59 protein-coding genes (1 of these 59 running past the window's edge) are annotated in these 55685 nt (G+C 62.2%); 44 read left to right on the plus strand and 15 right to left on the minus strand.

Going from position 1 to position 55685, the window contains the following annotated elements; genetic code table 11:
• Positions 1 to 127: 127 nt before the first annotated feature.
• The gene (locus tag NKJ17_RS17385; protein WP_352507519.1) at positions 128 to 1018 is read right to left on the minus strand and encodes an alpha/beta fold hydrolase; all 891 of its coding nucleotides are present in this window, start codon (positions 1016 to 1018) and stop codon (positions 128 to 130) included.
• Positions 1019 to 1330: 312 nt separating this feature from the next.
• The gene (locus NKJ17_RS17390; RefSeq protein ID WP_352689608.1) at positions 1331 to 3370 is read right to left on the minus strand and encodes a lytic transglycosylase domain-containing protein; all 2040 of its coding nucleotides are present in this window, start codon (positions 3368 to 3370) and stop codon (positions 1331 to 1333) included.
• Between the two features lie 228 nt (positions 3371 to 3598).
• Between NKJ17_RS17390 and dapA the strand changes: the two genes are divergently transcribed.
• The 5 genes from dapA to NKJ17_RS17415 all read left to right on the plus strand — a co-directional run bounded on the left by dapA (position 3599) and on the right by NKJ17_RS17415 (position 6840).
• Complete coding sequence (gene dapA / locus NKJ17_RS17395) at positions 3599 to 4480, plus strand: 4-hydroxy-tetrahydrodipicolinate synthase (RefSeq protein ID WP_352647295.1); 882 nt, start codon at positions 3599 to 3601, stop codon at positions 4478 to 4480.
• Positions 4481 to 4505: 25 nt separating this feature from the next.
• Positions 4506 to 4985, plus strand: a complete 480-nt coding sequence (smpB, locus tag NKJ17_RS17400; RefSeq protein ID WP_023768487.1) for an SsrA-binding protein SmpB — start codon at positions 4506 to 4508, stop codon at positions 4983 to 4985.
• A 102-nt stretch (positions 4986 to 5087) separates the two neighbouring features.
• On the plus strand, positions 5088 to 5816 hold the full coding sequence (locus tag NKJ17_RS17405; protein WP_352689564.1) for a GH25 family lysozyme: 729 nt from the start codon (positions 5088 to 5090) through the stop codon (positions 5814 to 5816).
• A 170-nt stretch (positions 5817 to 5986) separates the two neighbouring features.
• A complete protein-coding gene (locus tag NKJ17_RS17410; protein WP_352689565.1) occupies positions 5987 to 6214 on the plus strand; it encodes a hypothetical protein in 228 nt (75 codons plus the stop codon).
• Positions 6215 to 6708: 494 nt separating this feature from the next.
• The gene (locus tag NKJ17_RS17415) at positions 6709 to 6840 is read left to right on the plus strand and encodes a hypothetical protein (protein ID WP_352508496.1); all 132 of its coding nucleotides are present in this window, start codon (positions 6709 to 6711) and stop codon (positions 6838 to 6840) included.
• Between the two features lie 30 nt (positions 6841 to 6870).
• On the opposite strand, the gene NKJ17_RS17420 is transcribed toward NKJ17_RS17415, so the two are convergent.
• Positions 6871 to 7548 (minus strand): uracil-DNA glycosylase, encoded by a 678-nt coding sequence (locus NKJ17_RS17420; protein ID WP_352689566.1) that lies wholly within the window; start codon positions 7546 to 7548, stop codon positions 6871 to 6873.
• Positions 7545 to 8126 (minus strand): LabA-like NYN domain-containing protein, encoded by a 582-nt coding sequence (locus NKJ17_RS17425; RefSeq protein WP_292657898.1) that lies wholly within the window; start codon positions 8124 to 8126, stop codon positions 7545 to 7547. Before NKJ17_RS17425 ends, NKJ17_RS17420 begins: the two co-directional genes overlap by 4 nt.
• A 290-nt stretch (positions 8127 to 8416) precedes the next feature.
• On the opposite strand from NKJ17_RS17425, the gene rpoZ reads away from it, so the two are divergent.
• The 21 genes from rpoZ (at position 8417) to NKJ17_RS17530 (ending at position 28031) form a co-directional block, all read left to right on the plus strand.
• Complete coding sequence (gene rpoZ, locus NKJ17_RS17430; protein WP_023677773.1) at positions 8417 to 8818, plus strand: DNA-directed RNA polymerase subunit omega; 402 nt, start codon at positions 8417 to 8419, stop codon at positions 8816 to 8818.
• A 111-nt stretch (positions 8819 to 8929) separates the two neighbouring features.
• The gene (locus NKJ17_RS17435; protein WP_254820189.1) at positions 8930 to 11158 is read left to right on the plus strand and encodes a RelA/SpoT family protein; all 2229 of its coding nucleotides are present in this window, start codon (positions 8930 to 8932) and stop codon (positions 11156 to 11158) included.
• Positions 11159 to 11265: 107 nt separating this feature from the next.
• On the plus strand, positions 11266 to 11844 hold the full coding sequence (gene pyrE / locus NKJ17_RS17440; RefSeq protein ID WP_352508499.1) for an orotate phosphoribosyltransferase: 579 nt from the start codon (positions 11266 to 11268) through the stop codon (positions 11842 to 11844).
• Positions 11845 to 11939: 95 nt separating this feature from the next.
• Positions 11940 to 12320, plus strand: a complete 381-nt coding sequence (locus NKJ17_RS17445) for a VOC family protein (RefSeq protein WP_352480324.1) — start codon at positions 11940 to 11942, stop codon at positions 12318 to 12320.
• 231 nt (positions 12321 to 12551) lie between these two features.
• Positions 12552 to 13133: a DUF2062 domain-containing protein gene (locus NKJ17_RS17450; RefSeq protein WP_254820192.1), complete on the plus strand. Its 582-nt coding sequence runs from the start codon at positions 12552 to 12554 to the stop codon at positions 13131 to 13133.
• The gene (gene acpS / locus NKJ17_RS17455; protein WP_254820193.1) at positions 13130 to 13543 is read left to right on the plus strand and encodes a holo-ACP synthase; all 414 of its coding nucleotides are present in this window, start codon (positions 13130 to 13132) and stop codon (positions 13541 to 13543) included. The genes NKJ17_RS17450 and acpS overlap by 4 nt, the downstream gene beginning before the upstream one ends.
• Positions 13544 to 13620: 77 nt before the next feature.
• Positions 13621 to 14370: a signal peptidase I gene (gene lepB, locus NKJ17_RS17460; protein ID WP_352508500.1), complete on the plus strand. Its 750-nt coding sequence runs from the start codon at positions 13621 to 13623 to the stop codon at positions 14368 to 14370.
• Between the two features lie 4 nt (positions 14371 to 14374).
• The gene (rnc, locus tag NKJ17_RS17465; protein WP_254820195.1) at positions 14375 to 15100 is read left to right on the plus strand and encodes a ribonuclease III; all 726 of its coding nucleotides are present in this window, start codon (positions 14375 to 14377) and stop codon (positions 15098 to 15100) included.
• Positions 15097 to 16023, plus strand: coding sequence for a GTPase Era (gene era / locus NKJ17_RS17470; RefSeq protein ID WP_023677765.1), 927 nt, complete (start codon positions 15097 to 15099; stop codon positions 16021 to 16023). Before rnc ends, era begins: the two co-directional genes overlap by 4 nt.
• A 151-nt stretch (positions 16024 to 16174) precedes the next feature.
• Positions 16175 to 16909, plus strand: coding sequence for an antitoxin Xre/MbcA/ParS-like domain-containing protein (locus NKJ17_RS17475; RefSeq protein ID WP_352508501.1), 735 nt, complete (start codon positions 16175 to 16177; stop codon positions 16907 to 16909).
• Between the two features lie 345 nt (positions 16910 to 17254).
• Entirely contained in the window at positions 17255 to 18388 is a 1134-nt protein-coding gene (locus NKJ17_RS17480) for a porin (protein ID WP_352508503.1), read from the plus strand.
• Positions 18389 to 18500: 112 nt separating this feature from the next.
• Positions 18501 to 19286 (plus strand): DNA repair protein RecO, encoded by a 786-nt coding sequence (gene recO / locus NKJ17_RS17485; RefSeq protein ID WP_352508505.1) that lies wholly within the window; start codon positions 18501 to 18503, stop codon positions 19284 to 19286.
• Positions 19283 to 19453 carry a hypothetical protein gene (locus tag NKJ17_RS17490; protein ID WP_352508507.1) on the plus strand — a complete coding sequence of 57 codons (171 nt, stop codon included), beginning with the start codon at positions 19283 to 19285 and terminating at the stop codon, positions 19451 to 19453. The genes recO and NKJ17_RS17490 overlap by 4 nt, the downstream gene beginning before the upstream one ends.
• Positions 19454 to 19537: 84 nt before the next feature.
• Positions 19538 to 22237 carry a DUF2339 domain-containing protein gene (locus NKJ17_RS17495; protein WP_352508509.1) on the plus strand — a complete coding sequence of 900 codons (2700 nt, stop codon included), beginning with the start codon at positions 19538 to 19540 and terminating at the stop codon, positions 22235 to 22237.
• Positions 22238 to 22277: 40 nt separating this feature from the next.
• Positions 22278 to 23174, plus strand: a complete 897-nt coding sequence (locus NKJ17_RS17500) for an ABC transporter substrate-binding protein (protein ID WP_352508510.1) — start codon at positions 22278 to 22280, stop codon at positions 23172 to 23174.
• A gap of 143 nt (positions 23175 to 23317) precedes the next feature.
• Positions 23318 to 23458 carry a hypothetical protein gene (locus NKJ17_RS34065; RefSeq protein ID WP_502896235.1) on the plus strand — a complete coding sequence of 47 codons (141 nt, stop codon included), beginning with the start codon at positions 23318 to 23320 and terminating at the stop codon, positions 23456 to 23458.
• A 197-nt stretch (positions 23459 to 23655) separates the two neighbouring features.
• Entirely contained in the window at positions 23656 to 24174 is a 519-nt protein-coding gene (locus tag NKJ17_RS17510) for a sigma-70 family RNA polymerase sigma factor (RefSeq protein ID WP_254820200.1), read from the plus strand.
• Positions 24171 to 24962 (plus strand): anti-sigma factor family protein, encoded by a 792-nt coding sequence (locus tag NKJ17_RS17515; protein WP_352508511.1) that lies wholly within the window; start codon positions 24171 to 24173, stop codon positions 24960 to 24962. Before NKJ17_RS17510 ends, NKJ17_RS17515 begins: the two co-directional genes overlap by 4 nt.
• A gap of 208 nt (positions 24963 to 25170) precedes the next feature.
• Positions 25171 to 26277 carry a peptidase C39 family protein gene (locus NKJ17_RS17520; protein WP_254820202.1) on the plus strand — a complete coding sequence of 369 codons (1107 nt, stop codon included), beginning with the start codon at positions 25171 to 25173 and terminating at the stop codon, positions 26275 to 26277.
• The gene (locus tag NKJ17_RS17525) at positions 26274 to 27737 is read left to right on the plus strand and encodes a RimK family ATP-grasp domain-containing protein (RefSeq protein WP_352508512.1); all 1464 of its coding nucleotides are present in this window, start codon (positions 26274 to 26276) and stop codon (positions 27735 to 27737) included. The genes NKJ17_RS17520 and NKJ17_RS17525 overlap by 4 nt, the downstream gene beginning before the upstream one ends.
• Positions 27738 to 27758: 21 nt before the next feature.
• Positions 27759 to 28031: a DUF3303 domain-containing protein gene (locus tag NKJ17_RS17530; RefSeq protein WP_352508513.1), complete on the plus strand. Its 273-nt coding sequence runs from the start codon at positions 27759 to 27761 to the stop codon at positions 28029 to 28031.
• 129 nt (positions 28032 to 28160) lie between these two features.
• On the opposite strand, the gene NKJ17_RS17535 is transcribed toward NKJ17_RS17530, so the two are convergent.
• The 3 genes from NKJ17_RS17535 to ygfZ all read right to left on the minus strand — a co-directional run bounded on the left by NKJ17_RS17535 (position 28161) and on the right by ygfZ (position 31856).
• A complete protein-coding gene (locus NKJ17_RS17535) occupies positions 28161 to 30299 on the minus strand; it encodes a putative bifunctional diguanylate cyclase/phosphodiesterase (protein WP_352689567.1) in 2139 nt (712 codons plus the stop codon).
• 64 nt (positions 30300 to 30363) lie between these two features.
• Positions 30364 to 30996 carry a YfbR-like 5'-deoxynucleotidase gene (locus tag NKJ17_RS17540; protein WP_352508515.1) on the minus strand — a complete coding sequence of 211 codons (633 nt, stop codon included), beginning with the start codon at positions 30994 to 30996 and terminating at the stop codon, positions 30364 to 30366.
• The gene (ygfZ, locus tag NKJ17_RS17545) at positions 30996 to 31856 is read right to left on the minus strand and encodes a CAF17-like 4Fe-4S cluster assembly/insertion protein YgfZ (RefSeq protein ID WP_352508516.1); all 861 of its coding nucleotides are present in this window, start codon (positions 31854 to 31856) and stop codon (positions 30996 to 30998) included. Before ygfZ ends, NKJ17_RS17540 begins: the two co-directional genes overlap by 1 nt.
• An 83-nt stretch (positions 31857 to 31939) precedes the next feature.
• On the opposite strand from ygfZ, the gene NKJ17_RS17550 reads away from it, so the two are divergent.
• Positions 31940 to 33271 (plus strand): dihydroorotase, encoded by a 1332-nt coding sequence (locus NKJ17_RS17550; RefSeq protein ID WP_352689568.1) that lies wholly within the window; start codon positions 31940 to 31942, stop codon positions 33269 to 33271.
• A 33-nt stretch (positions 33272 to 33304) separates the two neighbouring features.
• On the opposite strand, the gene NKJ17_RS17555 is transcribed toward NKJ17_RS17550, so the two are convergent.
• The 4 genes from NKJ17_RS17555 to NKJ17_RS17570 all read right to left on the minus strand — a co-directional run bounded on the left by NKJ17_RS17555 (position 33305) and on the right by NKJ17_RS17570 (position 35671).
• Positions 33305 to 34108: a hypothetical protein gene (locus NKJ17_RS17555; RefSeq protein ID WP_352689569.1), complete on the minus strand. Its 804-nt coding sequence runs from the start codon at positions 34106 to 34108 to the stop codon at positions 33305 to 33307.
• Positions 34109 to 34188: 80 nt separating this feature from the next.
• Positions 34189 to 34446 carry a hypothetical protein gene (locus NKJ17_RS17560; protein WP_008874920.1) on the minus strand — a complete coding sequence of 86 codons (258 nt, stop codon included), beginning with the start codon at positions 34444 to 34446 and terminating at the stop codon, positions 34189 to 34191.
• A gap of 373 nt (positions 34447 to 34819) precedes the next feature.
• Positions 34820 to 35197 (minus strand): TIGR02301 family protein, encoded by a 378-nt coding sequence (locus NKJ17_RS17565; protein ID WP_023677748.1) that lies wholly within the window; start codon positions 35195 to 35197, stop codon positions 34820 to 34822.
• Positions 35198 to 35245: 48 nt separating this feature from the next.
• Positions 35246 to 35671: an NUDIX hydrolase gene (locus tag NKJ17_RS17570; RefSeq protein WP_352689570.1), complete on the minus strand. Its 426-nt coding sequence runs from the start codon at positions 35669 to 35671 to the stop codon at positions 35246 to 35248.
• Positions 35672 to 35792: 121 nt separating this feature from the next.
• On the opposite strand from NKJ17_RS17570, the gene NKJ17_RS17575 reads away from it, so the two are divergent.
• Positions 35793 to 36554: an SOS response-associated peptidase gene (locus tag NKJ17_RS17575; RefSeq protein ID WP_352689609.1), complete on the plus strand. Its 762-nt coding sequence runs from the start codon at positions 35793 to 35795 to the stop codon at positions 36552 to 36554.
• A 56-nt stretch (positions 36555 to 36610) separates the two neighbouring features.
• Here the strand turns inward: NKJ17_RS17575 and NKJ17_RS17580 are convergent, their stop codons facing one another.
• The gene (locus NKJ17_RS17580) at positions 36611 to 36760 is read right to left on the minus strand and encodes a hypothetical protein (protein ID WP_254820210.1); all 150 of its coding nucleotides are present in this window, start codon (positions 36758 to 36760) and stop codon (positions 36611 to 36613) included.
• A gap of 418 nt (positions 36761 to 37178) precedes the next feature.
• Here NKJ17_RS17580 and cysS point away from each other — a divergent pair, with 418 nt between their 5' ends.
• From cysS to rarD, 8 genes are all read left to right on the plus strand, one after another.
• Positions 37179 to 38648 carry a cysteine--tRNA ligase gene (cysS, locus tag NKJ17_RS17585; RefSeq protein ID WP_352689571.1) on the plus strand — a complete coding sequence of 490 codons (1470 nt, stop codon included), beginning with the start codon at positions 37179 to 37181 and terminating at the stop codon, positions 38646 to 38648.
• The gene (locus NKJ17_RS17590; protein WP_352689572.1) at positions 38645 to 39031 is read left to right on the plus strand and encodes a VOC family protein; all 387 of its coding nucleotides are present in this window, start codon (positions 38645 to 38647) and stop codon (positions 39029 to 39031) included. The genes cysS and NKJ17_RS17590 overlap by 4 nt, the downstream gene beginning before the upstream one ends.
• 6 nt (positions 39032 to 39037) lie before the next feature.
• On the plus strand, positions 39038 to 39529 hold the full coding sequence (locus tag NKJ17_RS17595) for a GFA family protein (RefSeq protein WP_352689573.1): 492 nt from the start codon (positions 39038 to 39040) through the stop codon (positions 39527 to 39529).
• Positions 39526 to 40002, plus strand: coding sequence for a GFA family protein (locus tag NKJ17_RS17600; protein WP_352689574.1), 477 nt, complete (start codon positions 39526 to 39528; stop codon positions 40000 to 40002). The genes NKJ17_RS17595 and NKJ17_RS17600 overlap by 4 nt, the downstream gene beginning before the upstream one ends.
• Positions 39999 to 40955 carry a prolyl aminopeptidase gene (gene pip, locus NKJ17_RS17605; protein ID WP_352689575.1) on the plus strand — a complete coding sequence of 319 codons (957 nt, stop codon included), beginning with the start codon at positions 39999 to 40001 and terminating at the stop codon, positions 40953 to 40955. The genes NKJ17_RS17600 and pip overlap by 4 nt, the downstream gene beginning before the upstream one ends.
• Entirely contained in the window at positions 40952 to 42574 is a 1623-nt protein-coding gene (gene cimA, locus NKJ17_RS17610) for a citramalate synthase (RefSeq protein ID WP_352689576.1), read from the plus strand. Before pip ends, cimA begins: the two co-directional genes overlap by 4 nt.
• Positions 42575 to 42578: 4 nt before the next feature.
• Positions 42579 to 43118, plus strand: a complete 540-nt coding sequence (locus NKJ17_RS17615) for a hypothetical protein (RefSeq protein WP_352689577.1) — start codon at positions 42579 to 42581, stop codon at positions 43116 to 43118.
• Positions 43119 to 43272: 154 nt separating this feature from the next.
• Entirely contained in the window at positions 43273 to 44205 is a 933-nt protein-coding gene (gene rarD, locus NKJ17_RS17620) for an EamA family transporter RarD (protein WP_352689578.1), read from the plus strand.
• A 146-nt stretch (positions 44206 to 44351) separates the two neighbouring features.
• Here rarD and NKJ17_RS17625 read toward each other — a convergent pair whose 3' ends face one another.
• Positions 44352 to 44963: an LOG family protein gene (locus tag NKJ17_RS17625; protein WP_254820219.1), complete on the minus strand. Its 612-nt coding sequence runs from the start codon at positions 44961 to 44963 to the stop codon at positions 44352 to 44354.
• A 113-nt stretch (positions 44964 to 45076) separates the two neighbouring features.
• On the opposite strand from NKJ17_RS17625, the gene NKJ17_RS17630 reads away from it, so the two are divergent.
• The 4 genes from NKJ17_RS17630 (at position 45077) to NKJ17_RS17645 (ending at position 49286) form a co-directional block, all read left to right on the plus strand.
• Positions 45077 to 46507, plus strand: coding sequence for a LysM peptidoglycan-binding domain-containing protein (locus NKJ17_RS17630; protein ID WP_352689579.1), 1431 nt, complete (start codon positions 45077 to 45079; stop codon positions 46505 to 46507).
• An 81-nt stretch (positions 46508 to 46588) separates the two neighbouring features.
• Positions 46589 to 46942 carry an ArsR/SmtB family transcription factor gene (locus NKJ17_RS17635; protein ID WP_352689610.1) on the plus strand — a complete coding sequence of 118 codons (354 nt, stop codon included), beginning with the start codon at positions 46589 to 46591 and terminating at the stop codon, positions 46940 to 46942.
• A 20-nt stretch (positions 46943 to 46962) separates the two neighbouring features.
• A complete protein-coding gene (locus tag NKJ17_RS17640; RefSeq protein WP_352689580.1) occupies positions 46963 to 48849 on the plus strand; it encodes an ABCB family ABC transporter ATP-binding protein/permease in 1887 nt (628 codons plus the stop codon).
• An 89-nt stretch (positions 48850 to 48938) separates the two neighbouring features.
• Complete coding sequence (locus NKJ17_RS17645) at positions 48939 to 49286, plus strand: antibiotic biosynthesis monooxygenase (RefSeq protein ID WP_352689611.1); 348 nt, start codon at positions 48939 to 48941, stop codon at positions 49284 to 49286.
• A gap of 5 nt (positions 49287 to 49291) precedes the next feature.
• Here the strand turns inward: NKJ17_RS17645 and NKJ17_RS17650 are convergent, their stop codons facing one another.
• Complete coding sequence (locus tag NKJ17_RS17650) at positions 49292 to 50158, minus strand: SMP-30/gluconolactonase/LRE family protein (RefSeq protein WP_352508531.1); 867 nt, start codon at positions 50156 to 50158, stop codon at positions 49292 to 49294.
• A 400-nt stretch (positions 50159 to 50558) separates the two neighbouring features.
• Here NKJ17_RS17650 and NKJ17_RS17655 point away from each other — a divergent pair, with 400 nt between their 5' ends.
• The 4 genes from NKJ17_RS17655 (at position 50559) to NKJ17_RS17670 (ending at position 53821) form a co-directional block, all read left to right on the plus strand.
• Positions 50559 to 51716 carry a DMP19 family protein gene (locus NKJ17_RS17655; RefSeq protein WP_352689581.1) on the plus strand — a complete coding sequence of 386 codons (1158 nt, stop codon included), beginning with the start codon at positions 50559 to 50561 and terminating at the stop codon, positions 51714 to 51716.
• A 133-nt stretch (positions 51717 to 51849) separates the two neighbouring features.
• The gene (locus NKJ17_RS17660; RefSeq protein WP_352508533.1) at positions 51850 to 52548 is read left to right on the plus strand and encodes a phosphatidylserine decarboxylase; all 699 of its coding nucleotides are present in this window, start codon (positions 51850 to 51852) and stop codon (positions 52546 to 52548) included.
• Positions 52549 to 52551: 3 nt separating this feature from the next.
• Entirely contained in the window at positions 52552 to 53367 is an 816-nt protein-coding gene (locus tag NKJ17_RS17665) for a CDP-alcohol phosphatidyltransferase family protein (protein ID WP_023677728.1), read from the plus strand.
• Positions 53368 to 53557: 190 nt separating this feature from the next.
• A complete protein-coding gene (locus tag NKJ17_RS17670; RefSeq protein WP_352508534.1) occupies positions 53558 to 53821 on the plus strand; it encodes a hypothetical protein in 264 nt (87 codons plus the stop codon).
• Between the two features lie 118 nt (positions 53822 to 53939).
• Here NKJ17_RS17670 and NKJ17_RS17675 read toward each other — a convergent pair whose 3' ends face one another.
• On the minus strand, positions 53940 to 55685 hold the 3' portion of the coding sequence (locus NKJ17_RS17675) for an AMP-binding protein (protein WP_352689612.1). 477 nt of this gene lie beyond the right edge of the window; the window shows 1746 of its 2223 coding nt (coding positions 478-2223); its start codon lies beyond the right edge, outside the window; the stop codon is at positions 53940 to 53942.

Below are 55685 nucleotides of genomic sequence, written 5' to 3' on the forward strand. Positions count from 1 at the left end.
CGGCATCAACACCTCCCGGCAAAAACCGAAAAGTGTTACCTATGTGTCCGGTACAAATCGTCACCTATGTCTCGGGCCGCTCAAAGTCGGTGCAGCACTGCCCATTAAATTCCTCAGTTCTCGAGCTTTACTTCCCATCACCCCGCCGCTCCGCCCGCTCGAAAAAACCAGCGATCCTGCCCGTAAGGATCCCGGACTCCAAGAACGGTGCATGCCCCTGGCCGTCGACCGTGATCGTTTCGATGTCGGCATGGCCCGTGCGCATCTGCTCGAGTGTTTCCGCGGACAGCAGCTTCGAGTTGGCGCCGCGTATGACGAGCATCGGAACCGCCGCCAGCGCGTCGAACTGCGGCCACAGATCAGGCAGCGGCTGAGTGAGGTCTAGGCCCGCCAGCGTGTCGACCAGTTTCGGGTCGAAGTCGGGCAGAAATCCCTCCTTGGCCTCGCGGTAGAAGGCTGACGCCATCCGCTCCCAATCCGCATCGGTCAGCGCCGGAAAATCCGGGCCATGGATGCTGCGCAGGTCGCGGACCACCTCGGCGTACGTCTTCGGCCTTGGCATGGGGTCGAGGTAGGAGCGGATATGGGCGAGACCTTGCGACTCGATCACCGGGCCGATGTCGTTGAGGACGATGGCCTTCAGCACGGCCGGCCGCATCGCCCCGAGCACATGGATGATCAATCCACCGCGCGACGTGCCGATGAAGGCAGCCTCCTCGATGCTCAGCGCCGCCAGCCCGGCGAGAATATCGCCGGCTTCGATGCCGATATTGTAATGGCCGATATCGGCATCGTAGGCGGACTGCCCGCGCCCGCGATAGTCGAAAGCGACGACCTTGCGCTTCCCCTGCACTGATAGATAAAGCGCCAGCTCGTGAAAATCACGGCAATTGCGGGTCAGGCCGGGCAGGCAAACGACTGGCCAATGGCCGGAATTCGCTTCGTCGTAGATGCGGGCGTGCAGGGACAGCCCGTCCGGCGCGGCGTAGAAGAAGTCGGAGAAGCCTTGGCTTGCCATGGTATTCCCTTGCCTCGTCCGGGTCGTTTCCGACAGCTACAGGCGAGGGCAGAGGCGGTCAAATCGAAGCGTCGGCGCTGAGAATCTTCGAGATGTCGGCGGACAGCGCCCCTCTGGCCTGCCGGCCATCTCCCCCACAAGGGTACCCTCAAAGGGGGGAGATCGGCCATCATCTCCGTTTTCGATAACATCCCAAGTTGCAGAAAAGTACCCCTCAGCGAAGCTGCCAATCTCCCACTAGAGGGGGAGATGTCCGGCAGGACAGAGGGGGGCGCGAAGGATCGCAGCCTGACTTGGCTTGAAGCCCGGTCGTCACCCTCGGCCGTTCACCAGATCCCCGACAATGTCGTATTTGCCGGAAATGCGCATCTTGTAGACCTCGTAATTCTCCATCACGCGCTGGACGTAACTTCTTGTTTCCGTATAGGGAATTCGCTCGATCCAGTCGACGATGGCGTCGACGTCCTTGCCGCGCGGGTCGCCGTATTTCGCCACCCACTGGGCGGCGCGGGTGGGGCCGGCATTGTAGCCTGCGAAGGTCAGCACGTAGGAGCCATCGAAACGGCCGAGCTGCTCGCCGAGAAAGGCAGCGCCCAGCGTTGCATTGTAGCCGGCATCGGTGGTCAGCCGGGCCTGAGAAAATGTGATGCCGGCCTTCTTCGCCAATTGCTTGGCCGTGCCCGGCATCAGCTGCAGCAGTCCGCGCGCGCCGGCGCTGGAGACAGCGCCGATGTTGAACTCGCTTTCCTGCCGGGCAATCGCATAGGCCAGCGCCTTGCCCGAGCCGGTGATGTTGGCGGTGTCGGGAATGACGCCGAGCGGATGCGACAGCGCGCCGACGTCGATGCCGCGGGCGCCGGCGATCTTGCCGACCTTCAGCGCCATGAAATGGTTGCCTTGTCTTTCCGCCAGCGCCGCCAGCAGCGCAAGTTCGCCGGGGCTGTTCAGCTGCCCGGCAAGATCGCGGTATAGCGTTTCGGCGTAGTGGTCATAGCCGGCCTCCTGCAGCCGCTTGATGGCGCTGACCGCCTCGCGGGTGGCAAAATTCCGGCGGTCGGCGGCACTTGGCTGGGGGTAGACGATGTTGAGGGTCTGCCGGCCGACGCGCTCGCCGGCGAGCTGGCCGTAAAAGGTCGTGCCGTAGCTGGCGGCGCGGCTGAAATAATCCTTGTCATTGCCGGGCCCGCCGACTTCGGCGGCGCGGCCGAGCCAGTAATAGGCGCGCGACAGCGACATCGGCCCCTGGGCGAGCTCGGCGATTCGCGCAAAATGCTTGGCGGCGGTGGCGGGATCGTTGAGGCCACGCAGTGCGTACCAGCCGGCGTGGAATTCCGCCTCGGCGGCCTTGGCGGCACTTTCGAAGGCGTGCGCGGCGACTATTCTGTAGGCGGTCTTCATGTCGCCCTGGTCGACCAGCTCGCGCGACAGCACCCGGCGCTCGACCCACCAGGCGTCCGGATCGACCAGCGCGTCACGGTCGCCCGGCGCTTTCATCACCAGCGCGGCGGCGTCGGAAAATTTCTGCTGCTTGCGCAGATATTCGGCTTCAGCAAAGAGATAGCCAGCCGCCCGCTGCGCCGTCGGCACCGCCTTCAGCAGCTTGGCCGCGTTCTTGTCGCCTTTGGTGACTGCCGCCCAGGCGTCGGCCAATTGCTGGGCGCCGGCGAGACCGGCGACGCGCAGCGCCGAAGCGACCCGGTCGGCATAGAACATGCGCTCCATGCGGAAGCGATGGTCGGCGGCCGGGATCAGCGCGCCGAACTCGCGGATGACCGCCGCCTCGTCCCTGGCTTCGAGCTTTTCGGTGCGCCAGAATGGCGACAGCACCGAGCGCGCCGCCTTCGTATCGCCCAGCGCTACATAGGAGCGGGCCAGGATCACCACGCCCTCGAAGGTCAGCGGCTGGCTGCCGTCGAACGCCCGCACCACGACATGTGGCAAGGGGTTCTCGCGATAGAGCGCGCGCTCGCTGTTCTTGCGCAAGGCGATCGTGCCCGGCCAGTTCGGCAGCATCTTCGCGGCATCGGCGATGTCGCCGCTCGGCACCTGGTCGCCGCCATAAAGCGCTATCGCCCAGGCAAGGATGTGCCGGTCTAGCGATTTGGTCGGCAGCGCCTCGCGCACCTGGCGCGCGCGCTGAATGTCGTTTGCCGCCAGCGCGTCGAGACCGCTCTTCAGCACCGCAACGCTGGCGGACGGCGACGGGGACTGCGGCAGCGCATCGTTGTCCGGCGCCGTCATCGGGATCGCCGACGTGACCCGCATATCGACGCTGCCGCCGATCGCCGCGCCGGGTATCAGCGCGACGATCGCGCCGAAAAGCGCGAAAAGATGAGGCCGCCTGGCCGGCATGGATCTGGTCATTTCCTGTTCTTCGACATTACAGCAGGCACAGTTGAACCGAAGCCTATTCGTCGGTGGTGAAGGGCCCGTAAAGAAAATCTTATTGAGGTCGTTCGAATTGCGATTGCCGGCGCAATGCTTGCCGCGCAACAATGTCGAGACTATGGTGCGCGGCTTCGCTTTCGGCTAGAAGGCAGCGCACGACAAAACCCGAAAGGCCCCAAGGAGTTGGACGACATGCTGAGAGGCTCGCTGACCGCGCTCGTCACACCGTTCGAAAAGAGCGGCCGTTTCGACGAGAAAGCCTTTCGCGCGTTCATAGCCTGGCAGATCGCCGAAGGCACGACGGGCGTGGTCCCGGTCGGCACCACCGGCGAGTCGCCGACGCTGTCGCATGACGAGCACCGCCAAGTCGTCAAGGTTTGCATCGAGGTCGCCAAGGGCCGGGTTCCGGTCGTCGCCGGCGCCGGCTCCAACAACACCGAAGAGGCGGTCGGCCTGGTCCAGTTTGCCGAGAAGGCGGGCGCCGACGCGGCCCTTGTCGTCACGCCCTATTACAACAGGCCGACGCAGCGCGGCCTCTATGCGCATTTCGCCGCCGTCGCCAAGGCGACCAGCCTGCCGATCATCATCTACAACATTCCACCGCGCTCGGTGGTCGACATGAGCCCGGAGACGATGGGGCAATTGGTGCACGACTTCAAGAACATCGTCGGCGTCAAGGATGCCACCGGCAAGGTCGAGCGGGTTTCAGAGCAGCGCGCCACCTGCGGCAAGGATTTCATCCAGCTCTCCGGCGAAGACGCCTCGGCACTCGGCTTCAACGCGCATGGCGGTGTCGGTTGCATCTCGGTGACCGCAAATGTCGCGCCCAGGCTCTGCGCCGAATTCCAGGAGGCAACGCTTTCCGGCGACAGCGCCAAGGCGCTCGACCTGCAGGACCGTCTGTTGCCGCTGCACAAGGCGATTTTCATGGAGCCCGGCGTTTCCGGCGCGAAATATGCGCTGTCGAAGCTGGGCAAGGTCGAAAACGTGCTGCGCTCGCCGCTAATGACGGTCGAGCCGTCGACCGCCGAGAAGATCGACGCGGCGATGAAGCACGCCGGCTTGATAAACTAGGGATGAGGCGCCACCTCTCCGCATCATGAATCAAGTCAGAAAAGCCGATCCCAACAACAAGACCGTTGCGGAAAACCGCAAGGCGCGGTTTTCCTATGAGGTGCTCGACACGATCGAGGCCGGTCTTGTGCTGACCGGCACCGAGGTGAAGTCGCTGCGCCAGGGCCAGGCCAACATCCAGGACAGCTACGCCTCGGTCGAGGGCGGCGAGATCTGGCTGATCAATTCCTATTTGCCGGAATACCTGCAGGCCAACCGCTTTAACCACGAGCCACGCCGTCGCCGCAAACTCCTGCTCAACAAGCGCGAGATGGCCAAGCTGGCGCAAAGCGTCGACCGCGAAGGCATGACGCTGGTGCCGCTGAAGATCTACTTCAACGACCAGGGCCGTGCCAAGCTGCTGCTCGCCGTTGGCCGCGGCAAGAAGCTGCACGACAAGCGCGAGACCGAAAAGCAGCGCGACTGGTCGCGCGAGAAGGGCCGGCTGCTGAAAGAGCGAGGGTGAGGGCGGTCCGAAGCGGACGAAAAGCCAATGATTTGGCTTTTCGAGCGACGAACGCCCGGAGCATGGCGGCGGGCAGGGCGGGCCAATGGGGGTAGGTCTCTGTTGAAAAACCGGATCGTCTTGTGGGGTGCTGCCGGTCTGCTCATGGCAGGCCTCATCCTGGCCGGCGGCTATACTTACTTTCAGACGTTTTCTCCGGATCGCGGCAAATATCCGGTCAGGGGCATCGACGTTTCCCACCATCAGCGGCAGATCGACTGGCGGCGTGTTGCCGCCGACGATGTCGCCTTCGCTGTTATCAAGGCAACTGAAGGCGGCGACCATGTCGATGATGCCTTCGCGGGCAATTTGCGTGCGGCCCGCGCCGCCGGCCTTGCCGTCGGCGCCTATCACTTTTTCACCTTCTGCAGGCCCGGTGCCGATCAGGCACGCAACTTCATCTCGGTGGTGCCGCGCGATCAGCCTTTGCTGCCGCCGGTGGTAGACATCGAGTTCGGCGGCAATTGCCCGCAGCGCCCAACTCCCGAACAACTGAGGGCCGAACTCTCAGCCTTCCTCGGCCCGGTCGAAGCAGCGTTCGGCAAGACGGCCATCCTCTATGTGACCGACGAGGCCGCGCAAGCCTATGCCGGGCAGGTAGCCGGCCGCCCGCGCTGGCTGCGTTCGCTGGCGCTGCGGCCAGGCCATGACGACTGGATTTACTGGCAGTACCACAACCGGGGCCGCGTCGACGGCATCAGCGGCGACGTCGACCTGAATGTTCTCCAAGGCGGGCCGGCGACGCTGGCAGCGATGTTTGCCGCAGCGCCTGAAGCGACGGCGTCGGATTGACACTATTCCTGTCCGCCCGAAAGCACCCTCAGTGGCGCGATGACAGAACGACGAAGCCTTGACAAATACGGCTATTCGATAGCGTCTCAGTTTCGAGTTCAGCTTACGACCGTTTTGCAGACTTTATCGGCAGAGATACGCTAGCTTGGCCGCATACTCTGGATTAGCCAATGACCGCAGGACCAAAAAAATCTTGGATAGTCGCAAGCGACGTAGCCGACCGGGACGGAATCGGCGTCGAGCTTTGGATTGAAGGCGACCAAGTGTTGGAGATTTTCCGTGACGACACAAGGCGAACCCGAGAGGTAACTCTGTATCGGAAGGATATTCCTTTGGGGTTAGTCGAGGAGGCGATTGCGAGGTTCAAAGCTGAGATTTCATGGGATTTTGTAGATTGATCAATCGCCGCCCGATTCATTGTTTCCCTAAAAGTTGAACGTCACCGTCCCGCCTTTATGCTTCCACCAACTATTCGTATCGGGGCGGCGCTGTGCTAACTGCATTTGATGCCGGAGCGCCCTTCATCGACCAATGACAGCAACGCCCCGCCTGCAGCGGCGGACGGCGGCGACCCCCGCCTGGCATTTGTCTACGCGGAGGCGGTGCGTGGCCTCCAACACCAGCAGGGCGTGGTTGAAAGTCTCAATACGCGCGCCGGCAATCTGATTTTCGCAACTGCGTTCGCGAGTTCTCTCCTTAGAGGCAGGGCGCTCCTGGATGGCGTAGGGCCTTGGGACTGGCTGGCACTGACGTTGCTTTTTCTGATCGGACTGCTGGTCGCGATTATGTTGTGGCCGTTATAACTATACGTTCCGTTTCGATCCCAAGAAGCTGCCCCAGGACTTCGTCGACCAGCACCCTCCCGCAACCGTGGACGGGATGCAATGAGCGCTTGCTGCGCATCAAATCCGACATGGCCAGCAATTGGCGGATCATCCAACGCCTGCGCGTCGCGCTGCAGCTTGCACTGTTTCTGTGGTTGCTGGATCTCCTGGCCTGGTTGTTTGCGATCGCCCGAATCTAAGGCTCGTGCCCTGGCGGGCCTCGTCCGACTCTATGTCTTCAGAAAAGCTTCTATCTGACTGAAGACGTCGACGAACATCGCTTCCGTCAACACGCCGGTATTGGTGTTGTAGCGCGAGCAATGATAGCTGGAAAACAGAGTGATGCAATTGGCCTGCTGCTGCCCACCATGCCGGAACGGATAGGCGGCAACGCGTTGGCCGAGCGCCCGCACGGTCGACTGGTGCGCGATCGAGCCCAGCGCCAGCACAGCGCGCAGATTTGGAAACCGCGCAATCGTCGGTACCAGGAACGTCCGGCAGGTCGCTATCTCGGCGCCAACCGGCTTGTTATCCGGCGGCACGCAGCGCACCGCATTGGTAATCGCCGAACCGACAAGCTCCAGCCCGTCATCTGGTCGCGCTTTGAATTCGCCGCGCGCAAAGCCGTGCGCGATCAGCGTGTTGTAGAGCAGGTCGCCGGCAAAATCGCCGGTGAAGGGGCGCCCCGTCCGGTTCGCCCCGCGCAGGCCAGGCGCCAGGCCGACGATCAGCAAGCGCACCGCATCCTCGCCTTCCGGCGGCAAAAAGGTCGGCACTGGCGCGTTGAACCAGGACGGCTCGCGCCGCCGCCACTCGGCGATGAAGTCGTGCAGCCGCGGGCAGAGCGGGCAATCGCGATCGGGTTCGGGCGAGACGACCAGGGGCGCGGTCAAGGCAACGACCGTCAATAGTCTTCCTCGTCGACTTCGGCCGGTTCGGGCCGACGCACCGGCCGCTCCGACGGATCGCGGCCGACTTCGTTCTTGAGTGTCATCAGGTCAATGAAATGGTCGGCCTGGCGGCGCAGATCGTCGGAGATCATCGGCGGCTGCGACGCCATCGTCGAGACGATCGACACCTTGCGCCCGCGCCGCTGCAGCGCCTCGACCAGCGTACGGAAATCGCCGTCGCCTGAGAAGATGACATAATGGTCGACGACGTCGGCAAGCTCCAGCGCATCGACGGTCAGCTCGATATCCATATTGCCCTTGATCTTGCGCCGGCCGGTCGAGTCGGTGAATTCCTTGGCCGGCTTGGTCACCACCTTGAAGCCGTTATAATCGAGCCAGTCGATCAGCGGACGTATCGAGGAGTATTCCTGATCCTCGACCAGCGCGGTGTAGTAATAGGCGCGCAGCAGATAGCCGCGTTTCTGGAAGCTCGACAAAAGTTTGCGGTAGTCGATGTCAAAACCCAGCGCGCGCGAGGTGGCGTAGAGATTTGCACCGTCGATAAAGAGAGCGATTTTTTCACGAGGATCGAACATGGAAAAATGTCCTTTTTCGAAATAAGCGGTCGTCTAAATGCGTCGCGACTACCGGCCAGTCTGATACCGGTCTGATAATAGACCTGTTGGCCTTCATTGTTCGAGATAACGCCAGTTTTACGGCAATCCAAGGCGCCATGCCGCACTGCAAGCAATTGTGATCGGCGCTGTGTCGTCGCAGGCGGCCCGCGTCGGAGCTGCGCACCGCCATAAAAGCTTGTATTTTGGCGGCGTTCGGGTTATGGACCGCGCCTGTTTTCCGTTAAATCCAGGCATGAAAGGGGCAACTCATGGCCCGCGTAACCGTTGAAGATTGCATCGACAAGGTCGACAACCGCTTCGAGCTGGTGCTCCTGGCCGGCCACCGCGCCCGTCAGATCAGCCAGGGCGCGCAGATCACCGTACCGCGCGACAACGACAAGAACCCGGTCGTTGCGCTCCGCGAAATCGCCGAAGAGACGCTGTCGCCGGACGACCTCAAGGAAGATCTCATCCATTCGCTGCAGAAGCATGTCGAGGTCGATGAGCCGGAAGCCGATGGCGAGGCGATTGCCGACCAGACCGGCAGCGCCGTTGCGGCCACCGATGCCGACGACGCCGAGGACAACGTCACCTTCGATCGCATGACCGAAGAAGACCTGTTGGCCGGCATCGAAGGTTTGGTGCCGCCGGAAAAAAGCGACGATTATTGATCTTAGCGACAACTGCCGACACTTTCGCGTCGGCAGTTTCGTGGCTATCTATGACATGCGCCGTACGCCAGTGCGGCGCATGATTCATTTCAGCATTGCGAGATCCCGCCCATGATGCGTCAGTATGAGCTTGTCGAGCGCGTCCAGCGCTACAAGCCTGACGTCAACGAGGCGCTGCTCAACAAGGCCTATGTCTACGCCATGCAGAAGCATGGCCACCAGAAGCGCGCTTCCGGCGATCCCTATTTCTCGCATCCGCTCGAAGTCGCCGCCATCCTCACCGAAATGCATATGGACGAGGCGACGATCGCCGTTGCCTTGCTGCATGACACGATCGAGGACACCACGGCGACCAGGGCCGAGATCGACGAATTGTTCGGCCCGGAAATGGGCAAGCTGGTCGAAGGCTTGACCAAGCTGAAGAAGCTCGACCTCGTCTCCAAAAAGGCCGAGCAGGCGGAGAACCTACGCAAGCTGTTGCTGGCGATCTCGGAAGACGTTCGCGTGCTGCTGGTCAAGCTCGCCGACCGCCTGCACAACATGCGCACGCTCGACCATGTGCCGGAAGCCAAGCGCCTGCGCATCGCCGAGGAAACGATGGATATCTATGCGCCGCTGGCCGGGCGCATGGGCATGCAAGGCATGCGCGAGGAGCTCGAGGAGATCGCCTTCCGCTTCATCAATCCGGAAGCCTACCGCGCCGTCACCGCACGGCTGGCCGAAATTTTCGAGCGCAACAAGGGCGTGCTGTCCGAAATCGAGAAGGCGCTCTCCACGCTGTTCGACAAATATTCGATCAAGGCCGAGGTCAAGAGCCGGCAGAAGAAGCCGTGGTCGGTGTTCCGCAAGATGGAAGCCAAGGCGTTGTCGTTCGAGCAGCTGTCCGACATCTTCGGCTTTCGCGTCGTCGTCGATACCGTCGAGGACTGCTACCGGGCGCTCGGCGCCATCCACACCACCTGGTCGATGGTGCCCGGCCGCTTCAAGGACTACATCTCCACGCCGAAGCAGAACGACTACCGCTCGATCCACACCACCATCGTCGGCCCGTCGCGCCAGCGCGTCGAATTGCAGATCCGCACCTACCAGATGAACAAGATCGCCGAATACGGCGTCGCCGCTCATTCGATCTATAAGGATACCGGCGGCAAGATGAATGGTGCCGCCCATGCGATCTCGAAGGAAACCAATGCCTATGCCTGGCTGCGGCGCACCATCGAGCAGCTTGCCGAAGGCGACAACCCCGAGGACTTCCTCGAAAACACCAAGCTGGAACTGTTCCAGGACCAGGTGTTCTGCTTTACGCCGAAGGGCATGCTGATCGCGCTGCCGCGCGGCGCCACGCCGATCGACTTTGCCTATGCCGTCCACACCGATGTCGGCGACACTTGCGTCGGCGCCAAGGTCAATGGCCGCATCATGCCGCTGATGACGGAGCTGAAGAACGGCGACGAGGTTGAGATCATCCGCTCGAAGGCGCAGGTGCCGCCTGCGGCATGGGAATCGGTGGTGGTTACCGGCAAGGCGCGGTCGGCCATCCGCCGCGCCACCAAGAACGCTATTCGGAAGCAATATTCAGGTCTCGGTATCCGCATTCTGGAGCGCGCCTTCGAACGGTCCGGCAAGACCTTCACCAAGGAAAGCCTGAAGCCGGTGCTGCACCGCCTCGCGCGCAAGGACATCGAGGATGTGCTGGCCGCGGTCGGCCGAGGCGAAGTTGCCTCCACCGATGTCATGAAGGCGGTGTTTCCCGACTACAAGGACGAGCGCGTCACGCTGGTCGCGCCCAAGCAGCGCGAGGAGGGCTGGTCGAAGATCCGCAATGCCGCCGGCATGCTGTTCCAGATTCCGGGCCGCGCCGCGCGCAAGGATAAAAACCAGCCGCGCGACGATGCGGTGCCGATCCGCGGTGTGCGCGGCGATTTGCCGGTGCGCTTCGCGCCGGAAGGGGCAGTGCCAGGCGATCGCATCGTCGGCATCGTGCAGCCGGGAACCGGTATCACCATCTATCCGATCCAGTCGCCGGCGTTGCAGGCCTTTGACGACCAGCCCGAGCGCTGGATCGACGTGCGCTGGGATATTGACGAGCGCACCAAGGAGCGGTTCCCGGCGCGCGTCTCGGTCACCGCCATCAACGCGCCGGGTTCGCTAGCCGACATTGCGCAAGTCGTCGCATCCAACGATGCCAACATCCACACTTTGTCGATGGTGCGCACCGCGCCCGATTTCACCGAAATGCTGATCGATCTCGAAGTGTGGGACCTCAAGCACTTGAACAGGCTGCTGTCGCAGCTAAAGGACAATTCGAGCGTCAGCGACGCGCGACGCGTGAATGGGTGAATAGTGAATAGTGAATAGTGAATAGTGAATAGTGAATAGTGAAAGAGAGTGCACTCACTACTCACTACAATTCACCATTCACATTCACCATGGGCATGGAGTGAAAGATGAACACCGACGAAGTGCTGGGCATTTTCCGCGAGGCCGGCGCCGTTCTTGAAGGGCATTTCATCCTGACGTCCGGCCTGCGCAGCCCGGTCTTCCTGCAGAAGGCGCGCGTTTTCATGCATGCCGACAAGACCGAGCGCTTGTGCAAGGCGCTCGCCGAAAAGATCCGCACTGGCGTGCCCGGCAGGATCGACTACGTCGTCGGCCCGGCGATCGGCGGGCTGATCCCGGCCTATGAGACCTCGCGCCATCTTGGTGTGCCGGCGATCTGGGTCGAGCGGGAAGGGGGCGAATTCAGGCTGCGCCGCTTCGAGATCGCCAAGGGATCGCGCGTCGTCATTGTCGAGGACATCGTCACCACCGGCCTGTCGATCCGCGAGACCATCGACTGTCTGCGCGCACTTGGCGCCGATGTCGTTGCCGCTGCGTGCATCATTGACCGCTCGGCCGGCAAGACCGATGTCGGCGTGCCGCTGATCGCGCTCGCCGAATACGAGGTTCCGGCCTATCCGGCCGACAGGCTGCCGCCCGAGCTTGCCGCCCTACCGGCGATCAAGCCGGGCAGCCGCAATATCTAATGCATGTCGCCCAAAGCTTATCCTCGGGCTTGAACCGAGCATGTGCAGCGGTTTTGGGACAAAGAAATGCATAAAACAAGTCAAGAGGCGCTGCCGTGATTGCTGGTATCGACCATTTCGTGCTGACGGTTCGCTCCGTTGAAGACACCTGCGCCTTCTATCAGCGCGTGCTTGGCTTCAAGCGCCTCGACGAGCCGGACCGGCCGACGGCGCTGCTGTTTGGAACGCAAAAGATCAATGTGCATGAGGTCGGGCACACCTTCGAGCCGAAGGCCAAGGCGCCGACCCCGGGCTCCGGAGATTTCTGCTTGATTGCCGCCCGTCCGCTCGCCGAGATATGTGCCAACCTCGCCGCCAATGGCGTGGTGATAGAGGTCGGCCCGGTCGAGCGTGCCGGCGCTCGTGGCGCGATGATGTCCGTCTATTTTCGTGACCCGGACGGCAACCTCGTCGAGGTCAGCGAATATCGACCCTAAGTGGCCCTCCTTAAATTCGCCGCGATCATGCCCTGTTCAGAACGGCGATACCCAAGGCTGGCGCGACCGGCCACCGAGCGGATGCCCTCGGCCTCGTTGTTCTTCGGCCAGCGCATCGCTATATCAAAGTCGTAGTTGCTTTTCGGCGACCGCAGAGCGCAGCATGGGGCTGTCGCGCCCGGCTGGAGAAGCCGGCGTGAAGCTATTGACGGAACTAGGAACAGGAACAGAGTGCTTTTTCGACGGCGCAAGCCTGATGGTTTCTTAGAGCGGGTGCGTACTTATTTGTGGCCGCGCCGCTCGTTCTCGCGCTCGCTGCGGTATTTTTCCAAGCGCATCCTGCGGCTTAGAGCCACGCCGCATGCCGTGGCCGCCGGTGTTGCGGCGGGCGTATTCGCGTCGTTTTTCCCGCTTGGCTTCCACTTCATCATTGCCGCCATCCTGTGCTGGCTGATCGCCGGCAATCTGGTTGCCGCAGCACTCGGCACGGTCTTCGGCAACCCCCTTACCTTTCCGCTGCTATGGGCCGCCTCCTGGGAGGTCGGCAAGCTGATCCTGCATGAACACCTGCCGGCACACGGACCGCCTGCCCATCTCGGCGACATGCTGCACAATCTTTCCTTTGCGCAATTGTGGGGACCGGTGCTGAAGCCGATGACGGTTGGCGCAATACCGCTCGGCCTGGTTTTCGGGCTGCTGTTTTACGGCATCACCCGCTGGGGCATGGTCACTTTCCAGGAGCAGCGCCGCAAGCGTCTGGCCGAAAGAGCGGCAAAGGCTGGAAAAACCGGGCCGGAAGTTCCCGCCGAATGATTATCGGTATCGGCAGCGATCTCATCGACATCAGACGCATCGAGAAGTCGTTGGAACGTCACGGTCAGCGCTTCATCCAACGCATCTACACCGAGATCGAACAGGCGCGCTCTGAAAACCGCGCGGCGCGTGCGGCCTCCTACGCCAAGCGTTTCGCCGCCAAGGAGGCCTGCGCCAAGGCGTTGGGCACCGGTCTTGCACAGGGTGTGTTCTGGCGTGACATGGGGGTCGTCAACCTGGCCAGCGGCAAGCCGACCATGGCGCTCACCAACGGGGCGGCAGCGCGGCTGGACGAAATCCTGCCTGAAAGGCACCGAGCCGTGATCCACCTCACCATAACCGATGATTTTCCGCTCGCTCAAGCCTTTGTGATCATTGAAGCGTTGCCGGTCGAAGAAGCGCCACATTGATTGCATCTGACCACCGGCATGACGTTGCCCAGCGCGCGCCGAGACTCTATACCATCCAACGCACAATCGAGGACGACATGAGCGTGGCTGAAAAAACCCAGAAGAAATCCGGTGGACTTGGCGAAACCGTCAGCGTCATCGTCCAGGCCCTGCTGCTTGCGTTGGTCATCCGCACGCTCCTGTTCCAGCCGTTCTCGATCCCGTCCGGGTCGATGCGGCCGACTTTGCTCGAAGGCGACTATCTCTTCGTCACCAAGTGGTCCTACGGCTTCTCCCGCTATTCGCTGCCGTTCGGGCCGAACATCTTTTCGGGCCGCATCTGGGGCTCCGAGCCGAAGCGCGGCGACGTGGTGGTGTTCAAGTTTCCGCCGGATCCTTCTGTCGATTATATCAAGCGCGTCGTCGGCCTGCCGGGCGACAAGATCCAGGTCAAGGATGGCCAGCTCTTCATCAACGACGTGGGCGTGCCGCGCGTCAAAGTCGGGCAGATCGACAACCGCGACATCACCGAGGAGAACGGGCCGGTCGATGTCTATCGCGAGACGCTGCCGAACGGCGTCAGCTACGACACGCTCGACCTGACGCAGGCTTCGATCGGCGACAATACCAAAGAGTTCAAGGTGCCGCCCGGTCACTATTTCATGATGGGCGACAATCGCGACAACTCGTCGGACAGCCGCTTCACCGTCGGCTTCGTGCCGGACGAGAATTTGGTCGGCCGCGCCAACCTCATTTTCTTCTCGATCGGCGGCAGCGCCAGCCCGCTCGAAATCTGGAAATGGCCGTCGCAGATGCGCGCCTCGCGCCTGTTCCATTTCGTCAATTAGGACCATGGCGGCGACGAAACGGCTGACCGCCGATGCGCTCGCCGAGGCGCTCAAGGAGCGCACCGGCCACAGTTTTGGCGACCACCAGCGCCTGCAGCGGGCGCTGACCCATGCCAGCGCTCGCGGCAGTCATGCCGGCGTCGACTACGAACGTTTCGAATTCCTGGGCGACCGCGTTCTCGGCCTTGTCGTTGCCGATATGCTGCTGGCGGCATTTCCCGACGCTGCCGAGGGTGAGCTGTCGCTCAGACTGAACGCCCTGGTCAACGCCGAGGCCCTGGCGGAAATCGCCGATGAGATCGGCCTGCCGGAACTCATTCGCGCCGGTTCGGACGTACGCGGCCTCGATGGGCGCAAGCGCGTCAATCTGCGCGCCGATGCACTGGAATCGCTGATCGCCGTGCTCTATCTCGACGGCGGGTTGGAAGCGGCCCGTGCCTTTATCCACAGATACTGGCAGCCGCGCTCGCAAGCCATTGACGCCGCCCGTCGCGATGCGAAAACCGAACTCCAGGAATGGGCGCATCAGGCGGCAAGCGCAGTGCCGGTTTACATAATCGACAGCCGCGAGGGACCGGACCACGATCCGCTGTTCACCGTCAGTGTGAAGGTCGGCGCCTATCCGCCGGCGACCGGTAGCGGGCGCTCCAAGCGCGAAGCGGAGCAGGCTGCAGCCGCGGCACTTCTGCAGCGGGAAGGCGTCTGGCTCGATCAAGGGAGTGCCGCATGACCGCCACCGAAGCTCCCGCAACAGAAGCGCCCGCTACCCGCTCCGGCTTCGTCGCGCTGATTGGCGCGCCCAATGCGGGGAAATCGACGCTGGTCAACCAATTGGTCGGCGCCAAGGTGTCGATCGTGACACACAAGGTGCAGACCACGCGCGCCATCGTGCGCGGCATTGCCACCCACAACAACGCGCAAATCGTTTTCGTCGACACGCCGGGCATATTCAAGCCGAAGCGCCGGCTGGACACCGCGATGGTGACCACAGCCTGGGGCGGTGCCAAGGACGCCGATATCGTGCTGCTCTTGATCGATGCCGAGCGCGGCATCCGGGGCGATGCAGATGCCATCCTCGAGCGGCTGAAGGATGTCCGGCAGCCGATGGTGTTGATCCTCAACAAGGTCGATCGGGTCAAGCACGAGACGTTGCTTGCATTGTCGGCGGCAGCCAACGAAAGGGTGCCGTTCAAGCGCACCTTCATGGTTTCGGCGCTGACGGGGTCCGGCTGCAAGGACCTGCTCGACTATCTCGCCGAGACCCTGCCGGCCGGACCCTGGTACTACCCTGAAGACCAGATCTCCGACCTTCCGATGCGCCAGCTCGCAGCCGAGATCACCCGCGAAAAGCTCTATCTCAGGCTGCATCAGGAACTGCCTTATTCCTCCCACATCGAGACAGAGAAATGGGAAGAGAAGAAGGACGGGTCGGTGCGCATCGACCAGACAATCTATGTCGAGCGCGACAGCCAGAAGAAGATCGTGCTCGGCCATAAGGGCGAGACGATCCGCGCCATCGGCCAGGCCGCGCGCATGGAAATCGCAGGCATCCTCGAGCAGAAGGTGCATCTCTTCCTGTTCGTCAAGGTGCGCGAGAACTGGGGCGACGATCCCGAGCGCTACCGCGAGATGGGGCTGGAGTTTCCGCATTAGAGATCGGCTAAGGTCAAGACGCGCGGCTCTGATACAAGCGGCGGTCAGACCGGTCCTTACGTCGCCGCTTGGACGGTTCTCGTTCGTCGTCCCTCCGTCATACATGCTCCGTATAGGCTGTGCGAAAGACCCGCTTCCGAGCAACACGGAAGTGACGGGCAAGCAGCCAGATCTAGGACATGATGAGGACTTGGAATCGCATCGACCCCATCCGTCAGACCGAGTTGCAAATGCCGTCGCTGTTGAGATCGAGCGGGTGCTGGCGCGGCGAGATCAAATCATCGATGACGATGCGATTGGTTCGGCGGGCAGGATCGCCGGAGCCATCGCCGCTGCAATCGCCCTACTTCAACCGAGCGAACTTCGGGCCATCGACACCATGCAGGAAAGGCTGCCTGACAGGGTATTGCAGTTCGTGAGGATACTGGCAGCGGAAGCCGGCGGCCAAGCCACCGAGGCGTCTGCCTCATCGGGGTTTGAAGGCCGGAGCATACACGTCTCAAGCCGGCCTGCCGGACGAGACGACGTCGATTCGATGCGGGTCGAAGACTGGGCAGGTCGCGTCGCCGGACCGACATTCCTGGAAGACAATTTCGGTATATCCCGGTCGACCCTGCATCGTTGGCAGCGGAGCAGTAGGGTCGTCGCCTTGCGCACCGGCGGCCGCAAACATGTGTTTCCGCTGGCGCAGTTCGTCGACGGCAGGCCGGCATCCGGCATCCGGGAAGTGTTGTCTGCAATGCCGAATCCGCGGCGCGCATGGCACTGGCTGATCCGCCCCGCTGCCGTGCTCGGCGGCCGTATTCCAATTGAGTTGCTTAAACAGGATTTGGTGGCGGATGTTGCCGTTGCTGCTCAGCACGAAGCACGTATGAAGCTGGCTTAATTTCCTTCTACCCTTCGAATTTTCTAGATGGGTAGATAAACGTTGGGCTGCAATTGGACGGCTAACGTACAAGTACTCTTCTAACTTACGTGACAATGTGCCATTTGTGTCATTTCAGCTTGGTGGATTAAACGAACGTGATATTTGCGCAACACGAATTTATTCTGTTGCAAAAACCATAATTATTTTCGGAATAGTCATTGAGGATCAAGCGCGGTTGGGTATGTTCGCCGCCGAAAAGGGGGAGCGGTGCGAGCCTTTTTCGATGTGGGGTGAGGCGGGGAATGCTGCTGTTCAGCCACAAAATTCGAAACCATTTTTAACTTTGACTGGAGAGGTCAGAAAATGAACATCAAGAGCCTGCTTCTCGGCTCCGCTGCGGCGCTGATCGCAGTATCCGGCGCGCGCGCCGCTGACGCCGTCGTCGTTGCCGAGCCGGAACCCGCCGAATACGTCAAGATCTGCGACGTTTACGGCGCTGGCTACTTCTACATCCCCGGCACCGAAACCTGCCTGCGCATCGGCGGCTATGTCCGTTACGATATCGGCGTGGGTGATGTCGGCTCGTTCGACGGTGCGGTCACCGGCGACCATGATGATGGCAGCGCGAATGACACCTACCGCAAGAACGCCCGCTTCACGCTTAAGACCTGGACCGGCCAGGAAACCGAGCTCGGCACCTTGAAGACCTACACCGAGACCCGCTTCAACTTCGGTAATGAAAACGACTACATCTTCGCCAACGAAGCCCATAACAGGAGCCTGTCGCTAAAATTCGCCTGGATCCAACTCGGTGGTCTGCGCGTCGGTAAGGACGAATCGGCCTTCGACACGTTCATCGGCTATGCCGGTAGCGTCATCCAGGATACGCTGGTTCCGTATGGTGCCTTCGACACGAATGTCGTCCAGTACTATTTCGACGCCGGCACTGGCTTCTCGGCCGTGGTCTCGCTCGAAGAAGGCTCTGGCGTCGTTGGTACGATCGACAGCTACGTTCCGCATGTCGTCGGGGGCGTGAAATACACGCAGGGTTGGGGCGCCATCACCGGCGTCGTCGCTTATGACAGCAACTATGAAGAAGTGGCCGGCAAGGTTCGCCTGGACGTCAAGCCCATGGACAACCTGTCTCTGTTCATCATGGGCGGCTACGGCACCGACGACAACCTCACGGATGACGCAGGCAACGCGATCGACGCCCACGGTCGTGGCTTCTACAAGCAGTGGAGCGGCAACTGGGCGGTCTGGGGGGGTGGCACCTACACTATCAACGAGAAGATCTCGTTCAACACCCAGCTCTCCTATGACGAAGGCAAGAACTTCGGCCTTGCAGCGAACATCGCCTATGAAATCGTCAAGGGTCTCAAGATCACAGCCGAAGTCGACTACTTGCATCTTGGTGAAGATTCCGTCACGAATTTCACCAAAGCCGACAAGGAAAACAGCGTCGGCGGCATTCTCCGCTTCCAGCGCTCGTTCTAATCGAAGCCAGTATCTCCGAACGGCCCGTAGCGATACGCTACGGGCCGTTTTGGTTTGCGGCGGATAGTCGCTCATCTTGATTTCGCCATCCAACCGGTGACAAGCTCTCGTCATGGAATGGCGCGACGAGGGAATCATTCTGGGCACCCGCAAGCATGGCGAAACCAGCGCCATCCTCGAGGTGATGACGCGCGTGCATGGCCGCCATCTCGGCCTCGTGCGCGGCGGCCGTTCGCGCAAACAGCAGCCGGTCTTGCAGCCCGGCAATCGCGTCGACCTGCTGTGGCGGGCGCGGCTCGACGAGCATCTCGGCACCTTCCAGGTCGAGGCGATCGAGATGAACGCCGCCCGGCTGATGGACAGCGCCGTTGCCGTCTACGGCCTGCAGACGATGGCCGCACATTTGCGTCTTCTGCCCGAGCGTGACGCCCATGGCGGCCTTTTCGAGACGCTTGCGGTGATGATCGCTCATCTCGACGATGCCGATGCCGCAGGCGAGCTGGTGGCCCGCTTCGAGCTGCTGGTCCTCGACGAACTCGGTTTCGGCCTCGATCTCAGCCAGTGTGCGGCGACCGGCACCAGGCAGGATCTTGCCTATGTCTCGCCGAAATCCGGCCGCGCCGTGTCGCGCGCGGCGGGCGCGCCGTGGCGCGACAAGATGCTGGCGCTGCCGGCCTTCCTGCAGCGCGGCTCCGGGCTGCGCGCCGATCCGGCGGCGATCGAGGACGCCTTCCGGCTGACCGGCTTCTTTTTGACCCGCCATGTCTACGAACCGCGCGGCATCGAGCCTCCCGGCGCCCGCGCCGGGTTTCTCGCCGCCTTGCGCAGGCATCACTCACCCGGCCATGAATCCGGCAAGGCGAGCGCCGCAGAAACCGCCGGGGAGACCACCAGATGAGCGACGTTGAACCTTATCCCGGCAACGTTTCGCCGCTCGGCCTTGGCACAAAGGGCGGCACGCTGGCGGTTTCGGAAGCGGCGCTGAAGGATGTCAACGGCAAGCTGCTGGCTTTCGGCACTGAAACATGCTCGATCTGTCCGGCGGCCAATCTGGTGGCACGTTGAATGGACCGGCCGTTTGGCCGCCGCATTTGAATGTCACTGAACATTGAATGTCAGTGACAACTGGCCTGGTTTGGGGGAACCGCCATGTTTGAAAGCCTGATTGGCCTCGTCGCCATCATCGCGCTGTTCGTCATCATTTCACGCCAGCAGGGCCGTATCGGCCTGATCGAGCGCGAGCTTGGCGCCTTGCGCAGCCTTGTGCTTTCGGGCATGCCTGCGCTGCCGCTGCAAGCCAAAGAACCGGCAGCAAACGACAGCAAACCGGCGGATGCCGCAATACCGCTTGCGGCCGCAGCCGACCTGGCATCGCCAGGGACCGCAGCGGTCGCATCAGCCACAGAGGCCGAGGCCGATACCGCGGCGCCATCCGCGCCGGAGTCGGCGCTACCGGCGGCCGCGGCGAAGCCAGCTCGCCAGTCCGACGTCGAAACGGCTCTCGGTACTCGCTGGGCGGTCTGGGTCGGCGGCATCGCGCTGGCGCTGGGCGGCCTGTTCCTGATCCGCTACACCATCGAGGCCGGCATTTTCGGGCCGCGCGTGCGGCTCGCCATGACGGCGGCACTCGGGCTGGTGCTGGTCGCCGGCGGCGAGTTCATCCGGCGCACCGGCTTCAGGGTGCCGGTGCAAGGTGCCGCCGGTGCCTATATCCCGGCAATCCTGACGGCCGCCGGCGCTTTCATCCTGTTCGGTACCGTCTACGCCGCGTACAGCATTTACGGCTTCATCGGCCCGACGCTCGCTTTCACGCTGCTCGGCGCCATCGGGGTGGCGACGATCGCGGCAAGCCTGGTCCACGGTCAGGCGCTGGCCGGCGTCGGCCTGCTCGGTGCCATGGTGACGCCGCTGCTGGTCGCCTCGCAGGCGCCCAATCCGTGGGCGCTGTTCGGCTATCTGGCGATCGTGCTCGTCGCCACCGGCGTCATCGCCCGTATCCGCGACTGGAGCCTTTTGATGGCCGCTGCCTTCGTCGCCACCGGCATCTGGACCGTCTTCTACATGACCGAAGCGCCGGGGACGAACCTTTCCGTCATCCTTTTTATCGACGGGGTGACACTGGCCGTGCTCGCCTTCGTCTGGCTTGGCCGCCGCGACGAAACGGTCGCCGGCAGCGGCTTCGATTGGCCGTCGATCGCGCCGGGCTTCTTCGTCGGGCTTTCGGCGCTGGCCCTGTTTGTCGATCCGGCCTTCGCCGCCATCCGCGGTGCATTGCCGGGTGCCGCCCTTGTCGCAGCCCTGGTGGGGGTGGCGCTCTATCGGCCGCGGGCGCTGGCACTGCTGCACGCCGCCGGGCTGGCGACGGTACTGGTCTATCTCGGCATCATTCCGCCGACCACGATCGCTTCCGATTTTTCGGGCGGCGCTCTTGGCGTCGACGGCATGCCGGTTGTGGCGTCCGATGCCTTGATGCTCAGGGTCGGCATCGTTCTCGGCCTGGTCTTCATCGGCCTCGGCTTTTGGGCAGCGCGCCGTTTTGCGGCCCATGGCTGGCTGCGCGCCGCCACATGGGCGGCCTGGAGCGCTGTCGCGCCACTGGTCATCCTGCTGGCGCTCTGGTCTACCTTCGGCAATCTCGACCGTGACCTTGCTTATGCGGCGGTCGCAGCCGTTTTGGTCGGCGTCTTCGTCGCCGGCGGCGAATGGATAGCACGCGGCGAAGCGCCGCCGCTGACCGGCGGCGCTGCCGTCTCCTTCGCGCTCGGCGGCGCGGCGATTGCCGGCCTGCTGATGCTGCACATGGCCTTTGGTTCCGGCTGGACAACCATCCTGCTCGGAGCAGCCGCCGCCGTGCCGGCGCTGGCGACGCGCTGGCGTAGCTATCCGGTGCTTGGCTGGATTTCCGTTGGTGCGGTGATTGCAGTGCTTGGCCGCGCTGCCTTCGACCCGACCATCGTCGGTGCCGAGTTCCTGTCGAAGACGCCGGTGTTCAACTGGCTGCTGCTTGGATATGGCGTGCCGGCGCTCGCTTTCGGTTTTGCCGCCTGGCAGCTTGCCCGAACTACCAATGGCCGACCGCGCCTTGCCATGGAGGCCGGCGCCGCGCTGTTTTGCCTGCTCACCGTCGCCATGCTGGTGCGCCATGCCATGCATGGCGGCGTCATCGATACGGCTGCTGCAACGCTTGCCGAACAGGCGATCTACACGCTGATCGCCATCGGTGCCGGTGCCATCCTGGTCGCTATCGACATGCGCTCGCCAAGTCAGGTGCTGCGTTACGGCTCGATTGCAGCGGGCGTGGTCTCGGTCGCCTTCATCGTCCTCCAGCATTTTCTGGCGTTGAACCCGTTGCTGACCGATGAATCGACCGGCAGCATTCCGGTGTTCAACCTTCTGTTCCTCGCCTACCTCTTGCCGGCGGTCGCGGCAGGCGCACTGGCACTCTATTCCCGTGACAAGCGGCCGCAATGGTATGCGGCGATGCTGGCGGTGGTGGCGGCGGTGCTCGCTTTTGCCTATGCCACGCTGTCGGTCAGGCGCCTGTTCAAGGGTGAGTTCATCGGACTGTGGAGCGGTCTCGGCCAGCTTGAGACCTATACTTATTCGGCTCTGTGGCTGGTCATCGGCGTGGTGCTGCTCACCGCCGGTGTCTGGCTGAAGTCCCAGGTGCTGCGCATAGCGTCGGCGGCGCTGATCTCGATCGCCGTGCTCAAAGTCTTCGTCTTCGACATGTCGGAACTGGAAGGGGTGTTACGGGCGCTGTCCTTCATCGGCCTCGGCGCGGTGCTCATCGGCATCGGCCTGTTTTATCAGCGGCTGCTGACAAGGGCGGCGAGAGAGGTAAATTAGGTCGTCCACTGCAAGAAGCTCCAGCCTGGAGGACAGCGCGTTGCTCATAAACGACATAGCTACGATCGGCATCATCACGGCAGGCCCTGGGGGACCAATCGAAGGCTTCAAGGAGGGGCTGAGAGAATTGGGATTTGCCGAAGGCCGGAGCATTCGGTTTGAGCAGCGATCGGCCAATGGTGATTTGGGCAGGCTTCCCACCCTGGCGACGGAACTGGTTAGGCTGAACGTCGACCTTATCGCCGTGATCGGGGCGGTAACCGCGCGTGCGGTCCAAAAGGCGACAACGGAGCTCCCCGTCGTTTATTCTGTCGTCGTCGATCCGGTCAGTGATGGCCTCGCCGCAAGCCTGGAGAAGCCCGGCGGCAACATGACAGGAGTAACCAGCTTCGATCCAAACCAGGCGCGGACGCATGTCGAGTTGTTGCGAGCCGTCTTACCAGCGCTCTCCCGCATCGCGATCTTGAGCGATCAGGGGGTGTCCGATTGCCTGTCAGCCTCCAATGCTGGGGCAATACAAGAATTTGGGCTGAACCCGCAGGTTCTCCGCATTATAGGGCCTCAGCCCGATCTTGACGGCGCTTTTGCAGCGATGGATCGCGAACTGGTCGAAGCGCTCATCGTCCTCGAGGAGCCGAACATTGCAGCACTCCGCGCAAGAATCGCGGAGCTTGCCCTTGCGCGTCGCTTGCCAACCATCTTCGCGCGGGAGCAGATCGATGCGGGAGGTCTGTTCTGCTACGGCACCAGCTTGCGAAGCGCAACATATCACATGGCGCTGTGCGCGAAGAAGATTCTTGATGGCAAGAGCCCCCGCGACATACCAATTCAGACTTTGTCCCAGCACGAATTGGTGGTGAACTTGCAGACCGCGAGAAAGCTCGGTCTAACGGTGCCTTCAAATATAGTAAATAGAGCGGTGCGTGTGATTGAATAGTACTGCGGCCGCTGACCCGCAGCAAGGGAGACATAGGATCAAATGGCACTCTATATACGAGGCCCCGAAGTGGATGCTTCAGCGACTATGTTGCAGCGCCAGACGGACGCTCCAAGCAAAACGGAGGCGGTGCGGACCGCGCTTTGCACGAACTCGAACGCAGTCGCACCAATGTGTCGCTTCGCGACCGGATTGCCAGGCTGCAAGCCGAGGCGGTGAGGATGGGCCTGCCCAATCCTGACTTCGATATGAAGAAATTCACAGACGAGACGCGGGAAGACTGACGTTTGTCGACGCGCCGCTATTCGTCACCACGCATTTCTTTCAACTTTCGGATGCAACCCGGGAATAAACCTGCCACCGGCAGCGTTATTCAGTTGCTTGGGTGACCGGGGCGGCGGACCGCTTCGCGCTGGCCGCTTGCGCCGCGCTGCAAAGGCGCGTTCAATCACCACGGACAGGGGCTCCAGAACCAGCGGTCATGGACGAAAAGAAGGCAGCAATCCTGGGTGAAATACCGCGTCTGCGCCGCTATGCACGCTCGCTGTTGCGCGACCGCGATTCCGCCGACGATCTCGTCCAGGATTGTCTCGAGCGGGCGCTTGTGCGGCTCGACAATTGGCAGACAGGAGAAAGCCCCAGGAGGTGGCTGTTTACGATCATGCACCATTTGTTCATCGACCAGATGCGCAAGGTGAACCGGCGCGGCGAGGCGGCGATGCTGCCGCTCGAGACAAGCGAGGCGCAGGCAGCACCCGCCGAGCAGGTCGAGAGCATCGCCTCGCGCGAGATCGTCGACGCGCTGCAGGCGATCAGCCCTGACCGGCGCGCGGCACTTGTGATGGTCGCCATCGAAGGGTTTTCCTATGCCGAAGCCGCCAACATCCTTGGAGTGCCCGCCGGCACTTTGATGTCGCGCATCGCGCGCGGGCGTGACGAACTGCGAGCGCTGCTGGATGATACCGCGCGCCGCCGCTCGATAAGGATCGTTGAGAAATGAGCCGGCGCGATTTCTCCGAACGCGACATCCACATGGCTCTCGATGGCGAGTTGCCGGGCGACGAGCGGACGGCCTATGAGGCATGGCTCGAGGCCAATGCCGAGATGAAGGCCAAGAGCGCACGCTACGCCGCCGACCGGGAAGCGTTGCGCGCAGCCTTTAATGGCGTGCTGGACGAACCCGTGCCGGTGCGGTTGAGCAAGGTGGTGCTTGGCGAGGCGCCGGTGGTCAGAGTATCGCCGTCGCGCTCGCGTTGGTGGCTTGCGGCCGCCGCTGCCGCCATCCTGGCGATTGGCGGTGCTGGCGGCTACCTTGCCGGCATCGGCCGCCTCGGACTGGAAAATACCGCCGAGGACCAGCTTGCCGAAGAGGCGATCGCCGCCCACGTCATCTATGCCGCCGAAACGCGGCATGCGGTGGAAGTGCCGGCAAGCGACAAGGATCATTTGCAGAGCTGGTTGTCGAACCAGGTGGGTCTGAAGCTCGTCGCGCCGGATCTGGCGGCGCAAGGATTCCAACTGGTCGGTGGCCGGCTGCTGCCCGCCGGCCAGGGCAAGGCCGCGATGCTGCTTTACGAGGACGTCAAGGGCGAGCGCATATCGCTCTTCGTCACCGCCGAATCGGCAGCCAAGGCCAAGGGCACCTATGGGGAGGACGATGGTCCTGAGGCCGTCTATTGGCTGGACAAGGGTTATGGCTGCGCCGTCGTCGGCTCGCTGCCGCGCGAGCAACTGGCCGCAGTGGCCAAGAGCGCCTATGGCCAGCTTTTGGCGGGCTTGCAAAGCTGAGCAGGCTCTCGCTCTTCCGAAGCCGCGCCGATGCCTAAACACGGAGGTCGTTCAAAGCCTTTGCGCGACCTGCCTGCAGTCAAAACTGTCACAATTCGGCCCTAATCGAGGTGCGATAGCGCTTGCTTAATGCTGGCACTTCGGCTGGTGTGACCGATGTTTAGACTAGGGCCGTTTCCACAACCCAATCGAGGTTTTCTGAGCCCGCATGCCTGCCGAGATTCGCAAGGCCCGCGCGTCCGACGTCGATGACCTCGCCGCCATCGAAAAAGCCGTTTTCTCGAGCGATCGCATTTCTCGCCGCTCCTTTCGCCAACTGATCGAACGCGACACCGCCGAGCTGCTGGTTGGCGAAAGCGATGGCCGCGTCGCCGGCTATGCAGTCGTGCTGTTTCGCAAGGGCAGCGGCGTCGCGAGGCTTTATTCGATCGCCGTTGGTCCATTTTTCGGCGGCCGTGGCGTTGGCCGGCTGCTGCTGGAAGAGGCCGAGGCCGCCGCTTTCGAGCACGGCCGCATGATGCTTCGTTTGGAAGTCCGCGAGGACAACCCGCGCGCGATCCAGATCTACGAGCAGAGCGGCTACCGCAAGATCGGCCGCGAGCCGGACTATTACGAGGATGGCGCCACGGCGCTGCGCTATGAAAAGACCTTGCGCGGCGACATTCCGGTGGCCACCGAAGTGCCGTTTTATCAGCAAACTTGCGAATTCACTTGCGGACCATGCTGCCTGATGATGGCGATGGCTTACTTCGGCCCCGGATTCGTGCCGGATCCGGTGATGGAAATCAGGCTGTGGCGTGAGGCGACGACCGTTTTCATGATGTCGGGGCCGGGCGGCTGCGAACCGTTCGGGCTTGCCGTCGCCGGCTATGAGAGCGGGCTTGCTGCTGAGATCTATGTCTCCTTCTACGGCGCGCTGTTCCTGCAGTCGGTGCGCAGCGAGGACAAGCGCCGCGTCATGGAGCTGGCGCAGGTCGACTTTCGCCGCCGCGCGGAACTTTACAGCATCCCGGTGAATTACCGTTCATTCGGGCTTGACGACATTCGCACCGCGATCGCAGAGGGAAAACTGGTGCTGGTCCTGATCAGCGGCTTCCTGATGTTCGGCAAGAAGGTTCCGCACTGGGTATTGGCCATCGGTGACGACGGCGATCATATCCTGATCCACGACCCCTGGGTCGAGGACGAGCGGCAGGAGACGATCCTCGATGCTGCCAACATTCCCGTGCCTTACGGCATCTTCATGAACATGGCGCAATTCGGCCGCGACGGATTGCGCGCCGCTATCACTCTCGGAAAGCGCGATAGCCAATGACCTGGGTCATCCTTACCGGCCGGCAGAACGATCTCGACCAAGTGGCGACGCCGCACAAGATCATCACCAATCGCGACTACCTTGCCCATCCGGCACTGTTTCGCGGTCAGCGGCCGAAGGTCATCAACCTGTCGAACAATTACGGCTACCAGAGCCGCGGCTATTACGCGTCGCTGCTTGCTGGTTCGCGCGGCCATAAGGTCATCCCGACGGTCGAAACGATGATCGACCTGTCGGAGCGCAAGCTCTATGAGCACGCGTTGCCGGAACTCGAACTCGCACTCAACAAGTGCCGCAAGGATCTGGGTGGCGCTTTTCCCCAGAAGGTCTGCATCTTCTTCGGCATCGGACCATCCAGGATCTGGGACCGCTTCGCAAAACTTCTGTTCGACTGGTTCCGTGCCCCGGCGCTCGAGGTCCACATCAGGGACAGCGCCGAATGGGCCTCGATCCGCAAGATCGGGTTCCATCCCCTGGCCAGGATGACCGAGGACGAGGAAACGCACTTTCTCCAGTGCCTGGAGACCTACACCAACCGCGAGTGGCGCGACACCAAGGGCCGCACGCCGGCGCGCTACACTTTCGCCACTCTGGTCGATCCGCATGAGGAACTGCCACCGTCGGAGATTTCGTCGCTGCGCCACTGGGCCAAGATCGCTGAAAAGATGGGCGTCGAAATCGAGCCGATCACCAAGCGGGATCTGGCCAAGCTCGCCAACTACGACGCGCTGTTCATCCGCGAGACCACCTCGATCTCCAACCACACCTACCGCTTTGCCCGCCGCGCCCAGCAGGAAGGCATGCCGGTCATCGACGATCCGCTGTCGATGATCCGCTGCACCAACAAGGTCTATCTCAACGAGCTGATGACCTACAACAAGGTACCGGTGCCGCCAACGGTGATGATAGCCGGCACCTCGGACCTGGAACTTGCGGCGCAGACGCTGGGCTTCCCGCTGGTGCTGAAGATCCCGGACTCCTCGTTTTCGCGCGGCGTCAAGAAATGCGGCACCTTCGACGAGCTGAAGACGCTCGCAACCGAATGGCTGGAGGATTCCGACCTCCTGATCGCGCAAAAATTCATTCCGACGGAATATGACTGGCGCGTCGGCGTCCTCGGCGGCCAGCCCTTGTTTGCTGTCCATTATCTGATGGCCAAGAAACATTGGCAGATCGTCAATCACAAGGCCAACGGCAAGCCCGACCAGGGCGGCATCAAGACCTTCACCCTGAAGGAAGCGCCGGCCCATGTCGTCGAGACGGCGGTGAGTGCGGCGCGTTGCATCGGCGACGGCCTCTACGGCGTCGACCTCAAGGAAACTAGGGACGGCGTCTTCGTCATCGAGGTCAACGACAACCCCAACCTCGACCACGGCTGGGAAGACTCTGGCGAAAAGGACGAGGTCTGGGTGCGGCTGACGCAGTGGTTCCTGGAGCGGCTGGACAGGCCGGGGCGATGATATACGATTGTGGGGGAAAAGATGCTGTTCTTCGTGATCGAGGATTTTCGCGGCTGCGACCGCAAGGAGATCTACCGCCGTTTCCGCGACCAGGGCCGCCTGAAGCCGGACGCGCTTCTCGTGCACCACAGCTGGATCGCAGCGGATATGAGCCGCTGCTTCCTGCTGGTGGAGGCCGATGACATCACGCTCCTGCAGCGGTGGGTCATCGAATGGGCGGATCTGGTCGAATTCGAGATTGTTCCTGTGGCGACGAACAAGGATATGGTTGAGGCATTGAACGGGCACCTCTGACCCGGCAAGGAACCTCCTGGTTCGCCACACCTGAATTCCGCCTTCTCTATCAAGGAATTAACACGCGAATCGAGCGTCATCTCAAGCAGATCTAAGCCGGTTGCCCGCGCTTCCGCGAGACTGTCGCACTTAGCCGGACTGCCGGATCGTCGCGCTCGACTTCAGCAGCCGATTGATGTCCGACGCCTTTGACGGCACGCCGATCAAATAGCCTTGGGCCTCGACACAACCCTCTTTTTGCAGGAATTCAAGCTGCGCTTCGGTCTCGACACCTTCGGCGGTGACGGTGATGCCCAGCTGTGCGCCAAGCCCGATGATGGTGCGCACGATCGCCGCGGTATCGCGACTGTCGATGTCACGGGTGAACGAGCGATCGATCTTGATCTTGTCGACGGGAAAGCGCCTGAGGTAGCCCAGCGAGGAATAGCCGGTGCCGAAATCGTCCAGCGCGATGCGGACGCCCAGATCGCGTAGCTGCCTGAGTGTCTTGAGCACCAGATCGCTCTCGTCCATCAGCACCGTTTCGGTGATTTCCAGTTCAAGTCGGTTGGCCGGCACGCCCGAGAACGCCAGTGCCGAAATGACGCTGCGGGCAAAGGTACCGCTTTTGATCTGCACGGCGGAGACATTGACTGCGATGCGCCAAGCCGCCCAGCCGGCCGCGGTCGTGCAGGCTTTTCGCAGCGCCCATTCTCCGAGCGGCACGATCAGCCCGGTCTCCTCGGCGGCCGGAATGAAGTCGTCCGGCCGCACCAGGCCGCGCACCGGCGATCGCCAGCGCATCAAGGCTTCGGCACCGACGATTTCGCCGGAGGCGATGTTCATGATCGGCTGGAAATCCAGCTCGAATTCGCGGCGCGACAGCGCTGCCCTGAGATCGATTTCGAGCGCCCGGCGGGCCCGCACCCTCGCGTCCATGGCCGGTTCGAAGAAGCGGTAGAGGTTGCGCCCTTCGCTCTTTGCCCGATAGAGCGCCATATCGGCATTTTTCAGCAAAGTCTCGGCGTCCTTGCCGTCATTCGGAAACAGCGCGATGCCGAGACTGATGCCGACACGCATGTCGTGTCTCTTGTCGCGAAACGGCTTTCCGATGATCTCGACTATGCGTTTGGCCAGCTTTTCCGCGTCGCCCGGGCTTTTGAGATTGAACAGGATGATGACGAATTCGTCGCCGCCGAAGCGGGAGACAACGTCCGTTTCATTGCGCAGGCACCGTTGCAGCCGTTCGGCCACGCATTTCAGCAGCCAGTCGCCGGCGGGGTGACCCCAAGTATCATTGACTGCCTTGAAGTGATCGAGGTCGAGCGAGAATATCGCCAGCGATCCGTCTCTCGTCTCGCTCAGGGCTTGGTCGAGCCGTTCGCGAAGCATCGAGCGATTGGGCAGGTTGGTCAGTGTGTCGTGGTGCGCAAGATGGGTCATGCGCTCTTCCACACGCCTGCGCTCGGTGACATCGTCGAACGTCGCGACCCAGCCGCCGCCGCTCATCGGCCGGCGCGCAACCAGCAGCGTCCTGCCGTCGGCGAGATGACGATGCGTTACGTGTGTTTTCCCCGCCCGCAGGCAGGCTTCGATTTGCGAGATTTCGCTGTCGGGGTCGAGCTTTGTATAAATGCCCAGTTCCAGCAGCCGCTTGAACGCATCACGGTGGCTCATGCCAAGCGGGAAGTCGGCGGGCCTGACATGATAAAGTTCCAGGAAACGTTCGTTGCGCACGATCAGCTTGCCGTCCGCATCGTACATCAAAAGGCCTTGCGACATGTTGGCAAGTGCTGCGTCGAAACGGCGGTGCTGCTCTTTCAACTCCTGCTCGGCGCGCCGTTGCTCGGTGATGTCCTCGTAGATCGAGACCCAGCCACCTGACGCCAGCGGCCGGTGCGAAATGTTGACGATGCGCCCGTCTGCAAGCGTTTCCTCATAGGTGGAAGGTTTTGCCTGGTCGATATAGGGCTTGCGGATGGCATAGAGTTGCTCGGCGCTTTGCGAGGCGATGCCGATATCCACGCTGTGCTGGAGGATGTCGAAAAACCGGATGCCGGGCCGCACCACTTCGGCGTCGAGGCGAAAGATGCTGATGTAGTTCCTGTTGCAGATGATCATCCGCTCATCGGCATCGAACATGCACAGGCCATGCGACATGTTCTCGATCGCTGCCGAAAAACGCTCGTTCTGTTCGCGTAGCTCGTCTTCGATCCGTCGCGGCAGACCAACGCCTTTGGCCCTCCGTCGGCGGACGGATGAACCAGCCTTGATACCGGCAACGGGCATGAGGCAAGCCTATGGACCATGGTTAACCACGGCACTGTTGTCCCTGCCGGTTAATTTACCGTTTTCAGCCGGCTGGAACGGCAGTCTGGCGTCGCGACTTTTCGATCGCCGCAAACCGTTTGAGAAAGGCATTCTGCGCCCAGGTCACCGAGCGCGGCGTGACATCGAAGTGCTCGGCGTTGAAACCGCGCGGCCTGCCGAAGAACTCGGTCGCCTCTGCCGTCGAAAAACCCGCAAGCAGCGTTGCTTCGAAATAAGCGGCGATCTGATCCGCTCGCTTAATTTCCTTGCGCAGCCCCGCGTCGAGTTCGGCCGGCAGTGAAAAGCGCAGATGGATGGCGCGCTGCAGCCTGGTCTCGCAATCCCTGTAGCTGCCGCCCATCACGGATTTGAACGGCGAGATCATATCGCCAATGACGTATTCCGGCGCGTCATGCAGCAGCGCCGCCAACCGCGCGTCAGCGTCGGCATCCGGCATCAGTTCGCCGACAAGCGTTTCGACCAGCAGCGAATGCTGGGCGACCGAAAAGGCGTGATCGCCTCTGGTCTGGCCATTCCAGCGTGCGACGCGGGCAAGGCCATGGGCAATATCGGAGATCTCGATGTCGAGCGGCGAGGGATCGAGCAGGTCGAGCCGGCGGCCGGACAGCATACGTTGCCAGGCACGCGGCGGCGCCCCGGCGCGGTCGGCCGCCATCAGGCGTCCTCCGCGCCGACGGCTTCCTGCGGAAAGCTGAATTTCGCCCAGGACGGGATGGCGAGCGACACAGCGACGTCGTCAGCCAGGATCGGCAGGCCGGCGTCGAGCGCTGCCTTGACCCGGTCGATGCGGGCAATGGCAAGGCCTGTCGTGCCGGCGGTAGAGCCAAGCGTGCCGACTGGTCGCCCCGCCACGGCCAACTCTGCGCGCGAAGTGGGCAGGGGGCGTTCGGCCGAGACGATCAACACTCGGCGCCTGGCAGTGCCGCGATGCTGCATGCGCGAGACGACCTCCTGGCCGACGTAGCAGCCTTTCTTGAAGCCGACGCCACCGATCTCGTCGAGCAGCACATCATGCGGAAACGCGTCGCCGAGCTGATAGTCGCTGCCGCTTTCGGCAATGCCATTGGCGATGCGAAAGGCTTGCCATGCGGCAAGGTCGCCGCTGTCTGCGGCGCCACCATAGAAGCGCGTGACGATAGCATCGACAAACCGCGCATCGGCAACCGGTGCGGATTCAAATTGCGAGGCAGTTGAATCGCTTTCCCATACGACGGTCACAACCGACTGATCTGCCTTGGCAATTTCGACTTTGGCGCGCAACTTGTAGAGCGTCAGCCGTCGCATGAAGTCATCGGTGGTCTCAGCACGGCATTCGAGCAGGAAAATATTTTCGCCAGCGCGCGAGATCAGGAAGTCGAAAAGGATCTTGCCTTGCGGCGTCAGTAAGGCGCCGGGCTTTGCTTCGCCGCGGCCTAGCGCGTCTAGGTCGGTGGTCAGGATGTTCTGCAAAAAGTGTTCGGCATCCGGTCCGGACACGGAAACGAGTGCGCGATCTCTGAGCGAGGCAAAGGGCATGGTGGGAAAACGAGCCTGATCTTGCAAAACTATCGGTCATTACGTAAGCCGCTGGCACTTCCCCCGCAAGAGACCGGATCCGCATGGCCCCCCTCTACGATCTCATCCTGACAGGCGGCACCGTGGTCAATCACGACGGCGAGGGTTTTCGCGACGTCGGTATCAATGGTGGGCGCATCGCTGCCATCGGCGACCTCGGCCAGGCATCGGCGGGCGAGACGATCGACTGCCACGGGCTGCATATCCTGCCGGGCGTCGTCGACAGTCAGGTGCATTTCCGCGAGCCGGGACTGGAGCACAAGGAAGATTTGGAGACGGGCTCCCGCGCAGCGGTGCTTGGCGGCGTCACCACCGTCTTCGAGATGCCGAACACCAATCCGCTGACCACCAGCGAGGCAACCCTTGTCGACAAGGTGCGGCGTGCCACCGGCCGCATGCATTGCGACTTTGCCTTCTGGGTCGGCGGGACCCGCGACAATGCAAAAGACGTTGGCAATCTCGAGCGGCTGCCGGGTGCGGCCGGCATAAAAGTGTTCATGGGCTCGTCCACCGGCGACCTGCTGGTCGAGGATGACGAAGGCGTTGCCTCGATCCTGAGGAACACACGCCGCCGCGCCGCCTTTCATTCCGAGGACGAGTTCCGGCTGCGCGAGCGGCTTGGCGAGCGCATCGGGGGCGATCCGTCCTCACATCCGGTGTGGCGCGACGAGATCGCTGCATTGCGCTGCACAGAGCGCCTTGTGCGCATCGCGCGCCAGGTTCGCGCCCGGATCCATGTGCTGCACATCTCGACCGCCGAGGAGATAGGCTTCCTCGAACAGCATAAGGATGTCGCGACCTGCGAGGCGACGCCGCATCATTTGACGCTGAGCGCCGATGACTATGCGCAGCTCGGTACGTTAATCCAGATGAACCCGCCGGTGCGCGCCACGCGCCATCGCGAGGGGATCTGGCAGGGCATTGCGCAAGGGGTTGTCGATGTCCTCGGCTCCGACCATGCGCCGCACACGCTGGCCGAGAAGGCAAAACCTTATCCGGCGTCGCCGTCCGGCATGACCGGGGTGCAGACTTTGGTGCCGATCATGCTGGACCATGTCAACGCCGGCCGGCTGACGCTGCAGCGCTTTGTCGACCTGACCAGCCACGGCCCGCAGCGTATTTTCGGCATCGCCAGGAAAGGCCGTATTGCCGCCGGCTACGATGCCGATCTGACCATCGTCGATCTGAAGCGCCGCGAGACCATCGCCAACGCCCAGCAAGGCTCCAAGGCCGGCTGGACGCCTTATGACGGCAGGCAGGTGACCGGCTGGCCGGTCGGCACCATCGTTCGCGGCCGGCGCGTGATGTGGGAAGGCGAGATCGTCGCGCCGAGCCAGGGCAGGGCGGTGGAGTTTTGCGAGGCGTTGGCGGGCTAAGCTCCCTGCCTCATAAGGGCCAGGCTAAACCACTCAATCCCCAGCAACGAAGAACGTCCATTGTCCGGTCGGCGTGATGCCGACTCGGTAGAAGATGTACGCACCGAACTGCTTCATATCGTCATAGTCGCTGGCGGTGACGATCTTGAACAGCTCGACCCGCTGCCTGGCATCGAGTTTGTCCAGCGGCAGGGCGAAGAAATAGGGCCAGACATAGAGATCCTGCGGCGTGCCGGCATCGACATGGACATAACCGGCACTGAGCACCTCTTCCAGGATGGCGAGGATCTCCTGGCCTTCCGTATCGCCCGAAAGGCCCTTCAGGAAGGCGATCGGGTCGCCCTCGATGTCACCCAGCGACAATTGGGTCATCATGTCTCCCGTGCCGATCAGCGGCCGAAGCTTTTCGATGTCGCCGCTTTTGCACGCCTCGACGATCAGATCGTGCATGCGCCTGACCGGTTCCGGCAACTTGGCCAGGTCGTAGACGACTTCGGGCACAGGCGCGTCCGGCTCGACATGCGGATTGGCCATCCCGCCATCGTCCGTTGGCCCTTTCGGTTCGGTTTGCTCTGGCTCCTCGGACGGAGTCGGCTGGCGGGCTGGAGGTGGTACCGTGCCGAGTGGGCCGGGCATCGGGACGGTACTTCCAGACGGCGACATGTCGCCGTCCGGCGGCGGCGTGACCGGCGAGGGCAGGTCCTCGCGTTTGATCTCGCTGAGGGGGTGAGCGGGACTGCTCGCAAGAAACAGTGCAAGGGGAATTGTGGCGCAGGAAGCAGTAAGCCAAATGCCGAGGACCAGGCCGCGTGGCTTGCCTGATATCGAAAAATTCACCGCCTGCTACTCCCTGGTTCCAGCCCATCCATGTGCCCGGACATGATGTCCGGCGGCGCGCCCTCCTCAAAGAACCGGGATCAGTGCCGCAGTCTTTCGGGCTCGAAGGCTCCGGCAATCACCTTTTCACGCATGCGATCGAGCAGGGCAAGCGCCGAGGTCTCGCCATTGGCGCGCAGCATTTCGCCGAATGCCGTTTCGAGGGCTGCCTCGGCGATGATTTCCGGCTCGATCCCCGCCGACAATCCTTCTGCCCAGGCTTCGCTGTGGCTTTCCACGGCAGTCAGGCGCTTCTCTTCCCTGACCAGCGCGTCGATGTCGTTGACGCCATGTTCCATTGCGATGTCCACCCTTTCAAGCGGTGATCCGTTGGACAGGGATCAAGCTTGAGTTGTCCCTTTTACACGCAGGTGCAAGTAAGTAGTTGTAAATGCGACATTTTTTTGGTCGTTGTCTACAAATTCCGTCGCGTCCAGCAAACCTGCATCCGATCCGTTTCAAACTTAGCCGATTAGGTCGGCCAAGGGGACGGAAACCTTCAGTTTGAGTTAATTTCACATCTGCGCGCTAACGTTTCGTTAACATAGTTGCAAAAGTGCAACATTAGGTTTGCACCAAGACCTCAGTCGAGGCAAGCGGAGAAGTGTCGAACGCGTCCGCCGCGACGGCGCCGAGCCTTGATGCGGCTTTTCCGGAAGGCGGCTGCCGTCGTCAGTTTCCGTAGCGCGAAGCGATGTCGCGAGACAGCGTCTCGCCTTCCTTCATGTAGCGGCTGATGGCTTCCGTCGCCGAGGCGGTGCATTGCGTATAAGTGCCGCCGAACGACCGGTAGCCGCGGTTGAAGCTGGCGATGAAGCGGGCGCGCCGCTCCGGGTTCGGATTTTCCGATGCGATCAGTTTTTCCATCTCGGCTCGCCACCGATCGCCCTTCTCGCCACACAGATTACGCAGGAAATGCAGCGAGCCGAGCACTTCCGCCAGCCGCATCAGCCCGGGCTCGAACGGTGCTTCGGCGGCAATCGCAGGGCGCGCACCGACAACCACACTGACGGCGAGGCATGCGGCGAGAAACGAAGACGTGCGGCTCATGAGGCTTTGTGCTGGAACAATTTGTCGCCTGCAAGGCGATTCTCTGGCTCACGTTTCGCCGTCTTTTTTGGGACCGAGTAGATCGTCGGCAATTTCAAGCACTGCATCGGCGAGCGGCATCGCCATCATTTCGGCCAGCGTATAGAAAGCCGCGGTTTCGGCGTCGTCGCTGGCAACCGCCTCGCCGCCGGCATAATCGGCCCCAAACACCGTCAGCCAGTAGTCGACCGGATGTCCGTCCCCGCTGCCGTCGATGTGGATTTCCCGCAGCGGCCGGTAGCTGCGCGCCTGCAATCCGGTCTCTTCCAGCAATTCGCGCCGTGCTGCCTGTTCCAGCGTCTCGCCGGCTTCGACCTTGCCGCCGGGAAAGGCATAGAGGCCTTGCGAGGGCGGCCTGGCCCGCTTGACCAGCAGCACCGTGTTCTCGCGCACGACGCAGGCCGAGACTGCCGGAATGATCTTGCGTGCTTCCATGGCTCCGGATCGCTCGATTGGCACAGCCCGTTGTGGACCGACCGTCGGCGAACAGCTTTAGCGGTTGCGAAAGGCAGGTTCCATGGCCACTTTCATACGCCACCAATCGAAAGCTGAATTCATGTGCGGACGCTTTGCTTTGACAGCCACTCCGGACCAGACCGCTGCCTTTCTCGGTCTGGCGGAACTTGAGGAGTTTCCGGCCCGCTACAATATCGCGCCGACGCAGCCGGTGCTGATGGCGCTCGCCGGATTGACGCAGGCGCCGGGCTCGAACCTGCCCGACCGCCGCTCGATTCTGGTGCGCTGGGGCCTGATCCCTGCTTGGGTGAAGGATACGCGTAACTTCCCGCTGCTGTTCAACGCGCGTTCCGAGGGGGCTTCGGAAAAGGCGTCGTTTCGCGCTGCCATGCGCCATCGCCGCGCCCTGGTGCCGGCTTCGGGATTCTACGAATGGCACCAGACCGGTGGCAGAAGAGGGCAGCCCTATTGGGTGCGGCCAAGACAGGGCGGGCTTGTCGCCTTCGCCGGGCTGATTGAGACCTATGCCGAGCCGGGCGGCTCGGAAGTGGACACCGGCGCCATTCTGACCGCCCACGCCAACGCCGATACTGCCCATATCCACGACCGCATGCCGGTAGTGATCCATCCCGAGGATTTCGCACGCTGGCTGGATTGCCGTACGCTCGAGCCGCGCGACGTGGCCGATCTGCTGAGACCCGCCCAGCCCGATTTCTTCGAAGCGATCCCGGTTTCCGACCTCGTCAATAAGGTCGCCAATACCGGGCCGGAGATTCACGAGAAGGGGGTCATCGAGCCTGAGCTCGAGAAGGTCAAGCGCCGGAAGTCCGGCGCGAACGACAATCAGATGAGTTTATTTTAGCAAAAGCTACTGTTACTGGCTCGCCGTGAGCGCCTCAATCTTCACCGACCGCATTCTCAGGCAGCGCGCGGCGAGACGATCTTCTGTGCCGGCTTCTTCTTCTTCGCGGTGTGCAGAAGAGCGGCGACGATTGCTGCCGGGCCGATCGCTCGGTAATAGCTGGCGAGCGCCGGTTGCTTGGCACGGCTGGGTTCCTGCTTGGGCATTCTTCTCTTCCCTAGTAACGTCTTCGTGTCTGCGTTTGCTGGCCGAATCCGACCAAATCGTGACGCTTGCTGATCTAGCCGGCGAATGTTTCATGACAGTGCCGACATGTTTAATAAAATGTTTCAGTGCCGCATTTCCTGTGATCCAACGATATTTTTGGCGAAGGTAGCGACTTGACGGCAACACCGGGCAAGGCGATAAAGCCGGCCATGAAAACGCCTTTCGCCATTTGTGGCATTTGCATTATCGGCTAGCCTCGCGCTGGTCCTGGACGTTTTCGCCTCATCTCCTCCAAGATTGGACAAACGCCCCGGCCAGCAGGCTGGAGCCCGATTTGCGCCTCGGCGTAACTGGCTTCATCCAGAGCACGATCCCAAAGATCATGCTCAACCAAAGTAACGCATCGGGAACGCACGTATGTCTGACGCATCGAAGAGCCTGCGCCTCTACAACACGCTAACGCGGAGCAAGGAGGATTTCTTCCCGATCGATCCGCGCAACGTGCGCATGTATGTCTGCGGCCCGACGGTCTATGACTTCGCCCATATCGGCAATGCGCGGCCGGTGATCGTCTTCGACGTGCTGTTCCGTTTGCTACGCCATCTCTACGGGCAAGCGCACGTCACCTATGTCCGCAACATTACGGACGTCGACGACAAGATCAACGCTCGCGCGCTGCGCGATTTCGGCGGCGAAATTGCATCGGGCAAGCTGTCGCTGAACGAAGCGATCAGGCGGGTCACCGAAAAGACCGCCGGTCAGTTCCACAAGGACGTTGCGGCGCTCGGTTGCCTGGAACCGACGGTCGAGCCGCGCGCCACCGAGTTCGTCGAGCCCAGGCCCGACGGCAAAGTCGACATGATCTTCTTGATTCAACGCTTGATCGAACGCGGCCATGCCTATGTCGCGGCTGGAGAAGTCTTGTTCGACACCGCTTCCATGCCGGATTATGGGCAGTTGTCGAAGCGCAATCTCGACGAGCAGCAGGCCGGCGCCCGCGTCGCCGTCGATGCGCATAAGAAGAACCCGCAGGATTTCGTGCTGTGGAAATTGTCTTCGCCCGAGGAGCCGGGCTGGGACAGCCCGTGGGGCAGGGGTCGGCCGGGCTGGCACATCGAGTGCTCGGCGATGTCGGCCGCCTATCTCGGCGAGGTGTTCGACATCCATGGCGGTGGTCTCGACCTGATCTTTCCGCACCACGAGAACGAGATCGCGCAATCGCGTTGCGCCCACGGCACGGAAACGATGGCCAAGGTGTGGATGCACAACGGTTTCCTGCAGGTCGAAGGGCAGAAGATGTCCAAGAGCCTGGGCAATTTCTATTCGATCACCGAATTGCTGGAGACGGATACCTTTGGCGGCCGCAAATGGCCGGGCGAGGTGCTCAGGCTGGCGATGCTGATGACGCATTATCGCGAGCCGATCGACTTTTCCGTGCGCAAGCTGGAAGAGGCGGAGAATACGCTGCGCAAATGGAAGCGGGCGGCCGATCTGGCGCCGCCGACGGCAAAGCCGGTGCCGGCGGATGTGATCGAAGCGCTGTCGGATGACCTTGCCACCTATGCCGCATTCCAGTTGCTGACGCAGTTGGCTGGCGATGCTGTTGATTTCAACGCTGGTAGCGGCAACGCTGCCGCCGAAGACAACGATGCTGCCGCTTCACTGAAGGCATCGCTGTTGTTCCTCGGCTTCGACGTCACAACAGCCAAGGTGGATGAAGACGCCGTTGCCAAGGCGATCGCCCAACGCCTCACGTTGATCGCCGCCAAGAACTGGGCCGACGCCGACCGCATCCGCGACGAGTTGCTAACGCAAGGCATCCAGTTGAAGGACGGCAAGGACCCCGTCACCGGCGAACGCATCACCACCTGGGAGGTAAAAAGATGATCGATCATCTCGGCATCACGGTTTCGGATTTCGACGCGTCGAAGGCTTTTTACGACAGGGCGATGGCGCCGCTCGGCGCCTCGCTGCTTTACATGGTGCCGCAGGAATATACCGGCGGCGCCAAGGTCGGCGGCTACGGCCGCGACCGGCCGGTGTTTTGGCTGCACGCCGGCAAGGACAAGTCGAAGCATCATCAGCATGTCGCTTTCACCGCGCGCAGCCGCGCCGAGGTCGATGCCTTTCACGCCGCCGCAATCGCCGCCGGCGGCAAAGACAATGGCGGGCCTGGCCTGCGCACGCACTACCATCCGAACTATTATGGCGCCTTCGTCCTCGATCCCGACGGCAACAATGTCGAGGCGGTCTGCCATGCTCCGGAGTAGTGCGCGATGAGCCTCGACAATAGACCGGTGTATACAGGCGGCTGCCAGTGCGGCGCGGTGCGCTTCCGTGTCGAAGGCACGCTCGGCGATGCTTCCGTCTGCCATTGCCGCATGTGCCAGAAGGCGAGCGGCAACTTCTACCTGCCGCTGGTCTCGGTGCGCGGCGCTAGGCTGGACTGGACGCGCGGTGAGCCCAAACGCTTCCGCTCGTCCAACGCGGCTTTGCGCGGTTTCTGCGCCGAATGCGGCACGCCGCTGACCTTCGAAGCGCCCGATGGCGTGGCGCTCGCCATCGCCGCATTCGACCACCCCGAGGAGATTGCGCCGACGATCCAATGGGGTGTCGAAGCCAAGCTCCCCTATGTGGATCATGTTCACGAATTACCCAGTGAGGAAACGATGGCCGACGTCTCGTCTGCCTCCTATCTCGCCGACCTCGTCTCCTACCAACATCCCGACCACGACACCGAACAATGGCCGCCGGAGGAAAAATCATGACCGAAACCGTTCGTACCGGCGGCTGCCAGTGCGGCGCCGTGCGCTTCCGCATCCACGGGGCGCTCGGCCACCCGTCCATTTGTCATTGCCGCATGTGCCAGAAACAGTTCGGGTCGTTTTTCGGCGCGCTGGTGACAGTGCCGAGCGACGGCGTCGAATGGGTGCGCGAGGAGCCGAGTTACTTTCAGTCGTCGGTCAACATCGATCGCGGCTTCTGCGCCCGCTGCGGCACACCGCTGACCTACCGCCAGCCCGGCGCGCTGGAGATCGCCATCGGCGCCTTCGACGACCGTTCCGATCTGGCGCCGCAGATCCAGGTCAACTACGCCGCCAGGCTGCCTTGGGTCGAGACGATCTTCGACGCGCCGATCCATGACGACCCGGATTTCTACGCGCGACAGGAATCCATCATCTCCTTCCAGCATCCCGATCACGAGACGGCCAACTGGCCGCAGCAGGGCCTGAAATTATGAGCAGCGAATTCCGTACCCTCTATCCCGAGATCGAGGCCTTCGAGTCCGGCATGCTCGACGTTGGCGATGGCCATCAGGTCTATTGGGAGCGCTCCGGCACCAAGGGGGCCAAGCCGGCTATATTCCTGCATGGCGGGCCGGGCGGCACCATTTCGCCAAAGCACCGGCGGCTGTTCGACCCGAAGCTCTACGACCTCGTTCTGTTCGACCAGCGCGGCTGCGGAAAATCGACGCCCAATGCGTCGCTCGAAGCCAACACCACCTGGCACCTGGTCGCCGACATCGAGCGCCTGCGAAAAATGTGCGGGTTCGACAAATGGCTGGTGTTCGGCGGCTCGTGGGGTTCGACGTTGGCGCTGGCCTATGCCGAGACCCACCCCGAGCAGGTCAGCGAACTGGTCGTGCGCGGCATCTACACGCTGACCCGCGCCGAACTCGAATGGTACTACCAGTTCGGCGTCTCGGAGATGTTCCCCGACAAGTGGGAGCGGTTTTTGGCACCCATTCCGGAGGCTGAGCGCGCCGACATGATGGCCGCCTACCGCAAACGGCTGGTCGGCAACGATCCTGTGGCGCGGGTCGAGGCCGCCCGCGCCTGGAGCCTGTGGGAGGGCGAGACGATCACGCTGCTGCCGGAACCGGAAACCAGCGGTCCCTTCGGCCAGGATGATTATGCCCTGGCTTTCGCCCGCATCGAGAACCACTATTTCGTCCATGCCGGCTGGCTGGAAGAGGGACAGCTGCTGCGCGATGCATGGAAGCTTAAGGATATCCCGGGTACCATCGTTCACGGCCGCTACGACATGCCGTGCCCGGCGCGCTATGCCTGGGCGCTGCACAAGGCGTGGCCGAAAGCGGACTTCCATCTGATCGAAGGCGCCGGCCACGCCTATTCGGAGCCGGGCATCCTCGACAGGCTGATCCGCGCAACGGACATGTTTGCCGGGAAATGACCATGGCTCGCGAGCGCCTTTATCTGTTCGACACCACGCTGCGCGATGGTCAGCAGACGCCGGGTATCGACTTTTCCGTCGAGGACAAGATCGCCATCGCCAAGCTGCTGGACGCGTTCGGCATCGACTACGTCGAGGGCGGCTACCCCGGCGCCAATCCAACCGACACCGCCTTCTTTGCCGAGCGCCGCACGGCCGATGCCAAATTCGTTGCTTTCGGCATGACCAAGCGGGCAGGCGTGTCGGCTTCGAACGACCCCGGCCTCACGACGCTGATCCAATCCAAATCTGATGCCATCTGCTTCGTCGCCAAGAGCTGGGACTACCACGTCCGCGTCGCGCTCGGCTGCACCAATGAGGAGAACCTCGAGGCGATCAAGACCTCGGTCGAGGCGGCGCTCACTGCCGGCAAGGAGGCGATGGTCGACTGCGAGCATTTCTTCGATGGCTTTAAGGCCAACCCCGATTATGCGCTGGCCTGCGCCAGAACGGCTTATGAAGCCGGCGCGCGCTGGGTGGTTCTGTGCGACACCAATGGCGGCACCCAGCCCTCTGAGGTGCGCGCCATCGTCGAAAAGGTGATCGCCGCCGGCATACCGGGCGACCATCTCGGCATCCACGCCCATGACGACACCGGCCAGGCGGTGGCGAATTCGCTTGCCGCCGTGGAGGCCGGCGTGCGCCAGATCCAGGGCACGCTGAATGGCATCGGCGAGCGCTGCGGCAACGCCAATCTGATCTCGATCGTGCCGACATTGGCGCTGAAGCCGGCCTTTTCGGGCCGCTTTGCTACAGGCATTTCGGCAGAGGCGTTGACCGGTATATCGCGTCTGTCCCGCGCCTTCGACGAGTTGCTGAACCGCGCGCCCGAAGCGCAGGCGCCCTATGTCGGCGCCTCCGCTTTCGCCACCAAGGCCGGCATCCATGCCTCGGCGCTGGCCAAGGAGCCGGCGACCTACGAGCATGTGCCGCCAGAGACTGTCGGCAACCGCCGCCGCGTCATGGTGTCGGACCAAGGTGGGAAGGCCAATTTCCTCGCCGAGCTGAAGCGGCGCGGCATCGACGTGCCCCGGGATGACCATCGCCTCGACGCTCTGATCGCCGTGGTCAAAGACCGTGAGGCGGAGGGTTACGCTTACGAAGGCGCCGACGCCAGCTTCGAGCTTCTGGCGCGCAAGATGCTGCATGGCCTGCCGGAATTCTTCCGCGTCACCTCGTTCCGCTGCATGGTCGAGCGCCGCTTCGACGCCAACGGCCAGTTGAAGACGGTCTCGGAGGCGATTGTGAAAGTGCTGGTCGAGGGCGAGGAGAAGATGTCGGTCGCCGAAGGCCATGGTCCGGTCAACGCGCTCGACATTGCGCTGCGCAAGGATCTCGGCAAATTCCAGAGCGAGATCGCCGATCTCGAGCTGGCCGACTTCAAGGTGCGTATCCTCAATGGCGGCACCGAGGCGATCACCCGCGTGCTGATCGAATCCCATGACGGCACCGGCGCGCGCTGGTGGACGGTCGGCGTCTCCGAAAACATCATCGATGCTTCGTTCCAGGCGCTGATGGATTCGATCGTCTACAAGCTGATGAAGAACCGCGACATGGCGGGATTGGCGGCGGCGGAGTAGGGAGATGGGCTTCTCGATAAGCTGGCTTGGTTTTCGTGGTTATGAAATAAAGGAAGCTGCGGCCCTGTTCGGGCGCGAAATTGGCGATTCCTCGGAGATTTTCGAAGCGCCAGTGAATGCCTATGCCAGCGAAAAGAACTGGGCGATTATCATTCTCGATCCCTGCAGCTTCCCAAACCCACCTCAACAATATCTGGCTGCGATCTCGCAAGGGCGGGAAGTGGTTATCGCGCACATAGAAGAGCATGTCATGTTCGCCCGCGCCGAGCTCTGGCGCGACGGAAGGAACATTTGGAAAGTCTGGCACGGCGGTGACAAGACTGTGAGGGACTTGCATGTCACGGGTGATCTCCCCGCTTCTTTCGAAGCGCTGAAGCAGCAGTGTTTTTCCAAACAGGATGAAGAAGATACCAAGGATTCCGAGGTCGATTTTGTTTTTGACCTTCCCCTCGATCTTGCGGCAGAGCTGACGGGCTTCAGGCACGATGAGGCTTCGCCCGACAGCGTTTTTTTCGAACTTAACAAGAAACCAGCTCAGCGTTGAGACCGCATGTCGTGTTGGTTGGGCCTTTTACCCTCTCGTACACGGCGCGATTGTTCAATGTTTGGTGGTCGGGTTGAACCATCAGCGAGACTCCATTGATCCATCAGCAATTTGCGATGGTTTTGGGCAAGCCGCTGGCGCATAGCCTTCGCCCATGACTACCCAAGCACTTCACATCGAGGCCGACACCAAAGCTCGTCGCGGCTTCCTGCTGGCGCTCGGCGCCTACCTGCTTTGGGGGCTGCTGCCCTTCTACATGAAGGCTGTCGCACATCTGCCGCTGGCCGAAGTCATCGCCCACCGCATCGTCTGGTCGGTGCCGATCGCGGCCGCTGTCCTGGTCTGGGCCGGTCGCACTGCCGATTTCAAAGCGGCAGTTCGTTCGTCGCGCATCATTTCGATGGCGGTGCTGACGGCGGCGCTGATCTCGGTCAACTGGGGCATCTATGTCTGGGCGATCACGGTCGACCGCACCATCGAGACCGCGCTTGGCTACTACATCAACCCGCTGGTCAGCGTCGTTGTCGGCGCGCTGCTGCTCGGCGAACGGCTCGACCGCCTGCAGGTCGTGGCGGTGGTGCTCGCGGCAATCGCCGTCGCGGTGCTGACCATCGACGCCGGCACGCTGCCTTGGGTGTCGCTGGTGCTGGCCTTTTCCTTTGCCGCCTATGCCTTCTTCCGCAAGACGCTGCCAATCGGCCCGAGCCAGGGCTTCCTGCTTGAAGTGCTGCTGCTGTCGGTGCCGGCGCTCGGCTACATCGTCTTCCTGATCGCCACAGGACAGGATCATTTCGTCTCCAGCTCGTTGAACGACACCGCCTTGCTGATCGGCTGCGGGCCGGTCACCGCCGTGCCGCTGCTGTTGTTTGCGTTCGGCGCCAGGCTGCTGCGCCTCTCCACCATCGGCATCATGCAATATATCGCGCCGACCATCGTCTTTTTGATCGCGGTGCTGATTTTCGGCGAACCCTTCGGCAGCGTTCAGGCCATAGCCTTCGGGCTGATCTGGGCGGCACTGGCGATGTACTCCTGGTCGATGTTTTCTTCGGTGCGCAAGACCGTTTCCGCACCAGCTCGAGCCGCGTAACGAAGAAAGGCGGCTGGCCGGTTATTGCGGATTTAAGGAAGGCAGTAGGGAAAGGAGTGAATAGTGAATAGTCAGTAGTGGATAGACAGGCGCGGTCTGGAACGTCTTGTGTTTCACTATTCACTATTCACTATTCACTATTCACTCTACATCTTATCAATCACCGACTGTACGCCCTCCGTCGGTGCATCGACGGACGATCCCGCCACCATGATGGCGGCGACGATTGCTTCCGGATCCTCGACCACCAGCGGCTTTACCCGTTGCGCCGTGTGGATGAAGCCTTCCGTTGCCATGTGGTCGAGCAGCGCTAGCATCGGATCCCAGAACCCTCCGACGTTACCGAAGACGATCGGCTTGCGGTGGTGGCCGAGTTGCGCCCAAGTCATGATCTCGACGATCTCCTCGACCGTGCCGATGCCGCCGGGCAACGCCACAAAGGCGTCGGATTTCTCGAACATCCTATGTTTGCGCTCGTGCATGTTGTCGGTGATGACGAGCTCGTCGAGCCGGTTAAGCGCGGTTTCGGTCGCCTCCCGGTTGATCAGGAAACGCGGAATTATGCCGGTTACCTTGCCGCCGGCCTTTAATGCCCCTTCAGCGACGGCACCCATGATCCCTTTAGTGCCACCGCCATAAATCAGACGCAGGCCGGACTTGGCGATCGAGCGGCCAAGCAGATGTCCGGCCTTGATATAGGTTTCATCTCGGCCCGGGGACGAGCCGCAATAGACGCAGACAGATCGAATCGTGTTCATGTTATGATTGGTGATAGGGACTATTGGCATGGTCAAGCCCTGGGGCGGGCTTTTTCTTGTCGGATTTGGTAAAACAGGCTAGACCGAATTAGGTGGCTAAGGGGCAGGGAAACATGGCAATTAATCCGTTGAAGGCGTTTTTGTTCGCGGCTGGCGGCTCTGTCGCTGCGGCGGGAACCGCCTATCTATCGGGCGCGCTCGACCCGTATCTCAATTCTACCCGGCCTGCGGAGGTCGCGGCACTGACGCCGCCGGCTTCGAAACCGGTCGCTCCGGCGACCGAGGGGCGGCTGCCGCCTGCGCCCGCGGCGTCCACCGATGCGGCAGCGCCCGCTGCGCCGACCGCAGCAGGTGCAATCGTGCCGACCTTCGACATCGTGCGCGTCGAAAGCAACGGCTCGGTCGTCGTCGCCGGCAATGCGGCGCCCAACGCCAAGGTCGAGATTCTCAACGGTTCGACTGTGCTCGGCTCGACGGTCGCCGGTCCCGACGGCGCCTTTGCCATTATTCTCGACGATCCGCTGAAGCCCGGCGACTACACGATCACGCTGCGCTCGACGGCTGGCAATGTCGTGACCGCCTCGGCGCAGACCGCCGTCGTTTCGATCCCCCAGAATTCCACCGGCCAAGTGCTTGCAATGATCGAGGAGCCGGGCAAGCCGTCCGAACTGCTCACTGTTCCGGCCCCTGAGGCAAAATCTGATGCCGCGCTGCCTGCCACTGGCACCGAACTGCCGGCCGCCGCCGCGCCGGCCGCCATTGAAGCCGCACCGGCTCCGGTGGCGCCCGCCACACCGGCAGCGCCTGCTGCTCCGGCGGCGGAGCCCAAGATCGTCGTCGAAGCCGTCGAAATCGACGGCAACAAGATTTTCATTGCCGGCGTCACTGATCCCGGCCGCAAGGTGCGCGCCTATGCCAACGATATCCTGCTCGGCGACGCGAAGACCTCGCCCGACCGCCACTTCCTGGTCGAAGCGACACGTGACATCCCGGTCGGCACCTACACCATCCATGTCGACGCGCTCGACGCCGACGGCGTGAGGGTGGTGGCCCGTGCCGCCGTGCCGTTCGAGCGCGAGCCAGGCGAGGCGGTTGCCGCCGTGGCACCGGCCGGGCCGAAGCCTGCCGGAATAAAACCGGCCGAGCCGAATGCGCCAGCGACCGAAGCCGCGCCGGCTACACCGGCAACAGCCGCCGAAACTCCGGCAACCACCCCCACTCCTGCCACCGAGGCTCCGGCCGAAATGGCCGTAGCATCACCCCCGGGCGAGTCTCCCGAGACCGTCGCTCCTAAGCTCGAACATGCCGATGGCGCAGTCATTATCCGCCGCCATGACACGCTGTGGCGGATTTCGCGGCGAGTCTATGGCCAAGGCATGCGCTACTCGACCATCTATCTCGCCAACCAGGACCAGATCAGCAATCCGAACCGCATCTGGCCGGGGCAGGTGTTCAAGGTGCCGGAGAAATCGAAGGAAGGCGAGCCCGCCGATCTCAAGGCAATGGGCGACCAGATGACGACGGCGCCAGTCAAGACCGAGTAGCCGTTCTGCCCATCAGGATAGCTTGCGACAGGGCCAGTCATCGTTTATCGCCGATGCACGATGATCGAATCTCCCCCCGTAATGGACCGGCGCCGGGCGGCAGATGAACGCGCGCCGGCCAATTGCACGCCGGCCAACTGCACGCCGGATAGCCGCGCTGTCGCTGTCCGGCTCGCGGCCCTTTCGCATCCGGCGCGGATCGAAATTCTCAAACACCTTTCCGCCAGCCGTTCCTGCTGCTGTCGCGAGGTCGTCGAGCATCTCGATCTGGCGCAGTCCACCGTTTCCCAGCATTTGAAGATCCTGGTCGAGGCCGGGCTGATCCGCTTCGAGCCTGACCGCCAGCGCTCGCGCTATGAGCTCGACCGCGCCGCGCTCGCCGATGTTTCGGCATCGCTGGCCGCGCTGGTCGATTCCTGCTGCTCCAGCCGCTAAAATATAAAAGGTAAACAAGAATGGCCGAGAAAACAGTTTCCGCCGATTCCGGCTCGACCTTCAGAACGTTGCGCAATCTCTGGCCCTATATGTGGCCGGCCGACCGCGCCGACCTGAGGGCCCGGGTGGTGTGGGCCACCGTGCTGCTGGTCGTCGCCAAGCTGACCCTGGTGGCCGGACCCTATTTCTTCAAATGGGCGACCGACGCACTGGCCGGCGATGGCAAATCGCCGCCGCCGCTGCCGGCCTTCCTGCTGGCGCCGGTCATGCTGGTCGTCGCCTACAATGCCGTGCGGCTGGTGCAGCTCGGCTTCAACCAGCTGCGCGACGCCCTGTTTGCACGGGTCGGCCAGTATGCCGTGCGTCGGCTCGCCTTCCGCACCTTCGTGCACATGCACGAATTGTCGCTGCGCTTCCACCTCGAACGGCGCACCGGCGGACTGTCGCGCGTCATCGAGCGCGGCACTAAAGGCATCGAGACGATCGTCCGGTTCACCATGCTGGCGACTGCGCCGACGATCGTCGAATTCGCGCTCACCGCCGGCATCTTCGCCGTCACCTATGGCTGGCTGTACGTCTTGGTGATCGCGGTCACGGTCTGGCTCTATGTCTGGTTCACCGTCAGGGCGAGCGATTGGCGTATTTCGATCCGCCGCGAGATGAACGACAGCGACAATGAAGCCAGCACTAAGGCGATCGATTCGCTGCTCAACTACGAAACAGTCAAATATTTCAACAACGAAGCCATGGAGGCCGAACGCTTCGACCGTTCCACGGCGCGCTATGAGGTGGCTGCGACCAGGACCTGGACCTCGCTTGGTTGGCTGAACTTCGGCCAAGGCGTGATCTTCGGCATCGGCATGACCGTCGTCATGGTGCTGTCGGCACTCGAGGTGAAGGCAGGCACACAGAGCGTCGGCGACTTCGTCTTCGTCAACGCCATGCTCATGCAGCTTTCGGTGCCGCTGAATTTCATCGGCATGATCTACCGCGAAATCCGCCAAGGCCTGACCGACATCGAAAACATGTTCGATCTGCTTGACGTCAAGCGCGAGATCGTCGATCGGCCAGGCGCCAAGCCACTGGTCGTCAGCGCCGGCAATGTCGAGTTCCGTGACGTGCATTTTTCCTACGACCCCAACCGCAAGATCCTGAAGGGTATCAGCTTCGAGGTGCCAGCAGGCAAGACGGTGGCCATTGTCGGTCCCTCCGGAGCCGGAAAGTCGACCATTTCGCGGCTTTTGTTTCGTTTCTACGATATCCAGCGCGGCAAGGTTCTGATCGACGGCCAGGACATTCGCGACGTGACGCAGGAGAGCTTACGCGCCGCCATCGGCATGGTGCCGCAGGACACGGTGCTGTTCAACGATACCATCGCCTACAACATCCGCTACGGCCGCATCGGTGCCAGCGAGGAGGATGTGCGCAAGGCAGCGGAACTGGCCCAGATCGGACCGTTCATCGAGCGGCTGCCCGACGGCTATCGCTCAATGGTGGGCGAGCGCGGGCTGAAACTCTCCGGCGGCGAGAAGCAGCGGGTGGCGATTGCCCGCACCATCTTGAAGGCTCCGCCGATCCTGATGCTCGACGAGGCGACTTCGGCGCTGGACAGCCACACCGAGCAGGAGATCCAGGCGGCACTCGACCTGGTCAGCCAGGGCCGCACCACCCTCGTCATCGCCCATCGGCTGTCTACAGTGATTTCGGCCGACGAAATCATCGTCCTGCAGGACGGCCAGATCGCCGAGCGCGGCACCCATGCCGCGTTGATGGCCAAGCGCGGCCTTTATGCATCGATGTGGGACCGCCAGCGCGAGGCAAGCGAGGCCGAGGAGCGGCTGCGCATTGCCCGCGAAAGCGACGAGTTCGGCGTCGTCGTTCGCCGCCGCACCTCGGAGGTGAGCTGAAAATTCGTGCTTGACCTCAACTTAAGTTGAGATCGTAGGCCGTTTTGGATCGCAGCAAGATGCGTCGTTCAAAAACGGAGACCATCGATATGAATGGGATAAATCAGGCAGGTAGTGGCGGCAGCGTATTCCGGGTGGACAAGTTTGTCGTTCCGACCAACGCCCGCGACGAGATTCTTGCCAAGGTCCGGATGACGCATGAATTGCTGCGCCAGCAGCAAGGGTTCGTCCAGGATTTCCTGCTTGAGCAATTCTCGGGGCCGGGCGAGTTCAACCTCGTGACCATTGTCGAATGGGAAGGGCAGGCCGCTGTCGACAAGGTCGTGCCGATCATCAAGGCTGCGCATGAGCGCAGCGGCTTCAATCCTCAGGAGACCATCGCGCGACTTGGCGTCAAGGCCGATATTGCCAACTATCAGCGGATTCCCGGGATGTAAGCTCTCTACGGCCAGCCGGCGCCCGGCGCAGTAGCGTCGACGCTGAGCACATGGCCGCTACGGGCATCGCTGATCATATGTTCGAAGCCGCGCCATTCGGCGGCGACGATGAACAGCGTTTTTCCCTCGCTGCCGCCGAGCATGCAGGCAAAGCAGCCGCGGTCGACATCGACGCTTTCGAGCATCGCGCCGCCCTCGCGCACCCGCACGCAATGCCGGTTCGGAACGTCGGCATACCAGGCCGCACCTTCGGCATCGAGGCAGATGCCGTCTGGAAAACCGTTGCCGAGATTGGCCCAGATCCTGCGGTTGGAAAGGCCGCCATCGGCAGCGATGTCGAAGGCGGTCAGCCGGTTGGCGTGGGACTCGGCAACGATAAGCGTCTTATTGTCAGGCGTCACCGCCATGCCATTGGCGAAGGCGAGGTTCTCAGCCACTTGTTGAACCGAGCCGTCAGGTGCGACCAGCACGATGGCGCCGGGGCCGAATTGCTGGCCGGGACCCGGAGCAGGCCCACCACCATTGACATAGATGTTGCCGCGTCCATCGACGACGATCTCGTTCCACGGGCTCTTTGATAGTTGTCTCAGATCGGCATGGGTGACCAATGTCCTGTCTACCTCCTGCCTGAGGATCAGCCCTTCGCGGCCGGACACGACAAGCAGGCGCCCGTCCGGCAGCCAGTCAATGGAATAGGGCAGGGTGGCCGGCACGGTGAGCACGATCTCACTGTTGCCTAGGGCGTCAACGGCGATGATCTGGCCCGTACCCCAGTTGCAGAACCACAGCCGGCCATCGTGCCAGCGCGGTGACTCGCCGAAGGCCAAGCCGTTCATCACCACTTGCACTTGCCTAGCTGCTGATTTCTGCATGGGCCGAGAACCTCCGAGTTTGCGCAAATCGTCAAGGCCGAAAGGCCGATGAGAGGCGCTGTCTTGCCAAGGACGGGCGAGAGTGCTGCGTTCCGACAAATGAGGATGGCGACGGCGTCGTTTATATTTGACCTGAGTAGCCGCACGGAACCGCGCGATGCGCCGTGCGCCTCCACTCATCCTTCTTCAATGAAGTATAACCGGCCGGTGCTTGCGGACGAGAAAGTCAAATGCAAGAATCACGTTGGCCCGCAGAATCCTGTAGTGGCAAGCAGGAAGGGCGTTTGGCGTGTTTGAAAGATTTTCCCGCTGGGCTAAGAAGAAATTTCAGCGATCAGCGACCATTTCACCGACTCGGTCCAAACAGTCATTCCCAGGCAAGCCATCATCTTCGGTGATCGTGCCGCGCTCAGTCGTGGAAGACGCGGCCGACAATCCTTTCGGTCTCATTGTAGCCGTCAGAGAATTCGTCGAAGCCATGGTCTCGCAAGGCCTTTACCGTTCCACGGAAATCAGCCCCAAGGCAATGCAGGCCTGTCATGCCGATGACTATTTGGCTGAGGTCAACAATGGCGGCCATAGCCAGTTCATCTATAATTCTGGCGAAGAACTCGACACCGTCATTGCCGACGCACGCACCGCCCTCGCTGAGATGGGCGCGCACGGACAACTGGCGACTTTGGACCAAATGGCTGCCTGGGTCGCGGAGCACCCCGAGGAGACTGAGGAACAGACAGGCTTCGAAGGAGGTACTGACGATAAGCTCAGTACTCTCGACCGTCTATTCTACCAAGCCGATCAGGCCGCATCGATGCTCGCTCTATCGGCGCGCTGGATAAGCTCGTGGCCTGAACTCGCAATCGTTGAGGATGCCGACTACCGAGAAGCCATTCATCAGCTGGCCGTGACCAATCCCCGGCGCCAGCCGAGGCTACTCCATCGTTCTGTTGGCAAGCTGGTCAATCAAATGACGGGCTGGCGTGATGTCGGCGTCGGCCTTGCATGCGCCGAGGCGCCTAGGCCCGAGGTCAAGCTGGCGCTCGGCATGGCAAGGGTGCTGGACGTCGAGGGCGAAAAACTGTTGGCTTTTCAGCTGCGCACCAATGCCAAGGAGCCGCGTCTAGCCGTCGCCACGCCCACGCATGCGGCCGTCTATGAATATATCGCCCCGAAGGATTCGTACGTCGCGCGTCCGGGCGAGAATCCATTCGCTGCCGGCGCCCCGCGCGTCGGCAAGAGACTTGCCCGTGTTGAAGCGCAGGCAATAGAAACGGTGCTCGAATTGGCCGCAGCCTATCATGCGCCGGTCGCTGTCGACCTCTTGCTACGCAGGGCCGGGTTCGATCCGACCGAAGCAATTGTCTCGGCGAACTCGGTCGTGGCCAGGGAAGGCGACACGGTTGTGAACTGGGTGGTTATGGCCGACGGGGACGTATTCTTCCTCCAGTCGACCCCGAACGGCGCCGAGCTGCGCGGCAGCCACGAAGAGAGCCTGGCGGAGGCCGATCGGCGCGAGCTCGACGAGTATTTCGACCAAGCGGCGGCAGCGGGTGCCTGAGTGGATTTCGCTTGGTCGTTCTGAGAGACGGCGGCGCGACCGCCAAACCCTCAACCGCCCCCATTGTCGCGTTGCGACCGCGGGGTGTTTCCGCTATTGAGGCCGGACTTGGAACCAAGGTTGTCCTGATCCCATGAGCCTCGTTGACACGATCAAGAATGCGTTCGTTCCGATCCATCGCGAGGGTTATCCCTTTATCGCTGCGTTCGGCGCGGCGACGCTCTTTCTTGGCTATTTCTCCTCGACCCTGTTCTGGATCGGTCTCATCCTGACAGCCTGGTGCGCCTATTTCTTCCGCGATCCCGAGCGTGTCACGCCGATCGACGAGCGGCTGGTTGTCAGCCCGGCCGACGGCATCGTCTCGGCGGTTGGCCCGGCCGTGCCGCCGCGCGAGCTTGGCCTCGGCGGCGGCGAAATGACCCGCATCTCGGTATTCATGAACGTCTTTTCCTGCCACGTTAACCGCTCTCCGGTGCGTGGCCGCATTTCCAGGATCGAGCATCGGCCAGGAAAATTCCTCAACGCCGAACTCGACAAGGCAAGCACCGAGAACGAGCGCAACGGGCTGGTCATCGAAAGCCCCAATGGAACGGTCGCCGCGGTGCAGATTGCCGGCCTGGTGGCGCGGCGCATCGTCTGCTGGGCCGAGCCCGGCGGCGCCATCGGCACCGGCGAGCGCTTCGGGCTGATCCGCTTTGGCTCGCGCGTCGATGTATTCCTGCCCTCGACCGCGACGCCGCGTGTCGCCGTCGGCCAGACCGCGGTTGGCGGTGAGACGGTGCTGGCGGAATTCGGCGGCGTTGCTGCAACGCCGCTCGTGCGGGTCTCCTGACCGGTGGCGCCGCCGTTCAAGAAATTCGAGGCGCATGGCGGCGGTGGCCCGCGCATTCGCGAAATCCCGATGCGCATGGTGCTGCCCAATCTGGTCACGGTGCTTGCCATCTGCGCTGGCCTGTCCGGTATTCGCTTCGGCTTCGAAGGCCGCTTCGAGCCAGCGGTGGTGATGGTGCTGCTCGCCGCCTTCCTTGATGGTATCGACGGCCGTCTGGCGCGAATGCTGAAGGCGACTTCCAAATTCGGCGCCCAGATGGATTCGCTGGCCGATATCGTCAATTTCGGCGTGGCACCGGCGCTGGTGCTCTATGCCTTTCTGCTCGATAGGGCAGGTTCGCCGGGCTGGATCGCCGCACTGCTGTTCACCATCGCCTGTGGGATGAGGCTTGCCCGTTTCAACGTGCTCGACGAAGAGCTCGACCGTCCGCAGTGGCAGACCGAATATTTCGTCGGCGTGCCGGCGCCGGCGGGTGCGGTGTTGGTGATGCTGCCGCTCTATCTGTTCTTCCTCAGGCTTGGGCTTGAACCCAGCCGCCTGGCGGCCTTCATTGCCACCGGCTTTACAATATTGGTGGCGTTCCTGCTGGTCAGCAGATTGCCCGTCTATTCCGGCAAGAGCGTCAGGATACCGGGCGACAGGGTGCTGCCGATCATTCTCGCAGTCGTTCTCTACGTCCTGCTTTTGATGACCTATCCCTGGTATACGCTGACGGCCTCGGTTGCCGGCTACCTGGTCTTCTTGCCGTTCAGCGTGCGCGCCTATTCGAGACGCGCCAAGCGCGAAGGCGAGAAGGTGCCGTCGTCGGACATTGGCTGACGGATTTTGACTTGGGAGCGGCTCGCAGAGCACGCGGCGCTGTGGAACGCAGCTCAAAAACCCGTTTTCGGAACTTGCTGGGCGGCCAGATCGTTTGTGTTGGTAGGTCCGTTTGAGCGGCGGGTCGTGATACATCGTCAACGTCGCGCAAGCTGCCGCATCGGGCGCAAACCATCGGAAACGAGGAGAAATGGCTGTCATCCTCATCGGCGCGTTACTGACTGTCGCCGGCCTCGTCTATATGGCGGTTGCGGCCATCATGCGCGGGCGGCTTAGTGAGCCGGCCGCTGTCTCCGCCGCGCCGGATAGTCCGACGCCCAATCTCGCAACACCAGGTCCGACTCTGGAGCCGCGACGACGCGGGCTCCGTTTTCTCGGCCTGTCGCAGAACTGGCCGGGCCTGCTGATGATGGCCGTCGGCATCATTCTGCTGTTGTCGGTAGTGGTCTTCTAATGGATGTCGCGCAAAAATGTGCAGCGGTTTTGCGATAACGGCATACAAAAGCAAGAATCTAAGCGCGTCGCACAAGGCCGGTCAAACGCGACGCGCTTTGGAGTTTCGACAGCAAACCTCAGGCGGCTGCGCTCAGTCCCAGCCTCTCGAGCGCCAGCTTTCTAGTCGAGACATAGTCGGTCTTGCCGGAGCCCAGCACCGGGATCTCTTCGACCTTGACGATGTCGTTCGGCACCATCAGTTCGGCCGCCCCGGCTTTTTTGCCGAATTCGCGCAATTCGTCGGGATCCGCATTGTCGGCGGTGGTGACCAGAACGAGGCGCTCGCCGCGCCGCTTGTCCGGCACTGCCACCACGGCGTGATGTTCTTCCGGCCACAGCGACTGCACCAGCATCTCGACCGCACCAAGCGATACCATCTCGCCGGCTATCTTGGCGAAGCGCTTGGCGCGGCCGCGAATGGTGATGAAGCCTTCGCGATCGACCGAAACGATATCGCCGGTGTCGTGCCAGCCTTCGAGCGGCTGCAGCTCGCCCGGCCTATCGGCGGTCATGTAGCCCATCATCAGGTTCGGCCCGTCGAGCCACAGCCGGCCGGCGTCGCTGATGCCTTCGACCGGTTCGAGTTTCATGCGCATGGCCGGCAGCAGCCGCCCGACCGTTCCGTCGCGGCCGTGGATGGCGGTGTTGACGGCAACCACCGGTGCGGCCTCGGTCAAGCCAAAACCTTCGATGATCTCGGCCTGGAAGCGCTCGCGGTACACCCGGCGCGTCTCCGGCTTCACCGCCTCGGCACCGGCGACGACGAAGCGCAGGCTGGAAAAATCGCCGTCCTTGGCGGTGCGGGCATAGTTGGCGAGGAACGTGTCGGTGCCGAACATCACCGTTGGCCGGACCTTGCGCGCCACCTCCGGAATAAGTTTGTAGTGGAGCGGTGACGGGTAGAGGAACAGCTTTACTCCGGTGACCAGCGGCAGGATGGTGCCGCCGGTCAACCCGAACGAGTGGAACACCGGCAGCACGTTTAGCAGGATGTCGGCAGGCGAGATGGTGATGCGGGCTTCCGCCTGCATCGCATTGGCAAGAAGGTTCCGGTGCGACAGCACCACTGCCTTGGGCGTGCCTTCCGAGCCGGAGGTGAACAGGATCACCGCCGGCTTGGCCGCATCCTGGCGCTGCAGCGGCCAGCGCCACAGCAAGGCGGCTGCGGCCTTGTCCAGCACGGTCACGCTTGCGCGGACATCCTCCAGCCACAACAGTTTCGCCCCGCCCTTTTCCACCGCCTCGACGATGTCGGCGAGGTTGGCCTTTTCGACAAACGCGCGTGAGGAGACCACGGTGCGGATCATCGCCGTGCGGACGGCGGCGGTGACGCTGGCCGGGCCGGCGGTATAGTTGATCATTGCTGCCACCCGCGCAGCCGACAAAAGTCCGACGAACGACAGCACGACGCCATTAGCGTTGGGCAGGAGCAGCCCAACCGCTTCGCCCGGCGCTGTTATTGCCTCGAAGCGGTGGCCCAAAACCCTGGCGCCGATGAACATTTTCCGGTAGCTCAGCGCGCCACCAATGACGTCCTCGACAATTGGATGGGAAGCGCCAACCCGGTCGGCGGCATCGCGCATGGCAAGAAACAGGCCGCGATCGAGATCGTTGCCGAAAAGCCTGGCCTCAGCGAAGCGATCGAACAACGCATTTGTGTTGGAGGCCTGATCAGGATTCCGCGCCACCAACTCGGCAATGGTCATCGGCTCCAGCACGCTGATCGACAGCTGCGGAAACCAGTGGCGGGGCGCCTTGTCCGCTGGCGTCAGTGAAGCCGGCAGGCTGCGTGCGCCGGCAACGAAGATCGGCATGATGCGCGC

Origin of the sequence: Mesorhizobium sp. M0208 (assembly GCF_040322015.1) — a bacterium.
In the GTDB taxonomy this organism is placed as follows: domain Bacteria; phylum Pseudomonadota; class Alphaproteobacteria; order Rhizobiales; family Rhizobiaceae; genus Mesorhizobium.

Excerpts from the sequence above, each read along its gene's own strand:
- NKJ17_RS17385 (WP_352507519.1), bottom strand. The coding sequence starts at position 1,018 with ATGGCAAGCCAAGGCTTCTCCGACTTCTTCTACGCCGCGCCGGACGGG.
- NKJ17_RS17390 (WP_352689608.1), bottom strand. The coding sequence starts at position 3,370 with ATGCCGGCCAGGCGGCCTCATCTTTTCGCGCTTTTCGGCGCGATCGTC.
- dapA (WP_352647295.1), top strand. The coding sequence starts at position 3,599 with ATGCTGAGAGGCTCGCTGACCGCGCTCGTCACACCGTTCGAAAAGAGC.
- smpB (WP_023768487.1), top strand. The coding sequence starts at position 4,506 with ATGAATCAAGTCAGAAAAGCCGATCCCAACAACAAGACCGTTGCGGAA.
- NKJ17_RS17410 (WP_352689565.1), top strand. The coding sequence starts at position 5,987 with ATGACCGCAGGACCAAAAAAATCTTGGATAGTCGCAAGCGACGTAGCC.
- NKJ17_RS17425 (WP_292657898.1), bottom strand. The coding sequence starts at position 8,126 with ATGTTCGATCCTCGTGAAAAAATCGCTCTCTTTATCGACGGTGCAAAT.
- rpoZ (WP_023677773.1), top strand. The coding sequence starts at position 8,417 with ATGGCCCGCGTAACCGTTGAAGATTGCATCGACAAGGTCGACAACCGC.
- NKJ17_RS17435 (WP_254820189.1), top strand. The coding sequence starts at position 8,930 with ATGATGCGTCAGTATGAGCTTGTCGAGCGCGTCCAGCGCTACAAGCCT.
- pyrE (WP_352508499.1), top strand. The coding sequence starts at position 11,266 with ATGAACACCGACGAAGTGCTGGGCATTTTCCGCGAGGCCGGCGCCGTT.
- acpS (WP_254820193.1), top strand. The coding sequence starts at position 13,130 with ATGATTATCGGTATCGGCAGCGATCTCATCGACATCAGACGCATCGAG.
- lepB (WP_352508500.1), top strand. The coding sequence starts at position 13,621 with ATGAGCGTGGCTGAAAAAACCCAGAAGAAATCCGGTGGACTTGGCGAA.
- rnc (WP_254820195.1), top strand. The coding sequence starts at position 14,375 with ATGGCGGCGACGAAACGGCTGACCGCCGATGCGCTCGCCGAGGCGCTC.
- era (WP_023677765.1), top strand. The coding sequence starts at position 15,097 with ATGACCGCCACCGAAGCTCCCGCAACAGAAGCGCCCGCTACCCGCTCC.
- NKJ17_RS17480 (WP_352508503.1), top strand. The coding sequence starts at position 17,255 with ATGAACATCAAGAGCCTGCTTCTCGGCTCCGCTGCGGCGCTGATCGCA.
- recO (WP_352508505.1), top strand. The coding sequence starts at position 18,501 with ATGGAATGGCGCGACGAGGGAATCATTCTGGGCACCCGCAAGCATGGC.
- NKJ17_RS17490 (WP_352508507.1), top strand. The coding sequence starts at position 19,283 with ATGAGCGACGTTGAACCTTATCCCGGCAACGTTTCGCCGCTCGGCCTT.
- NKJ17_RS17495 (WP_352508509.1), top strand. The coding sequence starts at position 19,538 with ATGTTTGAAAGCCTGATTGGCCTCGTCGCCATCATCGCGCTGTTCGTC.
- NKJ17_RS17510 (WP_254820200.1), top strand. The coding sequence starts at position 23,656 with ATGGACGAAAAGAAGGCAGCAATCCTGGGTGAAATACCGCGTCTGCGC.
- NKJ17_RS17515 (WP_352508511.1), top strand. The coding sequence starts at position 24,171 with ATGAGCCGGCGCGATTTCTCCGAACGCGACATCCACATGGCTCTCGAT.
- NKJ17_RS17520 (WP_254820202.1), top strand. The coding sequence starts at position 25,171 with ATGCCTGCCGAGATTCGCAAGGCCCGCGCGTCCGACGTCGATGACCTC.
- NKJ17_RS17525 (WP_352508512.1), top strand. The coding sequence starts at position 26,274 with ATGACCTGGGTCATCCTTACCGGCCGGCAGAACGATCTCGACCAAGTG.
- NKJ17_RS17530 (WP_352508513.1), top strand. The coding sequence starts at position 27,759 with ATGCTGTTCTTCGTGATCGAGGATTTTCGCGGCTGCGACCGCAAGGAG.
- NKJ17_RS17535 (WP_352689567.1), bottom strand. The coding sequence starts at position 30,299 with ATGCCCGTTGCCGGTATCAAGGCTGGTTCATCCGTCCGCCGACGGAGG.
- NKJ17_RS17540 (WP_352508515.1), bottom strand. The coding sequence starts at position 30,996 with ATGGCGGCCGACCGCGCCGGGGCGCCGCCGCGTGCCTGGCAACGTATG.
- ygfZ (WP_352508516.1), bottom strand. The coding sequence starts at position 31,856 with ATGCCCTTTGCCTCGCTCAGAGATCGCGCACTCGTTTCCGTGTCCGGA.
- NKJ17_RS17550 (WP_352689568.1), top strand. The coding sequence starts at position 31,940 with ATGGCCCCCCTCTACGATCTCATCCTGACAGGCGGCACCGTGGTCAAT.
- NKJ17_RS17560 (WP_008874920.1), bottom strand. The coding sequence starts at position 34,446 with ATGGAACATGGCGTCAACGACATCGACGCGCTGGTCAGGGAAGAGAAG.
- NKJ17_RS17565 (WP_023677748.1), bottom strand. The coding sequence starts at position 35,197 with ATGAGCCGCACGTCTTCGTTTCTCGCCGCATGCCTCGCCGTCAGTGTG.
- NKJ17_RS17570 (WP_352689570.1), bottom strand. The coding sequence starts at position 35,671 with ATGGAAGCACGCAAGATCATTCCGGCAGTCTCGGCCTGCGTCGTGCGC.
- NKJ17_RS17575 (WP_352689609.1), top strand. The coding sequence starts at position 35,793 with ATGTGCGGACGCTTTGCTTTGACAGCCACTCCGGACCAGACCGCTGCC.
- NKJ17_RS17580 (WP_254820210.1), bottom strand. The coding sequence starts at position 36,760 with ATGCCCAAGCAGGAACCCAGCCGTGCCAAGCAACCGGCGCTCGCCAGC.
- cysS (WP_352689571.1), top strand. The coding sequence starts at position 37,179 with ATGTCTGACGCATCGAAGAGCCTGCGCCTCTACAACACGCTAACGCGG.
- NKJ17_RS17590 (WP_352689572.1), top strand. The coding sequence starts at position 38,645 with ATGATCGATCATCTCGGCATCACGGTTTCGGATTTCGACGCGTCGAAG.
- NKJ17_RS17595 (WP_352689573.1), top strand. The coding sequence starts at position 39,038 with ATGAGCCTCGACAATAGACCGGTGTATACAGGCGGCTGCCAGTGCGGC.
- NKJ17_RS17600 (WP_352689574.1), top strand. The coding sequence starts at position 39,526 with ATGACCGAAACCGTTCGTACCGGCGGCTGCCAGTGCGGCGCCGTGCGC.
- pip (WP_352689575.1), top strand. The coding sequence starts at position 39,999 with ATGAGCAGCGAATTCCGTACCCTCTATCCCGAGATCGAGGCCTTCGAG.
- cimA (WP_352689576.1), top strand. The coding sequence starts at position 40,952 with ATGACCATGGCTCGCGAGCGCCTTTATCTGTTCGACACCACGCTGCGC.
- NKJ17_RS17615 (WP_352689577.1), top strand. The coding sequence starts at position 42,579 with ATGGGCTTCTCGATAAGCTGGCTTGGTTTTCGTGGTTATGAAATAAAG.
- rarD (WP_352689578.1), top strand. The coding sequence starts at position 43,273 with ATGACTACCCAAGCACTTCACATCGAGGCCGACACCAAAGCTCGTCGC.
- NKJ17_RS17625 (WP_254820219.1), bottom strand. The coding sequence starts at position 44,963 with ATGAACACGATTCGATCTGTCTGCGTCTATTGCGGCTCGTCCCCGGGC.
- NKJ17_RS17630 (WP_352689579.1), top strand. The coding sequence starts at position 45,077 with ATGGCAATTAATCCGTTGAAGGCGTTTTTGTTCGCGGCTGGCGGCTCT.
- NKJ17_RS17635 (WP_352689610.1), top strand. The coding sequence starts at position 46,589 with ATGGACCGGCGCCGGGCGGCAGATGAACGCGCGCCGGCCAATTGCACG.
- NKJ17_RS17640 (WP_352689580.1), top strand. The coding sequence starts at position 46,963 with ATGGCCGAGAAAACAGTTTCCGCCGATTCCGGCTCGACCTTCAGAACG.
- NKJ17_RS17645 (WP_352689611.1), top strand. The coding sequence starts at position 48,939 with ATGAATGGGATAAATCAGGCAGGTAGTGGCGGCAGCGTATTCCGGGTG.
- NKJ17_RS17650 (WP_352508531.1), bottom strand. The coding sequence starts at position 50,158 with ATGCAGAAATCAGCAGCTAGGCAAGTGCAAGTGGTGATGAACGGCTTG.
- NKJ17_RS17660 (WP_352508533.1), top strand. The coding sequence starts at position 51,850 with ATGAGCCTCGTTGACACGATCAAGAATGCGTTCGTTCCGATCCATCGC.
- NKJ17_RS17670 (WP_352508534.1), top strand. The coding sequence starts at position 53,558 with ATGGCTGTCATCCTCATCGGCGCGTTACTGACTGTCGCCGGCCTCGTC.